This window comes from Enterococcus sp. DIV0682, assembly GCF_051712685.1.
GTDB classification, from domain to species: domain Bacteria; phylum Bacillota; class Bacilli; order Lactobacillales; family Enterococcaceae; genus Enterococcus; species Enterococcus faecalis.
Window position 1 is genome coordinate 1,836,285 of record NZ_JBIOPK010000001.1, and the last position, 57,671, is coordinate 1,893,955.

53 protein-coding genes, 1 other RNA gene, 1 pseudogene and 1 other annotated feature (2 of these 56 cut by a window edge) are annotated in these 57,671 nt (G+C 36.9%); of the genes and pseudogenes, 14 read left to right on the forward strand and 41 right to left on the reverse strand.

Features of this window, described 5'->3' with window-relative positions:
- The 4 genes in view from IGK96_RS08775 to ulaG are tightly spaced (at most 17 nt apart) and all read right to left on the reverse strand, a layout consistent with a single transcriptional unit that may run on beyond the window.
- Positions 1–179, reverse strand: the 5' portion of a protein-coding gene (locus IGK96_RS08775; RefSeq protein ID WP_002358018.1) for a PTS sugar transporter subunit IIB. 121 nt of this gene lie to the left of the window's left edge; only the first 179 of its 300 coding nucleotides appear in the window; its start codon is at positions 177–179; its stop codon lies off the left edge, out of view.
- Between the two features lie 14 nt (positions 180–193).
- The gene (locus tag IGK96_RS08780) at positions 194–1,681 is read right to left on the reverse strand and encodes a PTS ascorbate transporter subunit IIC (RefSeq protein ID WP_002361608.1); all 1,488 of its coding nucleotides are present in this window, start codon (positions 1,679–1,681) and stop codon (positions 194–196) included.
- A gap of 12 nt (positions 1,682–1,693) precedes the next feature.
- Positions 1,694–2,152 (reverse strand): PTS sugar transporter subunit IIA, encoded by a 459-nt coding sequence (locus tag IGK96_RS08785; protein ID WP_002358021.1) that lies wholly within the window; start codon positions 2,150–2,152, stop codon positions 1,694–1,696.
- Positions 2,153–2,169: 17 nt separating this feature from the next.
- On the reverse strand, positions 2,170–3,237 hold the full coding sequence (gene ulaG / locus IGK96_RS08790; protein WP_002360582.1) for an L-ascorbate 6-phosphate lactonase: 1,068 nt from the start codon (positions 3,235–3,237) through the stop codon (positions 2,170–2,172).
- Positions 3,238–3,430: 193 nt separating this feature from the next.
- Between ulaG and IGK96_RS08795 the strand changes: the two genes are divergently transcribed.
- Positions 3,431–4,195: a DeoR/GlpR family DNA-binding transcription regulator gene (locus IGK96_RS08795; RefSeq protein WP_002382117.1), complete on the forward strand. Its 765-nt coding sequence runs from the start codon at positions 3,431–3,433 to the stop codon at positions 4,193–4,195.
- 93 nt (positions 4,196–4,288) lie between these two features.
- Here the strand turns inward: IGK96_RS08795 and IGK96_RS08800 are convergent, their stop codons facing one another.
- Genes IGK96_RS08800 through racE form a run of 3 tightly spaced genes read right to left on the reverse strand, consistent with a single transcriptional unit; the run spans position 4,289 to position 6,989 of the window.
- A complete protein-coding gene (locus tag IGK96_RS08800) occupies positions 4,289–4,801 on the reverse strand; it encodes a metallophosphoesterase (protein ID WP_002381991.1) in 513 nt (170 codons plus the stop codon).
- 12 nt (positions 4,802–4,813) lie between these two features.
- Positions 4,814–6,169 carry a ribonuclease PH gene (rph, locus tag IGK96_RS08805; RefSeq protein ID WP_002358026.1) on the reverse strand — a complete coding sequence of 452 codons (1,356 nt, stop codon included), beginning with the start codon at positions 6,167–6,169 and terminating at the stop codon, positions 4,814–4,816.
- Positions 6,162–6,989 carry a glutamate racemase gene (gene racE / locus IGK96_RS08810; RefSeq protein ID WP_025192670.1) on the reverse strand — a complete coding sequence of 276 codons (828 nt, stop codon included), beginning with the start codon at positions 6,987–6,989 and terminating at the stop codon, positions 6,162–6,164. Before racE ends, rph begins: the two co-directional genes overlap by 8 nt.
- Before the next feature lie 264 nt (positions 6,990–7,253).
- Between racE and IGK96_RS08815 the strand changes: the two genes are divergently transcribed.
- The 4 genes from IGK96_RS08815 to IGK96_RS08830 are packed head-to-tail and all read left to right on the forward strand — an operon-like array spanning position 7,254 to position 10,283.
- Positions 7,254–7,985 carry an amino acid ABC transporter ATP-binding protein gene (locus IGK96_RS08815; RefSeq protein WP_033593913.1) on the forward strand — a complete coding sequence of 244 codons (732 nt, stop codon included), beginning with the start codon at positions 7,254–7,256 and terminating at the stop codon, positions 7,983–7,985.
- Between the two features lie 34 nt (positions 7,986–8,019).
- Complete coding sequence (locus tag IGK96_RS08820; RefSeq protein WP_002360586.1) at positions 8,020–8,847, forward strand: transporter substrate-binding domain-containing protein; 828 nt, start codon at positions 8,020–8,022, stop codon at positions 8,845–8,847.
- A gap of 45 nt (positions 8,848–8,892) precedes the next feature.
- Complete coding sequence (locus IGK96_RS08825; RefSeq protein ID WP_002363695.1) at positions 8,893–9,606, forward strand: amino acid ABC transporter permease; 714 nt, start codon at positions 8,893–8,895, stop codon at positions 9,604–9,606.
- A gap of 11 nt (positions 9,607–9,617) precedes the next feature.
- Positions 9,618–10,283: an amino acid ABC transporter permease gene (locus tag IGK96_RS08830; protein ID WP_002382114.1), complete on the forward strand. Its 666-nt coding sequence runs from the start codon at positions 9,618–9,620 to the stop codon at positions 10,281–10,283.
- 197 nt (positions 10,284–10,480) lie between these two features.
- On the opposite strand, the gene pheT is transcribed toward IGK96_RS08830, so the two are convergent.
- From pheT to IGK96_RS08875, 9 genes are all read right to left on the reverse strand, one after another.
- Positions 10,481–12,904: a phenylalanine--tRNA ligase subunit beta gene (gene pheT, locus IGK96_RS08835; RefSeq protein ID WP_010823575.1), complete on the reverse strand. Its 2,424-nt coding sequence runs from the start codon at positions 12,902–12,904 to the stop codon at positions 10,481–10,483.
- A gap of 7 nt (positions 12,905–12,911) precedes the next feature.
- Complete coding sequence (pheS, locus tag IGK96_RS08840) at positions 12,912–13,958, reverse strand: phenylalanine--tRNA ligase subunit alpha (RefSeq protein ID WP_002358034.1); 1,047 nt, start codon at positions 13,956–13,958, stop codon at positions 12,912–12,914.
- Positions 13,959–14,015: 57 nt separating this feature from the next.
- Positions 14,016–14,234 (reverse strand) — a binding site (T-box leader).
- A 43-nt stretch (positions 14,235–14,277) separates the two neighbouring features.
- The gene (locus tag IGK96_RS08845) at positions 14,278–14,622 is read right to left on the reverse strand and encodes a winged helix-turn-helix transcriptional regulator (RefSeq protein ID WP_002358035.1); all 345 of its coding nucleotides are present in this window, start codon (positions 14,620–14,622) and stop codon (positions 14,278–14,280) included.
- 69 nt (positions 14,623–14,691) lie between these two features.
- Positions 14,692–18,486 carry a helicase-exonuclease AddAB subunit AddA gene (gene addA, locus IGK96_RS08850; RefSeq protein WP_085443367.1) on the reverse strand — a complete coding sequence of 1,265 codons (3,795 nt, stop codon included), beginning with the start codon at positions 18,484–18,486 and terminating at the stop codon, positions 14,692–14,694.
- Positions 18,479–22,069: a PD-(D/E)XK nuclease family protein gene (locus IGK96_RS08855; RefSeq protein WP_085443366.1), complete on the reverse strand. Its 3,591-nt coding sequence runs from the start codon at positions 22,067–22,069 to the stop codon at positions 18,479–18,481. Before IGK96_RS08855 ends, addA begins: the two co-directional genes overlap by 8 nt.
- A gap of 110 nt (positions 22,070–22,179) precedes the next feature.
- Positions 22,180–22,728: a signal peptidase I gene (gene lepB / locus IGK96_RS08860; RefSeq protein ID WP_002358039.1), complete on the reverse strand. Its 549-nt coding sequence runs from the start codon at positions 22,726–22,728 to the stop codon at positions 22,180–22,182.
- Positions 22,729–22,948: 220 nt separating this feature from the next.
- Positions 22,949–23,668, reverse strand: coding sequence for a LutC/YkgG family protein (locus IGK96_RS08865; RefSeq protein ID WP_085443365.1), 720 nt, complete (start codon positions 23,666–23,668; stop codon positions 22,949–22,951).
- Positions 23,661–25,133: a LutB/LldF family L-lactate oxidation iron-sulfur protein gene (locus tag IGK96_RS08870; protein ID WP_002365496.1), complete on the reverse strand. Its 1,473-nt coding sequence runs from the start codon at positions 25,131–25,133 to the stop codon at positions 23,661–23,663. Before IGK96_RS08870 ends, IGK96_RS08865 begins: the two co-directional genes overlap by 8 nt.
- A gap of 12 nt (positions 25,134–25,145) precedes the next feature.
- Positions 25,146–25,907, reverse strand: a complete 762-nt coding sequence (locus tag IGK96_RS08875) for a (Fe-S)-binding protein (RefSeq protein ID WP_085443364.1) — start codon at positions 25,905–25,907, stop codon at positions 25,146–25,148.
- A 369-nt stretch (positions 25,908–26,276) separates the two neighbouring features.
- Here IGK96_RS08875 and IGK96_RS08880 point away from each other — a divergent pair, with 369 nt between their 5' ends.
- From IGK96_RS08880 to IGK96_RS08895, 4 genes are all read left to right on the forward strand, one after another.
- Positions 26,277–26,564, forward strand: a complete 288-nt coding sequence (locus tag IGK96_RS08880) for a hypothetical protein (RefSeq protein ID WP_002390077.1) — start codon at positions 26,277–26,279, stop codon at positions 26,562–26,564.
- Positions 26,565–26,744: 180 nt separating this feature from the next.
- A complete protein-coding gene (locus IGK96_RS08885) occupies positions 26,745–26,930 on the forward strand; it encodes a hypothetical protein (protein WP_002358046.1) in 186 nt (61 codons plus the stop codon).
- A 169-nt stretch (positions 26,931–27,099) separates the two neighbouring features.
- On the forward strand, positions 27,100–28,452 hold the full coding sequence (locus IGK96_RS08890) for an amino acid permease (protein WP_002390076.1): 1,353 nt from the start codon (positions 27,100–27,102) through the stop codon (positions 28,450–28,452).
- Positions 28,453–28,561: 109 nt separating this feature from the next.
- Positions 28,562–28,963: a YxeA family protein gene (locus IGK96_RS08895; RefSeq protein ID WP_002388016.1), complete on the forward strand. Its 402-nt coding sequence runs from the start codon at positions 28,562–28,564 to the stop codon at positions 28,961–28,963.
- On the opposite strand, the gene IGK96_RS08900 is transcribed toward IGK96_RS08895, so the two are convergent.
- The 3 genes from IGK96_RS08900 to IGK96_RS08910 form a co-directional block, all read right to left on the reverse strand.
- On the reverse strand, positions 28,960–29,694 hold the full coding sequence (locus IGK96_RS08900) for a class I SAM-dependent methyltransferase (protein ID WP_104846630.1): 735 nt from the start codon (positions 29,692–29,694) through the stop codon (positions 28,960–28,962). The two genes, IGK96_RS08895 and IGK96_RS08900, sit on opposite strands and share 4 nt — an antisense overlap.
- A 69-nt stretch (positions 29,695–29,763) precedes the next feature.
- Entirely contained in the window at positions 29,764–31,359 is a 1,596-nt protein-coding gene (locus IGK96_RS08905; protein WP_104846631.1) for an ATP-binding cassette domain-containing protein, read from the reverse strand.
- Between the two features lie 124 nt (positions 31,360–31,483).
- Complete coding sequence (locus IGK96_RS08910) at positions 31,484–33,367, reverse strand: collagen binding domain-containing protein (RefSeq protein WP_104876138.1); 1,884 nt, start codon at positions 33,365–33,367, stop codon at positions 31,484–31,486.
- A 334-nt stretch (positions 33,368–33,701) separates the two neighbouring features.
- Between IGK96_RS08910 and IGK96_RS08915 the strand changes: the two genes are divergently transcribed.
- The 3 genes from IGK96_RS08915 to IGK96_RS08925 all read left to right on the forward strand — a co-directional run bounded on the left by IGK96_RS08915 (position 33,702) and on the right by IGK96_RS08925 (position 36,982).
- The gene (locus IGK96_RS08915) at positions 33,702–34,007 is read left to right on the forward strand and encodes a DUF898 family protein (RefSeq protein ID WP_002360604.1); all 306 of its coding nucleotides are present in this window, start codon (positions 33,702–33,704) and stop codon (positions 34,005–34,007) included.
- 137 nt (positions 34,008–34,144) lie between these two features.
- Positions 34,145–34,511, forward strand: a transfer-messenger RNA (tmRNA) gene (gene ssrA, locus IGK96_RS08920).
- Positions 34,512–35,215: 704 nt separating this feature from the next.
- Complete coding sequence (locus tag IGK96_RS08925; protein WP_104846633.1) at positions 35,216–36,982, forward strand: collagen binding domain-containing protein; 1,767 nt, start codon at positions 35,216–35,218, stop codon at positions 36,980–36,982.
- A 155-nt stretch (positions 36,983–37,137) separates the two neighbouring features.
- On the opposite strand, the pseudogene tnpA reads toward IGK96_RS08925, so the two are convergent.
- Both tnpA and IGK96_RS08935 read right to left on the reverse strand, forming a co-directional pair.
- Positions 37,138–37,431, reverse strand: a pseudogene (tnpA, locus tag IGK96_RS08930) (IS200/IS605 family transposase).
- A 187-nt stretch (positions 37,432–37,618) separates the two neighbouring features.
- Entirely contained in the window at positions 37,619–37,822 is a 204-nt protein-coding gene (locus tag IGK96_RS08935) for a DUF378 domain-containing protein (protein ID WP_002381996.1), read from the reverse strand.
- Positions 37,823–38,017: 195 nt separating this feature from the next.
- Between IGK96_RS08935 and IGK96_RS08940 the strand changes: the two genes are divergently transcribed.
- The gene (locus IGK96_RS08940; protein WP_002358125.1) at positions 38,018–38,311 is read left to right on the forward strand and encodes a hypothetical protein; all 294 of its coding nucleotides are present in this window, start codon (positions 38,018–38,020) and stop codon (positions 38,309–38,311) included.
- A gap of 69 nt (positions 38,312–38,380) precedes the next feature.
- Here the strand turns inward: IGK96_RS08940 and srtC are convergent, their stop codons facing one another.
- The 4 genes from srtC to ebpA form a co-directional block, all read right to left on the reverse strand.
- Positions 38,381–39,235 (reverse strand): Ebp pilus assembly class C sortase, encoded by an 855-nt coding sequence (gene srtC / locus IGK96_RS08945; protein WP_033625699.1) that lies wholly within the window; start codon positions 39,233–39,235, stop codon positions 38,381–38,383.
- 93 nt (positions 39,236–39,328) lie between these two features.
- Entirely contained in the window at positions 39,329–41,212 is a 1,884-nt protein-coding gene (gene ebpC / locus IGK96_RS08950) for an endocarditis and biofilm-associated pilus major subunit EbpC (protein WP_104846634.1), read from the reverse strand.
- Positions 41,209–42,639, reverse strand: coding sequence for an endocarditis and biofilm-associated pilus minor subunit EbpB (ebpB, locus tag IGK96_RS08955; RefSeq protein WP_104846635.1), 1,431 nt, complete (start codon positions 42,637–42,639; stop codon positions 41,209–41,211). The genes ebpC and ebpB overlap by 4 nt, the downstream gene beginning before the upstream one ends.
- Before the next feature lie 3 nt (positions 42,640–42,642).
- On the reverse strand, positions 42,643–46,107 hold the full coding sequence (gene ebpA / locus IGK96_RS08960) for an endocarditis and biofilm-associated pilus tip protein EbpA (RefSeq protein ID WP_153227076.1): 3,465 nt from the start codon (positions 46,105–46,107) through the stop codon (positions 42,643–42,645).
- A gap of 174 nt (positions 46,108–46,281) precedes the next feature.
- Here ebpA and IGK96_RS08965 point away from each other — a divergent pair, with 174 nt between their 5' ends.
- Entirely contained in the window at positions 46,282–47,703 is a 1,422-nt protein-coding gene (locus tag IGK96_RS08965; RefSeq protein ID WP_025187107.1) for a helix-turn-helix domain-containing protein, read from the forward strand.
- 185 nt (positions 47,704–47,888) lie between these two features.
- Here the strand turns inward: IGK96_RS08965 and IGK96_RS08970 are convergent, their stop codons facing one another.
- The 16 genes from IGK96_RS08970 to galT all read right to left on the reverse strand — a co-directional run.
- Positions 47,889–48,284: a DUF805 domain-containing protein gene (locus IGK96_RS08970; RefSeq protein ID WP_002358131.1), complete on the reverse strand. Its 396-nt coding sequence runs from the start codon at positions 48,282–48,284 to the stop codon at positions 47,889–47,891.
- A gap of 70 nt (positions 48,285–48,354) precedes the next feature.
- Complete coding sequence (locus IGK96_RS08975; RefSeq protein ID WP_002375225.1) at positions 48,355–49,068, reverse strand: DsbA family oxidoreductase; 714 nt, start codon at positions 49,066–49,068, stop codon at positions 48,355–48,357.
- A gap of 139 nt (positions 49,069–49,207) precedes the next feature.
- Complete coding sequence (locus tag IGK96_RS08980; RefSeq protein WP_104846637.1) at positions 49,208–49,654, reverse strand: GNAT family N-acetyltransferase; 447 nt, start codon at positions 49,652–49,654, stop codon at positions 49,208–49,210.
- 369 nt (positions 49,655–50,023) lie between these two features.
- Positions 50,024–50,266: a hypothetical protein gene (locus tag IGK96_RS08985; protein ID WP_002358134.1), complete on the reverse strand. Its 243-nt coding sequence runs from the start codon at positions 50,264–50,266 to the stop codon at positions 50,024–50,026.
- Positions 50,267–50,335: 69 nt separating this feature from the next.
- Positions 50,336–50,767 (reverse strand): universal stress protein, encoded by a 432-nt coding sequence (locus IGK96_RS08990; RefSeq protein WP_002391595.1) that lies wholly within the window; start codon positions 50,765–50,767, stop codon positions 50,336–50,338.
- A gap of 52 nt (positions 50,768–50,819) precedes the next feature.
- Complete coding sequence (locus tag IGK96_RS08995) at positions 50,820–51,125, reverse strand: hypothetical protein (RefSeq protein WP_104846638.1); 306 nt, start codon at positions 51,123–51,125, stop codon at positions 50,820–50,822.
- 17 nt (positions 51,126–51,142) lie between these two features.
- Entirely contained in the window at positions 51,143–51,340 is a 198-nt protein-coding gene (locus tag IGK96_RS09000) for a hypothetical protein (RefSeq protein ID WP_033625696.1), read from the reverse strand.
- 71 nt (positions 51,341–51,411) lie between these two features.
- A complete protein-coding gene (locus tag IGK96_RS09005; protein ID WP_002358138.1) occupies positions 51,412–51,801 on the reverse strand; it encodes a hypothetical protein in 390 nt (129 codons plus the stop codon).
- Between the two features lie 4 nt (positions 51,802–51,805).
- Positions 51,806–53,122, reverse strand: a complete 1,317-nt coding sequence (locus IGK96_RS09010; protein WP_002358139.1) for a Y-family DNA polymerase — start codon at positions 53,120–53,122, stop codon at positions 51,806–51,808.
- Between the two features lie 151 nt (positions 53,123–53,273).
- Positions 53,274–54,428: a multidrug efflux MFS transporter EmeA gene (gene emeA / locus IGK96_RS09015; protein WP_002358140.1), complete on the reverse strand. Its 1,155-nt coding sequence runs from the start codon at positions 54,426–54,428 to the stop codon at positions 53,274–53,276.
- A 192-nt stretch (positions 54,429–54,620) separates the two neighbouring features.
- Positions 54,621–55,061: a GNAT family N-acetyltransferase gene (locus IGK96_RS09020; protein WP_002369669.1), complete on the reverse strand. Its 441-nt coding sequence runs from the start codon at positions 55,059–55,061 to the stop codon at positions 54,621–54,623.
- A gap of 48 nt (positions 55,062–55,109) precedes the next feature.
- Entirely contained in the window at positions 55,110–55,622 is a 513-nt protein-coding gene (locus IGK96_RS09025; RefSeq protein WP_002384748.1) for a GNAT family N-acetyltransferase, read from the reverse strand.
- Positions 55,623–55,688: 66 nt separating this feature from the next.
- Positions 55,689–55,988, reverse strand: coding sequence for a hypothetical protein (locus IGK96_RS09030; protein WP_002390034.1), 300 nt, complete (start codon positions 55,986–55,988; stop codon positions 55,689–55,691).
- Between the two features lie 27 nt (positions 55,989–56,015).
- Positions 56,016–56,582: a kinase gene (locus tag IGK96_RS09035; protein ID WP_174115611.1), complete on the reverse strand. Its 567-nt coding sequence runs from the start codon at positions 56,580–56,582 to the stop codon at positions 56,016–56,018.
- A gap of 9 nt (positions 56,583–56,591) precedes the next feature.
- Positions 56,592–57,596 (reverse strand): LacI family DNA-binding transcriptional regulator, encoded by a 1,005-nt coding sequence (locus tag IGK96_RS09040; RefSeq protein WP_002358146.1) that lies wholly within the window; start codon positions 57,594–57,596, stop codon positions 56,592–56,594.
- A 6-nt stretch (positions 57,597–57,602) separates the two neighbouring features.
- Positions 57,603–57,671: the final stretch of a UDP-glucose--hexose-1-phosphate uridylyltransferase gene (gene galT, locus IGK96_RS09045; RefSeq protein ID WP_173962501.1), read on the reverse strand. 1,422 nt of this gene lie beyond the right edge of the window; 69 of the gene's 1,491 nt are visible here — the last part of the coding sequence; its start codon lies off the right edge, out of view; it ends in the stop codon at positions 57,603–57,605.

Below are 57,671 nucleotides of genomic sequence, written 5' to 3' on the forward strand. Positions count from 1 at the left end.
AAAAAATTGACTGGAGTAAAAACAACGTCGTATTGGCTAGCAGAGCTTTTTCCTTCTGAAATGGCGCAATGATGAATTTTTGTAATCGGTACGCCTAGTTCTTTCATTGCTTTTTCAACACTCCGCATCATCATTAGACTCGTGCCAGAACCATTGGCACAGGAAACAAGTATTCTCATTTTAAATTCCTCCTTTAATTCTCTTGAAATTTTTTAGCATATTGTTCATAATCATTGACAATCATAAAGTAACCTTCTGGATTTCTACGATACTGAAGTTGCGGAATTATTAGTAACCCAATCACCACCACTGCTACGCCAACATAGCCTAGAACTTTCATAATGATTGTAAATAACGGCCAAGCTGTTGCCCAATCGAACATGCCCAAATAACCGCCATATTGAGATAATCCAATCCATGTAGCAAATAAAGCTGAGCCACCTACTTGGATTAAACCTGAAAGGAATGGGAATAAACAAGCAGCTTTTACTCCGCCACGATTATTTGCATAAACAGCTATGACAGCGTTATCAAAAAACAATGGGATAAAACCCGCAATAACGATTGTCGGAGACTTTAATAGAATCAGTAAGCCAATCATTAAAAACTGGCCTAATGCGCCAAAGAGAAACCCAATTGTTACTGCGTTGGGCGAGCCAAATCCGAAAGTCGCTGCTACGTCAATCCCAGGAACAGCGCCTGGTAAAATGGTATTTGAAATCCCTTGGAATGACTGCGTCAACTCGTCGACAAAGGTTCTAACGCCTAATTGTAAGATAGCTAAATAGACAGCAAAATTTAATGAAGTGGTCATGATATAAAAGAAGAAACTCTGCCCTTCTTGCATAAATTTAGCTTGAATTAAATAATCTTGTCCCAAAACAAGCAAGATAATGCCAAAGAAAAAGAGCATCAAAATGGACGTAGCAACCATATTTTCATTAAAAATGGATAGAAATCCTGGTAATTCAATATCTTCCAATTTTTTATCGACCTTCTCTGAACGATGTTTCTTTTGATCACGTTTTTTCAACCATTCTGCTAATTTTGCAAAAATAAATATGCCAAACATTTGTTGATGGGCTACCGCAAAACCAGCACCTTCTGTTAATTCCTGCGTAATCCCTACCGTTAAATTTGAAGCAACTGCCCAATAACACCCAAGAATTAAGCCCATAAAAATTAGTACTTCGATTCTACCTAAGTTAGGAAAACAAAAGAGTAAAATCCAGAAAGCGGTAGCTGCTTGTTGAATCTGAACATTCCCTGTTGTAAAAACGGCTCTCAATTTTGTATATTTTTGAAAACGAACCAACAAAATATTCATAATAAATGCGATCAATAACAAAATCATCACATCACCAAAGGTTCGTCCAAAGGTTTTCATCAATCCAGCATCGACTGCATTTTGCCCGAAATATGGATCGGTAACCATTGCCTGTAAATTAAATCGCTCTTTCAAGCCTACTAGAATAGGGCGAAAATTATTAACCAAACCACCAGAACCAACACTCAAAATAAAATAACCAACTGTCGCTTTCAGAAAACCTGCTAAACATTCATAAAAGGGCCTCCGTAACAAGAGATAACCTAATAACACGATGAAACCAATCAAATATGCTGGCTGTGTTAAAACGTTCGTAGCAAAATAAGTCCAACTATTTAACAAGAACTCCCCCATTGATTTTTCCCCCTATAATTGATATTTCTCCATAACTTCTTTAAAATCCATTGGCGTATTTGTTTCTAACAAGTCAGCAATCACGCCATCCGTCATCAATAAATCCATCAATTGCTGAATATTTTCAAGATGTTCGGCGGGATTTTGGGCTGCCAATGTAAAAAATAATGTTGCTGTTTTTGCTTCTTGATCGCCAGCAAAAGTGACTGCTTGCTTAAATTTTGTAAAAGAAATGGCCGTTCCAAAAACGCCTGCGCTTTCCTCTGATGAATGTGGCATGGCTACTTCAGGAGCAATGATGATATAAGGTCCAAACGTTTCGACACACTGGATAATCTCATCGACGTAACTCTGATCGATGATGTGTTTTTGGAGTAAAATCAAACAACTTTCCTGAATCGCCTCTTGCCAACTAACCGGTTCTTTATCAGGGTAATGAATAAGCTCTTGCTCCCAAAAATAAGTTAACATTGTACATCCAGCCTTTCTTACAAGAATGAAGGAAATGGTGTATCATTTTCTTTAACAAAAACATCATCAAAGCCACGATCAAAGTTAAATTCTAAGTTGTCTTTGTCATCTGGATAAACAAATTTGCCACCCACTTGCCAAATATATGGTTTAAATTGATAATGTAAACGATCTTTTTTAAATTTCCAAATTTCCATGATTTCTTTTGGATCCGCCATAAAATTAGACCAAATATCATAATGAACGGGAATGACTACTTTCGCATTTAAAGATTCGGCCATTCTCAACATATCAACAGAAGTTATTTTATCTGTGATACCGCGAGGATTTTCGCCATATGCTCCTAAGCAAACATCAATTGCATATTGATTACCATGTTTCGCAAACAAGTTAGAATAATGAGAGTCTCCGGCGTGATATACCGTACCACCTGAGGTTTCAAATAGATAATTGACAGCTAGTTCATTCATGTCCTGAGGCATTTTACCTTTAAATGTATTTTCAGGATCATCAGAAGTAATTAGCGCGGTTCGATCAAAAGCTTCCAAGGCCACTACATTCACATCATTCACTTTGATTTCTTGACCAGGTTCTATAACCCGTGTTTTTTCTGCCGGAACACCCCAACGCTGCCATGTTTTCACTACTTCTTTTGGACCAATAAATAGAGCCTTAGGACAATTTTGATGAACAGCAGCAGCTGTGTGAATATCCAAATGGTCTGAATGAATATGTGTGACAACTAAAGCATCAACCTCTTTTATTTCAAAAGGATCAATCACAAAAGGTTGTGTTCTTAAATTAGGTTGCATTTTTTGGCAACCACTCATGCGCATCATTTGATGGCCATTTTTCATTAAGCCGTTCCCGTGCGTTTGTTTTCCTGTTCCACACCATAAATCACATAAAATATTCGTGTTCTCATGCGTTTTCAGCCAAATGCCTGTACAACCAAGCCACCAGAGTGCAACCGTTCCTTGAAGCACATTTGTCTGATTAATTTCTTCGTTTAAATAAGTGCCCCATTCTGGAAATGTCGCCTTCAACCAACTTTCTTTTGTAATTTCATGAATCGATTTGCTCATGCTACCACTCCTCTTCTCAAATGATTGTGTTATGCTTTATAAGAAAATCATAGCCGCAAAAAATCACAATGAAAACCCTTTTATATGATTGTTTGCACTTTTAATGATTCTTTTACGTGTTTTGTTTTCCTATGAGTTATACTATTTCATGGGGGACCGTGTCCAAAAAAATAACTAAAGGAGGTTGTATTACTTGAAAAGTTCATTAGAAACCATTGAAAAAAGGCAACAAAACATTCTCGCGCTGCTGCAAAAAAACAAACAAATGACTACCTATAAATTAGCAGATGCTTTAAATGTTTCCTTAAGCACAATTCGTCGTGATTTAAATGTCTTAGAAACTAAGAATGACATCATTCGAAAATATGGGTATTGTATTTACAACGACCAAAATCAGAAAGACTTTGATCAATCAGGACCGGAGTTATTAAAACAAGCCATTGCTCGTGTTGCTTGTAGCTATCTAAGTGATTATGATACCGTTTTCATCAATTCAAGTTCCACTGCTTTGAATATTCTCCATTATTTAAAGGCCGACCATCTGACCATCGTAACGAATAATTTAAAAATTGCCACCAAGCCTCATGTTTCTCAATACAATTATATTTTGACCGGAGGCGAATTACGTTTTCCCAAAGAAGTTCTGGTAGGAGATATTGCCATTAACACAATCACCGCAACGCATGCCGATGTTTGCGTAATTGGCTGTAGCGGGGTCAGTTTAGAACATGGCGTCACTACAAAAATTTTCAATGAAGCAAAAATTAATGAGCTTATGATAAAACAAACAACAAAAGTAAAAATTCTGGTCGCGGACCATCGAAAAATCGGCTTGACATCTAAATTTAAAATTGCTGATATTACCGCTTTTGATTGTTTGATTACAGACAAACATTGCTCATCAACTTTAATTACAGAACTTCGTAAGACCGGCTTAAAGGTTATCCAAGTCGACTAAAAAAAGAGCGTAGGACAAAAATCCAAAAGAGATTTTTGTCCTACGCTCAAAATCTGATAAATAAAAAAGTAGCACTTATTTCTTAACATTCACTTACTTCGTAAACGTTGCCTTTAATCGTTCCAACGGTTGGTGCTCTTTGTTATAGTACTGAACGAGATATTGTTCAGGTGTACTTTCAATTATGGCATATGTTTTCTCTTGAACTGGTCCACGAGGTAAACGAATACTTCCCGGATTAACAAAGAGAATGTTATTGTGTCGCTCTGCGCCGAGTACATGAGTGTGACCAAATAAGGCAATTGTCGCTCCTGCTTCTTCCGCTTGTAAAGCAAGTGTCGTGAGCCCCATTCTAACATTGGCCAAATGACCATGTGTCATATAAATAACTTGATCACCCACTTTTTTAGTCACAGTTTTGGGAAATTCATCATAAAAATCACAATTTCCTTGGACTACAATTAATTTCTGCCAAAGTTCATCTGTCGGTTCTAATTCAGAATCACCACAGTGAAAGAGTGCATCGACTTGTCCTTCATAATGATTCACTAAGTCAACTAAACAGTCACGGTCGCCATGATTATCGCTTACTACCAAGATTTTCATACGTTTCAACTCCTATTTTTTTAGCCATTCTTCCCATTGTTCTTTTAATTTTGCCACTGCTTGTCCACGATGACTAACTTTATTTTTCTCTTCTCCAGACAATTCAGCTGCCGTTTTACCAAGCTCTGGGACATAGAAAAGTGAATCGTACCCAAAGCCTCCTTCACCACGAGGAATCGTGCCGACTTCTCCGGGCCATTCAGCTTCGACCACCAGACTTTCTTTCTTTGGTTCAGCAAAAACCAATGTACAATGGAAACGCGCTTGTCTTTTTTCTTTTGGCACGCCCGTTAACTCATGCAATAGTTTCGCATTATTTGAAGCATCGTTAGTTGGTTCACCAGCAAAACGAGCAGAATAGATTCCTGGCATTCCCCCTAACGCATCAACAATTAATCCTGAATCATCTGCTAATACTGGTTTCTGTAAAATTTCTGCAATTGTTTCAGCTTTTAGACGAGCATTTTCTTCAAATGTTCGACCAGTTTCTTCTACATCTGGCAAATTCGGATAATCTAATAACGTCTTAACTGTATATCCTTTTTCACCAAAAATTGAACTAAACTCTTTCGCTTTACCAGGATTTCTAGTTGCAATGACAATCACTTTCTCTTCTGAATCTTGCGAAGGGACTTCTTCAGAGGCTAAAGCATAAAGCGCTTCTTTCTGATACGCAATTAATTCCTCAATCCCTGTTTTTCCATAAAAGAGCATGGCATTTAACTCATCTCCTGAGAAGGTAGCTTCTTCACCCGTTCCTTGAATTTCCACAAATTCACCAGACTCGGTCATCACGATGTTCATATCCACTGCAGCATTCGAGTCCTCTGCGTAATCTAAGTCCAGCACACAATAACCATCGGGTAAAATACCCACGCTGACAGCAGCTAAATGCTCTTTAATTGGGTCTTCCGCTAGCGCACCAGTCATCAATAAATGATTGACTGCTAAGCGTAGAGCAACAAAAGCGCCTGTAATACTAGCAGTACGGGTTCCACCATCTGCTTGAATCACATCACAATCGACAACAATGCTCCGTTCCCCTAACTTTTCTAAGTCAACAACAGCTCGCAATGACCGCCCAATCAAACGTTGAATTTCCATTGTTCGCCCTGTTAATTTTCCTTTCGCACTTTCCCGAATATTTCTTGTGTTCGTCGCACGAGGGAGCATGCTATATTCAGCTGCTACCCAACCTGTTCCCGCGCCTCGTAAAAATGGGGGAACCTTTTCTTCGACAGTGGCTGAGCAAATTACTTTGGTATCGCCAAACGAAATAACCACCGAACCTTCTGGATGTTTAAAAACATTGGTTTCAATAGTGATCTTTCGCAATTCTTTTGGTGCACGACTATCATGTCTAATCATTTTCGTTTCCTCCTAAGTGAATCTGTTGTGCTTTTAAGTTCTCTATACCAAGCCAACTGCTTGCAATCTCTTCAAACATTTTTGCAGAACCAGTTGTATAAAATTCATGTGGCTGTGTAGTTGCTTCAGGCGTATGTGCAATGTCAAAATAATCGAGAAGCATGCTAACTTCGCCAACTGTTTCGGCTCCTGAGTCAATTAATGTCACATGACTTCCCATCACATTTTGAATCACCGGACGTAACAACGGGTAATGGGTACAACCTAAAATCAACGTATCAAGTCCTTTTAATTGTAGTGCTTGAAGTGTTTCTGCCACAATTTTTTTTGCTACGGAAGAACGATATTGATTACTTTCAACAATGGGGACAAATTTAGGGCAAGCTAAACTAGTCACCTCAATTGCTGGTGCCTTACTTTTAATGGCGATTTCATAGGAAGCACTTTTGATTGTCCCTAAGGTACCTATGACACCAATTTTGTTATTTTTTGTGACTTTAACGGCTGCTCGTGCGCCAGGTAAAATAACACCGACAACTGGAATTGGCAAGGCAGCTTTAATTTCTTCTAATGCGACAGCCGTCGCGGTATTACATGCGATTACTAGCATTTTTATTCGTTTTTTCAATAAAAAATCGGCCATTTCCCAAGTAAACTGAACGACTTGTTCGGCTGGTCGTGGACCATATGGGCAACGGGCTGTATCTCCTAAATAAATTAATCGTTCATTTGGTAATTGTTTTAGCGCTTCCTTTAAAACAGTTAATCCACCAACGCCAGAATCAATTAATCCAATGGCTTCTTGATTGCTCATTCTCATCCTACCTTTGCCTTTTATTCACTGCCTTTATTTTCTACTTTTTAAGGACTATTGTCAATTTTTCCTGTTTTGCTCTCATTTATTTCTTTTTTTGAAGGAAATCTTTTTCGATTAAAAAACTAGTAATTCATTTTTTTGTATGTTATAATTCCTAACATTGAGAATACAATTAGAAATACATTTGGTTAATTTAATTTAAATAACACGTTTCTCACCGAATCCTCTGTTATCTTTTCTACCAAATGATTGCAAAGGAGACTGCCTATGATTTCTTTAGAACATGTAAATAAGTACTTTGGGGAGCATCACGTTTTAAAAGATATTACTTTGAATGTAGAACAAGGAGAAAAAATTGTCATTATCGGACCCTCTGGCTCTGGCAAAAGTACATTAATTCGGTGTATGAACCAATTGGAAAAAGTCAATGATGGTTCCGTCGTAATTGATAACATTGACATCACCAAACCGAAAGCACCGATTCAAAAGGTTCGCCAGAAAGTTGCCATGGTCTTTCAAAATTTTAACTTATATGCTCACAAAACGATTATTGATAATTTAACGTTAGCACCGATTAAAGTGATGGGCGTTTCCAAAGACGAAGCGGTTCGTACTGGCATGGAGTATTTAGAACGAGTCGGTTTGGCTGATAAAGCTTCTGCTTATCCTTCGCAGCTTTCTGGCGGGCAGCAACAACGGGTCGCTATTGCTCGTGCCTTAAATATGCATCCTGAGATTATCCTTTTTGATGAACCGACTTCGGCACTTGATCCAGAAATGATTCAAGAAGTTTTAGATGTAATGGTCGATCTTTCCAAACAAAATATTACCATGGTTTGTGTCACACATGAGATGGGCTTTGCTCGTCAAGTGGCTGACCGTGTAATCTTTATGGACCAAGGAGAGATTATTGAACAAGGAACACCTGAACATTTCTTTACAAGCACTGAAAACCCTCGTGCAAAAGAATTTCTAAGCAAAATTATTCATAACGGGTAATGAATAAAAAAACAAAAAATTGGAGGAATGAACAATGAAAAAACAAAATAAATGGCTAGCTGGACTCTCCTTACTTGTATTAGCAGGCATCATTGTTGGCTGTGGTAGCGGCAACAATGACTCAACTTCCAAAAGTGCTTCATCAAACAAAACGGTCACAGTAGAACAATTAAAAAAAGCGGGGAAAATTAAAGTAGGTGTCAAAGAAGACATTCCTAATTTTGGCTATATGAATCCTGATACAAATAAAAATGAAGGAATGGAACCAGATATTGCACGCTTAATTGCGAAAGAAATTACCGGCAGCGAAGAGAATGTGGAATTTGTGGGCGTGACAGCGAAAACGCGCGGTCCCCTTTTAGACAATGGTGAACTAGATATGGTAATTGCTACATTTACAATTACTGATGAACGTAAAAAGACTTATAATTTTACAACTCCTTATTATACAGATGAGATTGGTTTCCTTGTGCGCAAAGAGGATAACTTCTCCAGTATGAAAGATTTAGACGGAAAAACAATCGGCGTTGCACAATCTGCTACGACAAAAGAAAACTTAGAGAAAAAAGCGCAAGAGGAAGGAATCAAATTTACTTATCAAGAATTAGGTTCCTATCCAGAATTAAAAACAGCGTTAACTTCTAAACGAATTGATGCATTTTCAGTGGATAAATCAATCCTATCTGGCTATGTGGATGGCAAGACAGAAATTTTAAAAGATGGTTTTTCTCCACAAGAATATGGAATTACCACAAAGAAAGCAAATACTGAATTAAATGATTATCTAAATGGTTTAATTGAAAAATGGGAAAAAGACGGCACACTAGAAAAAATTTATCAAGACTGGGGCTTAAAAAATTAATCATTCCTAAGACTTGAAGAATCAAAAATTTTAGGAGGGATTTTTATGTTTTTGTTAGCCAATATTTCCTGGCTTGAAGAAGGGCCATTTGCCTTATATCGTTGGGAAGCTTTATTTCAAGATTGGCGAATTTTTGGTCAGGCATTTCTCTATACTATTCTGCTTTCTTTAGGAGCGATCTTAGTTGCCTTTGCTTTAGGCATTTTCTTTGGCAGTTTATCAGCGACCAAAAGTAAACTTTTACACGCAATTAGTCGTGTCTATGTAGAATTTTTTCAAAACACACCTTTGTTAATTCAATTTATCGTAGTCTATTATGGTTTTCCTCTGCTAAGCCCGCTGCTTTCATTTTCTATTACTACGATTGCCATTCTGTGTGTAGGCCTCTATCATGGCGCCTACATTTCTGAAGTGGTTCGCTCAGGAATCGGAGCTGTCCCAAGAGGGCAATTTGAAGCGGCTTACTCCCAAGGATTAACGTATGGTCAAACGATGCGGTATGTGATTTTACCACAAGCATGGCGGATTATGTTACCGCCTTTAACCAATCAAGTAGTGAACCTAATTAAAAATACGTCAACAGTTGCTATTATTTCTGGCGCAGACGTAATGTTTGCTGCCAATAGTTGGTCGTCTGTCAACTTGAACTATATTCCCGCCTTTGCGCTCGCTGGTTTCTTATATTTCATTCTTTGCTTCCCATTAGCGAATTTGGCTAGAAAAATGGAAGAAAAAAATAAGAAAGCATATAGTAGATAGGAGGAAAACAGATGCCTTTTTCAGAAGAAATGCGTCAATTACTGACAGCAAATAATTTTCAATTTCTATTTAACGGCTTAAAATTGACGCTCTATATTTCCTTCGTCTCAATTATTTTGAGTACGATTTTTGGCACCATTCTAGCCGTTTTGCGAAATCAAACCCATGGACCACTGAAGTTACTTGCCAGTATTTATGTAGAAGTGGTGCGTAATATTCCAAACTTATTGTGGATTTATGTTATTTTTTTGATTTTCAAAATCAAATCCACACCTGCTGGAATTGTGAGTTTTACTGTGTTTACTACCGCTGCTTTAGCGGAAATTATTCGTGGTGGTTTAAATGGGGTCGATAAAGGCCAAATTGAAGCGGCGCGTTCTCAAGGTTTTTCAAATTGGCAAATTCTTTATCATATTGTTTTGCCTCAAGCCATTCGCAATGTTTTACCAGCGATCGTTTCTCAGTTTGTTACTGTCATCAAGGATACAAGTTTCTTGTATTCCGTAATTGCTTTACAAGAACTCTTTGGCAAATCTTATATCTTAATGGGGCGCTACGCACAAACAGGACAAGTATTCACTATTTACGGAATCGTCGCCCTTATTTATTTCATTATTAACTTTAGTATCTCACAATTTTCACGTTGGCTTTCACGAAATTGGGCGAAAAGTTATTAATGTAGTTAAAAACAGGAGGCTGAGACAAAAGTATTTAGCTCCAAGAAATAAGAAGGAATTTCCGAAAATTGTTCTTTAATTTTTGGATAATTTCGGCTTATTTCCGAAGGAGCTGCTTTTGTTCAGCTGATTATCTTAAGATTTAGAAAGTGGGGCATAAGTCATTTCGACTTATGCCCCACTTTCCTGTTTTTATTTTATCTTACTTCTACTTGATGTTTTTCAATTAGCGCTTTTTCAACTTTTTCCATTGAACGGTTAATTTCTTCATCCACTAATGTCGCTTCTGCATTAACGAAAGTTAAACTATATGCCATTGATTTTTTGCCAGCGCCTAGTTTTTCACCTTGATATACATCAAATAAATGAATCTCTTTCAAATATTTACCTGCGTTATCTGAAATAGTTTTAACTAGTTCTTGATTGGTAACTGTTTCATCGACTAATAAAGCAATATCTCGAGAAACTGCTGGGAATTTAGAAACTGCTTCATAAGTAACCCCGCCTGCTTCTGTGGCTACTAATTGTTGCAAGTTTAATTCAGCAACATATGTTTCTGGAATATCGTACGCTTTCGCTGTCGTTGGGTGAACTTGTCCGACAAAACCAACCACTTCATCTTCTAAATAAATCCATGCTGTCCGGCCTGGATGCATTTCTGGAATCGCCGTTGTCGCTTGATAACTGATTTTTTCTGTTAATCCTAAAACAGCTACAATACTTTCCACTAAGCCTTTTACTGTATAAAAATCAACGGCTGTTGCTTTTGTTTGCCAATCTTTAACCATTGTATTACCAGTTAAAGCAAGTGCTAAGTGATTTTCTTCTGTAGGTAAATTTTTTGTTGGATCTTCTGTTTGGTAGAAAACGCGTCCTACTTCGTAGAAGGCGATATTATTATTTTTACGCGCCACATTGTATGCGACATCATCTAATAAACCAGAAATTAAGTTCATACGTAACACAGAACGCTCTTCACTCATTGGCCATTGCAAACGTGTTGTTTGACTTTCTTTCATCATAAATTGACGGGATTTTTCTTCTGTTGTCAACGCATAGCTGATGGCTTCACTCGTACCATGACCTTCCAGTAAGCTCTTTAATTGGCGCGTAACATGTTGTGCTTTGGTTAGACTTCCAGCAACTGTTTCTCCACTTGGCAATGTTGAAGGTAAATGATCATATCCATAAATGCGCGCCACTTCTTCAATAATATCTGCTTCAATCGCAATATCCCAACGTCTTGGTGGAATCGTAATTTCATAGGCGCCTTGATTTACTTCATAAGCAAAACCGAGTGCTTCAAAAATTTCATTCACCGTTGCTTCATCTAATGCAGTACCTAAATATTGGTTGATTCGTTCTAAAGTCACAGCTACCTGTGCTTCTTTAACGGCCACTTCAGAACCAACTGCAGTGCCTGAGACCACTGTTCCGTTGGCTAACTCTGCAATCATCGCGGCTGCCACATCACAAGCTAGCCCAACTGTCGCTTGGTTGATGCCTTTTTCAAATCTACTTGAAGATTCACTCCGTAAATTGAATTGTTTAGACGTTTTGCGAATAGACAATGGATTGAACAATGCCGCTTCTAAAGCCACAGTTGTTGTTTCTTGACTGATTTCAGAATTAGCTCCACCCATTACACCGGCTAAGCCGACAGGCGTTTTTCCATTCGTAATGACGATATTTTCTTCTGTTAATTGACGTGTTTCACCATCTAATGTAATTAGTTCTTCTGCTGCTGTTGCTCGACGAACCAAGATTTCTTTGCTATCTAATTTTTGGTAGTCAAATGCATGCAACGGTTGACCAAATAATAATAAAATATAATTTGTCACGTCCACCACATTGTTAATCGGACGGATTCCTTCATTCATCAATCGATTTTGCAACCACTGAGGACTTTCTGCAATCGTCACATCTTTAATAACACGAATTTGATACGCTGGCGCATCTTGTGAATCTTCAACAGTTACTGTTACGTAATTTTCCACGTTATCTGAAGCATCTTCTTTGAGTTCGGGATCATTAAACTCAGGCGTTTGACGATAAATTGCGCCAACTTCATAGGCTACCCCTCTCATACTTAATGCATCTGCACGGTTTGGTGTAATTGATAATTCAATAATCGCATCATCCATGTCTAAATAAGGGAAAACAGGTGTCCCATTCACTGCTTCTTGAGGTAAATAATAAATTCCTTCAGCGTAGGCTTTTGGTACGACATTATCTGAATATCCTAGCTCTTCTAACGAACAAATCATTCCGTTAGAGACTTCGCCACGCATTTTACCTTTTTTAATTTTTTGATTTCCTGCAATTCTTGAACCAGGTAACGCTACGATGACTTTAATTCCTGCTTTTACATTTGGTGCTCCACAAACAATTTGTGACAATTCTTCTTCACCGATGTCTACTTGGCAAATTGATAAGTGGTCAGAGTTTGGGTGAGGAACACATTCTTTTACTTCACCGACAACAATTTTCTTTAAGCCTTCTTCAGGTACAGCAACGCCCTCAACTTCGATACCTGTCACAGACATTTTGTCCGCTAATTCTTGCGGAGTAACGTTTGAAAGATTAACATATTCATTTAACCATTTATAAGAAACTAACATTTTTCAACTACTCCTTTACCTTGAATTGATTTAAGAAACGTAAATCATTTTGATAAAAATTACGGATATCATTTACACCATAACGTAACATAGCAACGCGATCTGGTCCTAAGCCAAAGGCAAAGCCTGAGTACTCTGTTGGATCAATCCCTGACATTTGTAACACATCTGGATGAACCATCCCCGCACCTAAAATTTCAATCCAACCTGTATGTTTGCAGACGTTACAACCTGCGCCGCCACATTTAAAACAGCTAACATCTACTTCGACTGAAGGTTCTGTAAAAGGGAAATAGCTAGGACGTAAACGAATTTTACGATCTTCACCAAACATTTTTTTCATCATGACTTCTAACGTCCCTTTTAAATCACCCATTGTGACATTTTTATCGACAACAAGGCCTTCAATCTGATGGAATTGGTGACTATGTGTCGCATCATCTGTATCACGACGGAATACTTTCCCAGGAGAAATCATTCGTAATGCACCTTTTGAAAAATCGTGTTTTTCCATTGTTCGAGCTTGAACTGGTGAAGTATGCGTACGAATTAACATCTCATCTGAAATATAAAACGTATCTTGCATGTCGCGTGCCGGATGATCTTTTGGTAGATTCATGCGTTCGAAATTATAATGATCGGATTCTACTTCGTATCCTTCCACTACTTGATAACCCATGCCTAAGAAAATATCTTCAATCTCTTCCATAACTTGTGTCAAAATATGACGTGTGCCTTGAGGCATTTGTTTTCCAGGTAAAGTTACATCTAAACTTTCTTCTTTTAGTGCCGCATTTAACGCTTCGTTTTCTAAAACAACTTTGCGCGCTTCAATTGCTTCTGTTAATAAATCACGAATTTCATTTGCAAAGCCCCCCACCACTGGTCGTTCTTCTGGTGAAAGGTTTTTCATGCCTCTTAATACTTCGGTGATTGGCCCTTTTTTCCCTAATGTTTCTACGCGAATTTGGTTTAATTCTTTTAAAGTAGCAACTTGTGCGATTTCTTTGAGCGTATTGTCTCTAAGAGCTTCTAATTGCGCTTGTAATGTCATTATGCGTTCCCCTCTATCTTTTATTTAAACTAAAAAAAAACGATAACCCATTCCTTTCAAAGGAACGAGCTATCGTGTTACCATCCTAATTCATAACAAATTGTTGTCATGCACTCATTTCATTTAACGGCAATTACCGGTTTGCTTTCTTCTTGAAAACAAACAAACTCAGGAAGTGAATTTCGCTTGGTGACTGTGTAAATCAGCTTCCAGTCTCTGGCTGACTCTCCCTAAAACACGTCAATTCAAACTACTTGTTTCCATCACTGTTTTTTTAGTTATTTAATTACGTTTAGTTTACAAGAAGTTTTGCTTGCGGTCAACTGCATTCTTCGTCTTTTACCCATTTTTCTGCCCAATGTTGAATTTGTTCCATTGCTAATTGCAAGTCTTCGCCTTTTTCGGTCAGGAAATATTCTAAGCGATTTCCTTCACCGCAACGAACAGCTTTGGTGATAATTCCTTCAGCTTCTAGTTCCTTCAATCGCTCTACTAAAACACGATCACTTAACATTGGAATTTTTTCTTTTAATTCGCCAAAACGTTGAGGACCTCGTTCTAATAAAACATCAATAATTAAACCATTCCATTTTTTACCAAGTATTGAAAATGATTTTTCAAATTTGGGACAAAGTACAAACGATTCTGTTTTTACTTTTTCCATCTTCCTCACCTCTTCAATGAGTATAGCACATTCCTTACAAAATGTAAGTGTTTCTGCTTCTAATTTTTTCTACTTTATAAAATCTACAACATTTCCTGTCTGCATGTCAATAATTACTCCTCCATTTAATAAAATTAAATAGACGTGCGACACCTCTTTATGCGTTGCCTCTTGTAGCGCTCTACGATAAAGATTCATCTGTCCACGATACCGTTCGACAATTTCAGAAATCGCTTGGGGAGAGGTGCCTTTTACATGATCGGTTTTATAGTCATACAAAATGCATTGATTGTCTAATTCGATATAGCCATCAATAATCCCATGAATTAATAAATCATCTTGTGTCGTTTCTGGATAATTTTGAATAAGCTCTTCAGCTTCAATCAGCATAGAAAAAGGTTGTTCCCTTCTAACGGTTTGATGGTGTTGAATCAATTGTTTTCCTAAGGCGGTGTCAAAGAAGGCCACGATTTGTTCCAGATTCATTTTTTCAGCAATTGCTGGTAAAATCAATTTATTTTCCACTAAGCGTTCTTGAACAGCTCGCACTTCCTCGTAAGAAGGTTGCTTACTTAAATCAATTAGTTGTAATAAATAATGAGTTGCTGTCCCAATTTCAGCTGCTGAGGGCGCTTGAACCGTATCTAAAAATTTAGGCTTACTTAAATCTCCTTCAATCATTCGATTGACAATCAACGGTTGCGCTTGAATAGTATTGTCTTCCCGAACCTCAATTTTACCAATTTCTTTGTTATCGGGGTCATCAAATACTCGCTTGATTTCAGAAACAGACTGATAACTGGTGGTCCGAGTAGCCACTTCAAACGGATAGTTGAAACTTAACCGTGCAAGGCCACGATTGATTTTGTCAGCAGATAATTGCGCTTTTTCGGCTAAATCCTCTGCTTGTCTTTCTGGCAATTGTAATTGCTGAATGGCTGCTCGTAGTTGTTCTTCGTTGAACCACTGAATATGAAAGTTAGCTGGGTGCTTTTTAACTTGCGGAACGTTACTTACTACTACCTCTTGCTGATATTCAGCGGCTTTTTGATGGCGTACCAATGTCATCCCAACCCAATTCATTAAACTACTTTTACTTTGCAAGCGATTTTCAGCTGGTAGCACCAGTGTTTCTACATCGCCAACTTTCAGCCACTCTTTCCACATCGCCGCTTGGTCTTTATAGGAGCCCACCAGAAAAAGTTTCTGTTCTGCACGTGTCAACGCCACATATAACTTCCGCATTTCTTCGGATAGTAATTTTCTCAATCGTACTTGTTTAATCGCCAAAAATGGTAAAGTATCGTACATAACTCGTTCTTCAGGTTGTAAATAACGAATGCCTACCCCTAAATTTTCTTCAAAGATATAGCGTTCATTCAAATCACTGACATTAAATTCTTTGGTCATATCTAAAACGAATACCACCGGAAATTCTAACCCTTTACTAGCGTGAATCGTCATGACGCGTACGGCATTCTCTTCACTTAAAACGACTGGTTCTGCTAAATCTTTGTCTTTTTCTTGCATTTTTTCGATGAAGCGAACAAATTGAAATAATCCGCGGAAGGTTGTTTTTTCATACGCCGCGGCCCGATCGACCAACGCATATAAATTGGCTTGGCGTTGTTTGCCAACAGGCAACCCGCCAACATAATCAAGATAGGCCGTTTCCCGATAAATTGTCCACAGCAAGTTGCTAAGCTGGTTGCGTCGAGCCTGTTCCCGCCATTTTTCTAATGATTCAGCAAAACGTATAGTTTTTTCCTGAACAACTGCTTCCTCCATGGTTGGTTCCATCTTTTGATTAAACGTTAAAAATGCTTCGTAGTAACTGGTTTCCTTATTAGCCAAACGAATAAGCACTAATTCGTTTTCTTTTAATCCAACAATTGGTGAACGTAACACAGCTGCCAAAGGAATGTCTTGATAGGGATTATCAATCAATTGAAGCAAGGCAATCATTGTACGAATTTCCGTTGCTTGGAAATAATTTTGAGCATCATTGACTTGAACTGGAATTTCTAATGATTTAAAAACATCTAAAATAGTTAAATTATTTTTCTTCGTAGGCGTTAATAAGACAATATCTTGATAAGTAATCGGTCGATCCGTTTTCAGCTTTTTATCATAAATTAAGAAATTTTGGTCAATTAATTCACGAATTTTCAAAGCAGTAACGTAAAGTTCCCCTTCTGTCTTATCTTCAATCAACAACTCAGGGGATTGTAATTCTGGAAATTCAACTGACTCTGTTGCTTTTTTTTCATAAATTAGCAATTCAGTTGAATAATCAGCCGCCTCCGAAAATTGATCAAAGCCATGAACCAAAGCGGCTGACTCATCGTAAGCAATTTGGCCTACTCGCTCATCCATTAATTGACTAAATACTAAATTCGTAAAGTCTAAAACGTCTTTGCGGGAACGAAAATTTTCAGCTAGAATAATTCGTTTGCCCTCTTTGCCTTGCCCATACTGATTGTATTTTTCAATAAACAATGTAGGATCTGCCAAGCGGAAAGAATAAATAGACTGTTTCACATCCCCTACCATAAAAAGGTTTCCTTCTGCGCTAAGCGGGCGGCGCAACCAATACAAAATAGATTCTTGTAATTGATTGATATCTTGGTATTCATCGACTAACACTTCATCAAATTTTTCGCGATAGTAAAGAGAGGCTTCTGATGCTTGCCAGCCATCTGCCTGATTTTTCGCTAAAATAGCTAACGTATAATGTTCTAAATCGTTAAAATCCACTAAATTTTTAAGCCGTTTTTCTGCGCCATAGGCCTCCATAAATTGTTTCCCCACGTGAGCCATTTCTTGAACAATGGGCGTGGCCTCTTTCAAGACTTGTTTCATGGCATCTGGAGAAAGTGTAAACAGTTGCTTTTTCAAATCATTTAACGCTTTTTTATTTTGTTCTCGTAACTGTTTGGCTTGTTCCGCGGTTGGTTTCAACTCTTCGGCACGAACCGTTGGGTAGCGGTCAAAGCTCAACAATTCAGTCAAATTATAGGCGCTCTCTAAATCATTTCTCTCTAAAAATTGTAAAAATTGTTTTGTTTGTTCCTTTTCATTTTGAGCTAAATACCAAATCTTTTGAAGTTTCTCTTCGCCTTCTGTTAAGGTCACCATTTCTTCGTAACGCTGAAGAGTTCGTTGTAACGTCTCAACAGCTAGCGGTTTTAAATACGTCTGAAATAACGTTGATTCGCCTAGCTGATCCCCTACTTCGTAGGCTTGTGTTAAGCCATTAATCCACGCCTCTGGATCAGGATTGGCTTTGGCAAATTCATAAAAAGAAAAAATTAAGTTAGTGAGTCCGTCATCACTACGGTCATTGGAAAAATTCGCTGTTAATTGGTAAAATTCTTCTTGATTTTCCGCATAAAATTGTTCACGTAATGCATCCCAAACATCTTCTTTTAATAACAATGTTTCTGTTTCATCTGTTAACATCCGAAAAACCGGATCTATGTCAATTAAATAATAAAAACGACGAATAACAGTTAAACAAAAGGCATGTAACGTGCTGATATTGGCTGTTGGCAAAAGAGCAATTTGACGAGAAAAATGCCGTCTTCTTTCTGGATCTTGTTCTTCATTCATTGCCTTTTGTAAAGCCACTTGGATACGTTCTTTCATCTCACGGGCGGCGGCTTCAGTGTACGTCACAATCAAGAGACGATCGATATCGACGCCGCTTTTGACTTTTTCAATGACACGGCGGACTAAAACGGTGGTTTTTCCTGAGCCAGCCGAAGCAGAAACTAAGATATTTTCATCGCCATCAAACACCGCTTGCCATTGACTGTCGGTGAATTGCTCATTGGCTGGACGTAGTGGAATTGTTTTACTCATCTTCGGTTGCTCCTTCCTCATCTTTGTTTAACAAGCGCGCCATAATTTCCTCTTTGGATAAATTCTCAATACGATGATAATTATTTTCTTTTAACATCACATCAAAATCACAGACACTTCGAAACGGACAATAGCGACAAGCAATCCGTTCCTTGCCTTGATAAGCGGGATTAAGTTGAACTTCGCCGCCAATAATTTGATTCCCCGCTTCAATAAATTTATTTCGGTTATGGGAAAGCAAGGCGCCTAATTCTGGTTCTGTCACAAATTTATCTTCTTGGCGACGACCAGGTTTAATTTGTTCTTTGGCGGATTCTTCAATCGGAAACAGCAACGAACTTTGTTTAGCTTGCAGACTCGTATCTAAATGATCCAATAAATCTGGGTCTTTCATCAAAAGACCATCAAACTGATATTTTTTAAGCATTTGTTGTTCAATGTCGTCTTTGCCTTCATAAGATAACGTAGGATTGTGTACATGCAGATAAAGTGAGCCAGCAGGTTTAGCTTCTTGACCAACTAATTGCACAGCATCCATTAAAGCCACATCCAAGTACGTCAGCATTTGCATGGCTAAGCCGTAATACGCTTCTGTAATATTAAATTTACGGTGACTCGATTTATAATCAATCACACCTAAATAGGTTGATTCGGGTGTAACCAATTGATCAATCCGGTCGATTTTCCCCCGAACATGAATTTTCCCTTGATTTTTTAATGGTAATTCCAAACCAGAAATTCCTTTTTTAGCGGCAATTTGGCCAAATAACACTTCCGTTTGAACAGTCGTCATGCCACTTCGTTGGCTTTGGCGTTTCAGCGCCCAACTGACTTTTTTAATTGTTTGACTCAATTGATAGCGAATATAGTTCATGCGACTAGAGGTCGTTAATACAGAAAAACGTGCATCCCCTAAAATACTATTTAGTACTTCCTCCGCCAATAAATTGACTTCCTGATCGGTTAATTCAGATAAGTTCCGTTGATTCATAATCAATAATTTAAAGAACTGATCCAATGCTTCATGGAAAAATTCCCCTGTAGCTGCTGGCGAAAGCCCAAAGACATCTCTTTCTTTCAAACGTAAGCCATAGCGAGAAAAGTATTGATACTGACAGCGATAAAAACTCTCCATCCGAGAAACGGATGTATAAATATCTTTACCATATAAAGGTTCTGCTAAGACCTCATCAATCTTTTCAGGAATATTTTGATGCGTTAAACTTTCGAAAACTTGCTTGGCTAGCGGTGCAATTGATTGGTTCATTAGCGCTTTTTCCATATTTAACCAGAAAGGCAACAATCCTTCTTGTGTTTCTTTCCGTTGTCTTTTCAAACGCGTTAATTCACCGATTAACGTCCGATACGTACTAATATGGGCTAAACTGGTCGTTTCATCATCGAAAATGGTTGTTTCATTTTTTTCAAAAACGGGCAAGTTTAAATCTTTTTGGATATTTTTAAAATAAGGAGACGGTTTGACTTCTTGAGCGGTGTCTTTAACACTTGGATAGGTTAAATATAACCGTTCTCGCGCTGAAGAAAAGACGAGATACGCAACATAAGGTTCTTGCGCAATATTGCGTCCGGTTGTCCCACGTAAATATTGGTTTTCCGTTAAAGTATCATTGATTGTCTGCCGTTCTTCATCAGACAATAGTGTTTTATTTTCAATCTTTTGTGGAAAAATTTCTTCCGTCATCCCAATAGCAAAAGTAACCTTGGCAGCGCCAGGTCGAGTTAAATCCATTGCGCGAACTTGTACTTGGTCAATCGCTGTCGGCACTTTACTATAGTGCAAACCTTCCAAACCACTAACAAATATTTCTTGAAACGTTGTAAAATCAAACGAACTTTCTCCGTAAACAGTGACGTATTCATCTAGTAATGACATCAATGCATCCCAAGTCTGTTCATGGTTACGAGCTGTTTCTAGTTGACCGGCTTCGATAGCTTGTAAGCGCCACATTTTTAATTGTGTTGCCACACCACTTTGCAGTAAAAAGTGATAGAAGACGGTCGCTGCTTCCAAACCAGTTTTGGCACTTATCATTGCTTGAAAGTAACTAGGTAACAGCCGTTGAAGCGATTGACGAATCGCATTTGACTCTTCTTCCATCGTAGCGACATCTTCTTGCTCTTCCGCTTCAAAATCATACCGAATAAATTCCCAATCTTTTTCTTGCGACCAATAATAACCTTCATAGCCGTATGCCAGGACTACATTTTCGGTAATATCAACTTTTCTGCGCCAAGCGTTCCGTTGGTTTAACCAATCAGTCAAGCTTTCTTCAGAAGTAGCGAGTTGATTCATTGGCATAAATAATTCCGTTCTCAAAAAACGGAGCACATCGCGATAACGATAATTGTACGAATGAATAGCAAATAAAGATTCAATCCATTCGACTAAAGGATGCCGATCCATAGCCATATCTCGGTCGACATAAACAGGAATCTCGTGTTCCGCAAAAATCGGTTCTAATAAATTTTCATAACAATCTAAATCACGAGTCAACACCTGAATTTCTTTGTACCGATACCCTTCTTCCACTACTAAACGGCGAATTTCAGTTGCAACATGTGTTAATTCTTCTTTAACGTTTTCAGCACGCCACAGAAATAAGCCATCGCCACTCCAGTCAGATGTGCTTAATAGAGGCAGGTGTTCTTGTGATTGAATCCAATAATCGTTTAATCCTTGCAAGTCTGGATTTGTAATTAATACCTCTTTCTTTTCCACATAATCTGAAAGAATCGGGATTTGCTTCTGCCTTGCTAGTTGATAAAGCTGATGATAGGTTTGTCCCGCTTCATAAAATAACGACCGCGGATCAGGTAAGTCATGCGGATATTGTTTGTCCAATAAAAGGGCTACTTTCACAGAACCTGCTTGCGTCATTAGCACTTCAATCAACTTTAATTCTCTGGCAGTAAACTGCTGATAGCCTGAAATAACGAATTGAACATTCGACAAATCAACCGTTTGTAAATACTCGCTTAAATGTTGAATAATCTCCGCTGATTCATAGCCATACTGACTCATTTGTAATTGGAATCGCGTAAAAATTAACGTTAAATCTTGAAACTTAAGTTGTAAATCTTGTCCTTCAGGGTTCTCCGTTTGTTTTTCTAAAAATGGATAAAGCTCCGCAATCTCAATATTGCCTTCGCGCATTTCTTGATAAAGCTGAGATAGTTGCTGAATAAAGCCAGGCTTGTTAATTTCACCTCTAAAAATTTGTAACTCTTCTTCTGCTTCTACTAAAATTTTGCGAAAAATCATCGCAGCACCTGCGTCAGATAAAACATCTGCCGAGTAAAAAGGTGTATGTTGTAAATAGTACCAAGCCAAACGATAAAAACTAAAAACCTGCAGACGGGTACTGGTTATTGAATCAGACGTAGTTGTCTGTAATTGACGTAACTTTTGCAAGACTTGAATTTCTTGCTCAAACTTAATATGGTTCGGGACTAAATAGAATACTTCATGCTGTGCGTCTTCCTCTAGCCATTGTTTTGTCGCCTGTATAAGTGGCGCTTCTAAGTCTGCCACGGCGGTTCCTCTAATAAACTGCACACTCATGGTTTCACATCCTTTTCCTTTGCACTGCCTTTATTTTACCACAAAAGAAGGACGGAAACATGTGTTTGTTTTTACACATTTCCGTCCTTCTCTTTTACTCATTGTCTCTTTTATTGTTTTGACACTTCTGGTATTGGACCAAACCGTGAGAATGGCCACATCACAAATTTCACTTCACCCAAAATATCTTTTTTATGAATAAAACCAATGACACGACCGTCTTTTGAATTCCGTCGATTATCACCTAAAACAAAGTAGCTATCTGCTGGTACTTTTTCTTTTAATGAAAAATCGCCTGTCAAAGGTTGACCATCTGTTAAGGCTTTTTTAAATTCATCTAAATAGGGTTCGTCAACTTCTTTTCCATTGATGTACAACGTATCATCCTTGTACGCAATTGTATCTCCAGGTAAACCAATCACACGTTTAATATAATTTTTATCTGGTTCATCTGGCGCTGGGAAAGTAATAATATCGAAACGATTAATTTCTGTGTTTTTTAACGTAATTACCCGTTCACCATCTGCTAACGTTGGATCCATTGAATGACCTCTCACTACGACAGGCGTAAATACAAATTGTCTCAGTAAAAACAGACCCAAAGCTAAACAGGCAAAAAAGACGACTGTTTTAATTAATTCTTTTGATTTCAAACTCATTCCTCCAAAAACCTTATTATCTTATGTCTCATATTCTACCACAAAGTAAATCAATCCTATAGTGCTTAACACCCAATTAATTTTTATGTACGCTTTTTTTACAAAATGGTCAGAAAAAAAACGTATTTCTTTCAAATTTGATTCTTACTTTTTTGATCCTGCTCATAAAAAAAGCATAATCAATTCTAAAAAGGGCTGAATTGATTATGCTTCTAGCGTTTTAGCGATCCATCACAACCACGTAACAAACTTCTAAAGGACCATGCAACCCGACAACCAGTTGCATTTCAATATCTCCTGAATTAGAAGGCCCTGAAATAAAGTGAATCGCTGAGCCGATTTTTTCGCCTTTTTCTATTTTTTCTGTATAAAAAGCTGCTGGCTGAGTCGAACGTGGAACGAGTTTGCTAAACGGTATAATTGAAATGTAATGCTTCGGTAAAAAGTGTAAAGCTCTGCCTTGCCCCGCATTGGACTCCACCACAATCGTTCCTGATTCAGCTAGTAAAAACTCAGCAAAGGCAATCGTAATATTTGCCTGAGCAGCTGTTTGAATATTCGCTTCTCGTTGCTCACTTCCAGGTTGCCATTGCTTAACAGAAACAGCCTCTAATGACTTAGCTAAATCAGCTAATCCATAGGCTTCAAAACGTGCATCTGTTGGCAATAAAAGATTGCCCCCACCAAACTCAGCAACAATTTGCTGAATCGTCGTCAGTAAATTTTCTTGTGTGGTTTCCACTAAGTTCGTGTGAATCGTTTCCACACGTTCTTTCACAATCGTTAATAGCTCTGCTGGTGTTTTATCTGCCAACTGTTCTTCTGGTAAATGATTAACTGGCTCAAATGGATGGGCCGAAACAGGCTGTTTTTCTACGCCTAATTTTTCTCGTAGATTTTGTAAAAAAGGTTCTCGATTTTGAATCGCTTCGTTAGTCATTTTTTTCACCTTCTTGATGTTTTTTGAACCAACTTCTGAAGTTTTCTGAAGATTTTGGTGGTCTTGGCAAATCACGAACATCGGTCCAACCTTTTACTAACCCTGGTCCTTTATCAAGGTAGCCCCCATGATTGTACATGTTTTCAACAGTAATGTCTTTTTGTTTACTTAAAATGCCCGCTGCAGCATGATCGACTTTCATGGCTGCTTTAAACATTGCTGGTGAACCAGTGGCTTTACCTACCATACGCATTTGGAAATCTTCAAATCCATGTTTCATTTTCAGATCATCGGTCATCACTTTACGATGTTCAATTAATAATTCGTGCAATGGAATTTTCACAGGACACGTTTCCGTACATGCCCCACAAAGACTAGACGCATAAGGCAATTCCCCAAACTGTTTATATCCACCTAAAATTGGAGAAAGCACAGCACCAATTGGGCCTGGATAAATAGAGCCATAACCGTGCCCACCAATATGGCGATAGACCGGACAAACGTTCAGACAAGACCCACAACGAATACACTGTAAGACTGGCTGAAAGGCTGTTCCTAACGCTTTTGAACGTCCGTTATCCAAAATGACCACGTGAAATTCTTCTGGACCATCGGATTCATCCGCATTTTTTTGCCCGGCAAACGTCACATACGTTGTTAAATTTTGACCAACGGCACTTCTGGCTAAAAGGTTATCTAAAACCTCTGCTTCACGCATTGTTGGTACGATTCTTTCCATTCCCATTAACACGATTTGTGTCTTAGGAATACTGATGGTCAAATCAGCATTTCCTTCATTTGTATTTAAGTTAATTAAGCCGCTATCCGCAATAGCGAAATTACAACCTGTAATGCCAATCTCCGCTTCCAAAAAGAATTTGCGCATCACTTCTCGTGCACAGCGTGCCAAATTTACCGGGTCATTATCTCCTTGATACCCTAATTTTTTCGCAAAAACCTGACGAATCTGTTCGCGATTTTTATGAATACTTGGGAAAACAATATGTGACGGCTCATCCCAGTCATCCATTTGTAAAATGAATTCCGCCAAGTCTGTTTCCATCACACTGACATCGTCTAATCCCAATAACATTGGATCAATATCGACTTCGGTCGTCACCATTGATTTAGATTTCACAATTTTTTTCGCCTTTTTTTCTAGAACCACTTGTTTCACATATTCATTGGCCTCTTCGGCGGTTTGAGCAAAAAAGACTTTGCCACCTCGTTTGGCGACGTTATCACTGAACTCTTCTAAATAGTCAGGCAGATACTGAATTGTATGTTGGCGAATTTGTTCTCCCAGTTCACGCCATTGTGGCCAATTGCCTAAAGCTTCCCGCGCACCTTCTCGTTTCTCCCATTGGGCATCTTGTGCTTTAGCGACAGCCTTTTGCATAAACACATCTTTTTTACTTTCTTCAATTCGTTCACTTAACGGCTTATTGCTCGTTGATAATCCCACAGTTCTTCCCCCTTACCCTACCGATATGATTTGCGGTTGATCCATGCGTGCTTCATCCACTTCATGATTAAGGACTTCTGCAATATGCATAATCTTAATCTTTTTCCCATCACGATTGAATTTACCCCCGATATTCATCAGGCAACCCATATCCGCACTAATTAAAATTTCTGCGCCCGTATCAATCACATCGTTCATTTTTTCCGTCACCATTTGTTCAGAAATAGCTGGCATTTTCACTGAAAACGTTCCGCCAAATCCGCAACAATTTTCAAGATGTCCTAAAGGAATCATTTCTAATCCTTTCACATGATCCAACAAAACAAAGGGCGATTCTCGTTCATTTAAAATTCGCGTCATATGACAAGAACGATGATAAGTGGCTTTCCCATGTAACGTTGCGCCAACATCTTTGACCCCTAAGACACGATAAAGAAACTGACTAAACTCGTAAGTTCGCTCAGCTAAACGTTGTGCTTTTGGCCCATAAATAGGATCATCTGCTAAAAATTTGTGGTATTCTTTCATCATGCCGACACAAGACCCCGCAGGTCCCACCACATAATCGGCACCGTCAAAACTATCAATTTGATTCTTAAGCGTTGTCGTGCTCTCTGTCACATAGCCACTATTGTACGTTGGCTGACCACAACACGTTTGGCTTGTTGGTAAAACCGTTTCACAGCCATAACGTTCCAAAACCTCTATCATTGCTTGCCCTACATTTGGAAAAAGTAGATCCACCACGCATGTCGAAAATATACTCACTTTCACGCAAAATAACCTCCTCGTTTTCTACGAAAAGGCTCCATGAAATTAATTGGGCGGCTGTCATTAAAAGTCACTTGGCTGTCGTCTCTAACTACTTCACAGTGCCTTTTCAACAAATACGTTATTTGTAACAAAAATCGTTTTTTAAAATGATTCTTATACAATAATTATTTTACCAGTATCTGGTTTTAACAGCAAACGATTCCAGAAATTTTGTGCATTTTCACACAAAAAAGGAGGCTTTTTTATAAAAGTTTCTTTTAACCCCTTTGAAATTCGTTTTTTCTGAAGAAAAGAGTGACGAAATTTTGAAATTTTGGTAAACTAAGAAAAAACGAGAAACGAGGGCCATGCATGTTCATTTCATTTAACATGTTTATTCTATTAATTGTTGCAACGATCCTAATGATTTTTCTGATTATCTATTTGACAGTCACTGGAAATGATAAAAATAATAAAAAGAAACAAAAGAAAGAAACAAAAAGAACTACGCCAACTTTAAACAAAAAAACAACCGTTCCCCCTTCTCAGAAGCCAAACGTTGTGACTGATGTTGCAAAAAAGAGCGAGCCAGAAAAGCAAGCCGTACAACGAACACAGAAACCAACCACTAGAGAGGACGAGACTTCTCAATTTACACGAAGCCAACGTCATAAATGAAAATGGGACATAAGTCGAGATGACTTATGTCCCATTTTCTAATTCTTAAGATAATCAGCTGAACAAAAAATCCGCTAGTTGTTTCACTTTTTCTTTTAATTAATGATAGTTTATTCTTCTTTTCAGGTGTATACTAAATGATTGAAAAGAGACTTTAACTAATTAGGAAGAGGTGATTTTTTGTCTGCAAAGCGGTTTATTCAATTATTCATTTGTTATGCTATTTCAATGATTGTCGCAATACTTTTAACGGACTTATTTAATTTCTCGAGTCCTATAGCTTATTTAGTAGTGGCTAGTATCATCGGCTATGTAGTCATTACTGTTCCATTAACAATTATGACTCTATTAAAAAATAAAAATTAATAAAAAAATTGAGCGATTTTAATCACTTAAATTGCTCGATTTTTTATTTTCATAATATTTTTCACTTATTTTTTCATTTTCATTGACAGAATAGTTGTAATTGTCAGAAAATTGTATATAATAAAGAAAGTTATTTTCATATTATTTTTTTCAATTAAAGGAGAATCCTATGAGTGAAACACAACAAACAACCTTAAAAAAACAATTAAGCTCGCGCCACATTACGATGTTAGCCTTAGGGGGAGCGATTGGCGCAGGTCTTTTTAAAGGAAGTGGCGAAGCAATTGGTATTGCTGGTCCTTCTGTTTTAATCGCCTTTCTAATTGGCGGTGCTGTTCTCTTCATCGTCATGAGTGGTTTAGGAAAACTTGTTTTAGATGGCGGAGACACACATCATGGTTTGTCTGGCTTGGTTCGACCATTTTTAGGTGCACATTCTGCTGATTTTATTGATTGGGTTTATTATTCCATGTGGACAATTAATATTATCGCAGAAGCGGTTGCCGCAGCTTCCTTTTTACAACTTTGGTTTCCTAATATTCCTGCTTGGTTTTTTGTTTTCATTTTAGCTATTTTAACGACGCTCATCAATCTTTACTCGGTTCGTTTATTTGCAGAAACAGAATATTGGTTGGCGTTTGCTAAAATTAGTGTCATCATTTTGTTAATTATTTTTGGTGTTTATCTAGTGGGACAGCAAATGCTAGGCAGTGGTGTCTTCCCTACTTTACAAAGCATCACCAAGCATGGTGGCTTCGCCCCACATGGCATGAAAGGTATTGTTAATTCTTTATTAGTAGTTATTTATTCTTATGGCGGTTCAGAATTAATCGCGATCACTGTCAGTGAAGCAGATGATCCTAAAAAAGCCATTCCTAAGGCGATTCGTGGTGTGATGGGACGGATTATTTCCTTCTATATCATTCCATTATTCTTACTTTTGATTATTTTCCCTTGGAATACATTAGCAGGCACAACGGTGAGTCCATTTGTTATGGTTTTTGAAAAAATGAATATTCCTTTTGCTGCTGACATCGTAAATTTTGTGATTATTTTAGCCTTGTTTTCTTCTATTAATTCTGGGGTATACGCCTCTTCTCGCCTTTTATATTTTCGCTTAAAAGATAAAAAAGGACCCATGAGTAAACTTGCGGTTTTAAACAAGCACCAAGTACCTCAACGTTCAGTTTTCTTCTGCGCCAGTGTTTTATATCTGGGCGTTATTCTTTCTTATTTTGTTGGCGATGAATTATTTGGTTACTTAGCCGGTTCTCTCTCTTACACTGTCTTGCTAATTTGGATTTTAATTAGCGCTGCGGCGTTTGTTCTTTCTTTAAAACGAGGGTCTCTCTTTGAAAAAAGTATTAATCTCCTTGCTTTAATCATTTTAGGCCTCATCTTTATTGGCATCTTATTTACGAATTCGTTAGGCGTCACTCTTTTAACAGGCCTATTGTACTTTGTTATTTTCTTTAGTTATCGTAAGAAAAATGATTCCTTTCTACTCTCTGATGAAAGCTAAATAGACCGAAAAAACGAACAGTTTTGTAAGATAACTGTTCGTTTTTTCGATGTTCAAAAGCCGTCTTCTTTTGCTATACTATTTTTGTAAATTGTTAGGAGGAGAAAAAATGAAAAAAATTGGCGCTATTTTATTGATTGGCGTATTGATTGTTGGTGGTTATATAAGCTATCGTTTTTATGCAGATACATATAAGGGTGAAAAAGCCTATGCACAAGTTCCTCTAGAAATTCCTGAAAGAAAACAAGCATTAAACAATCAAAAACAACCAGTCTCTGGTCTATATTCATTAAAATACGCATTAACTTTTGTTAAAAGTAATGGAAAAACGCAAGTCATGGATTACGAACGGACAGACAAAAATCCTCAACCTTTGGAACCAAATGCTTACATAGAAGCAACCATTAGTAAAAAAAGAATCATCCAATCTCCTGTCAAAATTGATAAAAAAGAGATACCAGAAAAAGCTTTCGCACAATTAAATAACCGAAAAACAACCAGCGATAATTAGTCATCGCTGGTTGTTTTTTTACATGAAATAACAATTAATTCATAAATAACGGTATGCTGATTTTGCTTAATTTCATGAGAACCAAAAATTTCTTGCATGCGTTGTTCTAAATTTGGAAGTGACCATTGTTCTTCAAAATAGCTGCGGAAAAAGTCTTTTGAAATAGTTTCTGATGCTTCAAAGAAAAATTTTTTTGTGAAAAAGGGTCGCTGTTCTTTTTTTAAAAATGCTTTGTATTTTGCCATCCAATTTAACTGCGGGTTGCTCTCTTGCTCAAAAGGAGAAAATAACGAATCTTGCTCTTCCACTAGCCGAAATATAAGACACCATTTCTCACTTAATTGGCACAATGCATTAACTTTTTCCGGCGTATCCAAAGCAGGATTCATGGCTGAAAAAACGACTTGAAATTTTTTCCCAGTCTCAATCAGTCTTTCTTGGCTTTGGTGAAGAAAAACAACGTTGCTTTGTGCTTTTGCTTCCGCAATCTCCAACATTCTCTGAGAAATATCGGCTAGCGTATACTCCGTGACTTGCTCTTGAAAAAAAGGTAAGTATCGTCCCGTCCCACCTGCGATATCCAGAAATGTCTGACACGGAAAAATGCCTTCTTGGACCAAGAAATCACGTAATTCTCGAGCAATTGGAAATGGCGATTCTTGTTGAATTTCTTCATATTCTTCTGCAAATTCATCCCAAAATTCCGCTAATTCTTGCTCATTATTATTCATCAACAATTGCCCCTTTCTCTCAATTCTTATAAAAAGTGTAGCAAAAGAAGCGCCAAAGAGCTAACAAGTTCACTCATTTAAATCAATAATTTCATCTACAAATCGCAGGGTTTTAGGTCGATGAGTAACCAAAATAGTCAACTTATTGTGGGTAAATTTTTGTACTTCTTGTAACACTTTTTCTTCGGTCTTTTCGTCCAATGCAGAAGTCGCCTCATCTAAAATAAGGATCTCTGCTTGTGTAAATACTAAGCGTGTGAAAGCAATCCGTTGTTTTTCACCACCAGAAAAATTCATTCCTTTTTCACTCACAATAGTGTTTAAGCCTTCCGGTAACCGTTCATAAAGTTCCCCCAACTGAAAACGATACATAGCTTCAATTACTTGTTCATCAGAAATTTCTTGATTCAATACAATATTTTCTTTCAACGTTCCTTGAAATATTGGCACATCTTGAGATAAATAAAAAACTTTTTCATAATAATCTTCCAAATTAAATTGTGTTAGAGGAAATTGATTCACATAAACTGTCCCCTCTGTCGGTTTCAATAATCCTAAAATCAATTTAATCAGGGTAGATTTGCCTGTCCCACTTTTTCCAATCAAGCCATAGGTTTTGTTCATTGAAAATTGTCGATTTTGTTGGGACATAATCGTTTGACTATCTACGCTAAAACACACATCTTTTAATGAAATTGTTTGAATTTCAGGTAACGCTTTGCCTGGAACCGCTAAATCAGGATCATCTTCTTTTTTATAAAAATCTTCCAAGCGCTGATAGGCTACTTTATCCAAATTATATTGAACAAATAAAACATTAAATATGGCTATCGGCGTATAAATTCGATCGATATACATCACTATCGCTACAAGTCCACCTAAACTTAGCGTCACGACGTTAGTAAAACTAAGTACGACAATACTTACTTTGATTAGTGCGACTAACAAGGCAAAAAAGCCAAAGAAAAATTCATGGATCATAGTCATTTTTGTTATATTTTGACTATTTTCCTCTGCCATTAACGCGTAATTTTCAATCTCTTTTTTATATTTTCGATTAATTCTAAAAGTTACTAGTTCTGTCATCCCTCGTATCAAAGTAGCATTCATTGCTTCTTCGGAAATAAGTGTTTTTTCTTTCATGTTTTGTAGCGTTTTCAAAAGTATTTTGGTTAAAATAAATACAATCACATAACCAATTAGAATTGCTGGTAGTAATTTTTTATCAATCAATGCTATGAAAAACAAATTAAATAACGTCTCTGGAATTAGCTCTCGAAATAAGCGTCCATAAAAATTCAAGTGGATATTTCTCCCAGCTGCTGCACCAACTTCTACTTTTTGTAGTAAAGCTCCCGCTCCCAGTTTTAGATATTCTTCATAGGAAATCTTGCTCATTTTTATTAAACTTAATTTCTTCAAATAGAAATAGATGCCATTAGTTAAGTAAGCTTTCGGTTTCTGTTCACAGTAAGACAATAGCGGAATTAAAATAATTGTCGTTCCATACGCTACTAACAACCCTAGTTGGAAACTTTTTTGATAATGATCTAACAACTGTTGAAAAAAATAAATTGCTAAAGCACTACATAATGAAACAATCACACCAATCAAAATGTACCAAGTGAAGCTTTTCTGAAAGTGCGACCATATTTTTTTAGTCATTTACTCCCTCCTTTTCGAACAGTACATACCTTACTGTAGCATAGTTTTTGATTGGCGCCTATCAGCAATTTATCTCCAGATAATAGAAAAGCCCCCCAGCGAAAGCTGGATGGCTTTTCTATTGTTAATTCTTTCTGATTTGTAGATAACTTACACCTAAAACGGCAAATGTACTTGCCAGTGTTCCTGCTATTAGCATAAACGGTGTTTTTGTTGTGCCTGTTTTGGGAAGTTCTCGTTTCCCGTTTTCTTCATTTAATTTTTGAATTGGTTCACTAAGCAGTTGGGGAGCCAACTGTGGGCTTCCTTCATTTTTCAATGTGTTTAATGGAGCGTTTAGTATTTGTGGTTGATTTTTTGATGTAACATTTTTATTTTTTTCCACAGTTGTTTCTGTGGATGGCTGTTTTTTCTCAGTTGTAGTAATTTCTTTTGTTGGCGAGACATGAACTTCTGGTTGACTGCTTTCTGCAGTTTCTGTTGTGCCATTCTCTTCAGTTGTTACGCTTGGTTTTTCAGGTATGATTGGTGCAATTGTACCTAACGTTTCACTTTCATCTGGATTTTCTTCTTCTGTTGGCGACACATGGACTTCTGGTTGGCTGCTTTCTGCAGTTTCTGTCGTGCCATTCTCTTCAGTTGTTACGCTTGGTTTTTCAGGTATGATTGGCTCAATCGTGCCTAGTGTTTCACTTTCATCTGGATTTTCTTCTTCTGTTGGCGACACATGAACTTCTGGTTGACTGCTTTCTGCAGTTTCTGTTGTGCCATTCTCTTCAGTTGTTACGCTTGGTTTTTCAGGTATGATTGGTGCAATTGTACCTAACGTTTCACTTTCATCTGGATTTTCTTCTTCTGTTGGTGAGACATGAACTTCTGGTTGGCTGCTTTCTGCGGTTTCTGTTGTGTCTGTCTTTTCACTTGTTTCTGTTGCCTGTTCCGAAGTAGGTGTCTTTGGTTCCCATTCATCTATTGTCTCTAAAGGAATGTCTAGACTTTCTTCTGTTGGCATTTCCACATTTTGATTGCCGCTTGCCTCGCCTTCTACAAAAACATTTTTAACTTGTGATGTATTTTTTTCATTCATTGCGTCTTGATTGTTTAGTTGATAATTGATGTCATAACTATTTTCAAATGTTGCTTGATGTTGGCCTGCTTCTGTGATTGTCGAAGTGTAACGGACGATAAAGGAAGTAAAGCGTGCTTTATCCCGATAAAAACGTAAATTAAAGTCATTATCTGTCACGAAGTCAATTTTGCCATAACCTTGTTGCTCAAACTCGGCAAGTGAAATATATTTAGTTTCTTTGTCATTCACAATATCAAATGTAAAACTCTCTTTATTTAATTGTTGACCACTTCCTTGTCGATCCGCAATTGAAATATCTTCAGTGACATCGGATTTATTGAGGTTCACATTTAAAAACCAACGTACTTGATTTGACTCTCCAGCCAAATCGCCTACTTTATAAAAAAACGGATAGTCTCGCTCAATTTGGCCAGTCTCTGTGTTAGTCACTCCTTCAATCGTCAAACGTTGAGTCGCCGTTGCTGTTCCGAAATCCGTTTCTATCACATTCGGTTGCGAACTATTGGTAATAAGCGTTTTAATCCCGAAAGAAAAATGCCCATTCACATTATGTAAAGATTCAACTTTTTCGTTAAATGTTGCTACAACATGATCTTTATAGATAAAAACTTCCCCTAAACCATTTAAATTGATTTTTCGTGGTGAGCCATCGTTCTCGGTCATTCCAACTAGTTCGTCTGGTAAAGTTAAAGTAATAGTATCGCCAGGTTTTATTTTCTGATTTTCTTTGTCACTAAAAGATACTTTAATGGAGGTCATCTCCCCTTGATATAAAGTAGTGTGATCTAATTCTACTTTGTCAACGATTGGACTTTTGCTCAATTCGGCGCCAAACGAAATTGGACCTATCAATAACGCCCCCGCAATTGGTAGAATCATTACCAACAGTAACACTAAAAATTTTACACTTTTTGTCATAAAAAATTATTCACCCTTCTTTTCTCTTATTTTTTCCACTTAGTGGTCTTTTTCAGAAGTTGACAATAGCAAAAAGATATGTCTCGCACAATATTAATGCTCATTTAAGTAGCCTTTTTTTTAAATTTCTAATTCACTTCCTAAGGAAAACGTTTTATTATGGTAGTTACATTAGATAACATTTGTTACAAAATATCTAGTATTGCTAAGTTTGAGTTGCATAAATAACATATTTCGAATCAATAATGAATAAAAATACTTATTTCATCCTCATTTTGTTTCCCAGGCCATTTATTCTTGTTATAATAAAGTTTATGAGATAAGGAGGAAAAGAATGAAAAATTCATATTTTGACGGTGGTTTAGCAACGTATATCGGGACTTCAATTTTAGCAACCTTGATTACTGTCTTTACATTAGGCATTTGCGCACCTTGGGGAATTTGTATGATGTACAACTGGAAAATCAAGCATACCGTTATTGATGGTAAACGCCTTTATTTTGACGGTACAGCTATGCAATTATTCGGTCATTGGATTAAATGGCTTTTATTAACTATAATTACTTTAGGAATTTATGGTTTTTGGTTGAATATCCGTTTGCAACAATGGATTACAAAACATACCCATACACTTTCATAAAAAAAGGAAGGATGAACTGAGTTACGGTCCATCCTTCTCTTTTTATGAATATCTAACAGAGTGTTATCCTACTCTTTGAAAAAACAAGGAATTTATGCTATACTTTGATAAGTATCAAGGGATACTTATGTTATTTCGGGGGCGTTACGGATTCGACAGGCATAGTTGAGCTTGAATTGCGTTTCGTAGGTTACGGCTACGTTAAAACGTTACAGTTAAATATAACTGCTAAAAACGAAAACAATTCTTTCGCTTTAGCTGCCTAAAAACCAGCTAGCGAAGATCCTCCCGGCATCGCCCATGTGCTCGGGTCAGGGTCCTAATCGAAGTGGGATACGCTAAATTTTTCCGTCTGTAAAATTTAGAGGAGCTTACCAGACTAGCAATACAGAATGCCTGTCACTCGGCACGCTGTAAAGCGAACCTTTAAATGAGTGTCTATGAACGTAGAGATTTAAGTGGCAATATGTTTGGACGCGGGTTCGACTCCCGCCGTCTCCATTTTTAGAAAAGTAGAGAAAAACAAAAGAGAGCTAAAACCTTTATTTTATGAGGTTTTAGCTCTCTTTATTTTACAAGAAAAAAATAAAAATGTAGAGAAATGCAAAATATTTTGCACTCATTCTCTGAAAAACTTACCACTTAACAACTCTTACGGTTGGAGTAATCCAATGATACACTTCAAATTAGCCAGAAACAAAACGTTAAATCAACTATCATCAAAGAATAATAAACTTCAGAATCTACAATGAATAGCATTGAAACTAAAAAAAAATTTGTATATCCATATTTTAAATTAAAAAATTCTCTACATATCTTTTCACCATATTAAATAACAATATAATAACGAAATCCCAGACTAGTTTTTTTATTTTTTACAATTTTTTCTATAACTAAAAACTATTTTAAAAGGAACCAAGAAAAAAACACCCATAATCCACTCCTGATTTTTTAATCTTTAATTTCACAATAAAAATTCCCCTTAACAAAAAACCTTAAGAAAACACTTGTTATATTAATTAGCTTATTTTAAATTAGTGAAAACAACCAATTGGTCTAGACGAAGAAATCGTTTACATTAGAATATGAGTTAAAAATGATAAATTATTAACTAAAAAAAATAAGTTATTATATATTTTTAGTGGAAAACAAAGTAATATCCAAAAAGGAAAAGAAATAACAAAAAAAGAAAGAAAAGGAAGATCATTTTGAACAAGTTTTTAAAGTATACATTTTCTCTACTAATTATTATTATTGGAAGTTTTTACAGCCACCAAGTTGTTTCTGCAGAGGAGCTAGTCGGAACTGGTATAGTTGATCTATTTGAATTTAGTGATACTAACTTATCTCAAGGACAAACAACTTCTGTCAAAATAACATTTAGTGAAAAATATAAAGATCATATCAAGCCTGGCGATACATTGACCTTTCCAATGCCAGCGGGGCTAGAGGGCATGACTGAAAATGACGGTTCACCAAGAAAAATTTTGTTAAGCGACTTAGGCGAAGCACTTATATACAAAGACAGAATTGTTGCAACTGCCAATGATCGTGTAAAATTTCTAGAACATGTACATGGTAGTTTTAGTTTTGGTATTAAATCAACTGTTACTAACAGTACAACCGATGCCACTATTGAAACAAATTTTGGAACAACTTTAGAAAAAAAATCCGTAACTGTCCGAGGCATTTCTCAAAATCCAGGAACGAGTACTCAACCATTTTTCTACAAATCAGGGGATTTACTAGGCGACTCTGATAAGGTCCGTTGGTTTTTAAATGTAAATTTAAACAAAGAAGAACTTTCAGATGATATCGTCATCTCTGACACTCACGGATCTGGTCAATTATTAAACAAAGATAGTTTCAATATTACGGTAAATAATTATTTAGGTTCAACTACCTATACTCTCAACGCTTTCATGGAAAAAGGATTCGGCACCATCGAACTTTCAACAGATAATAATTTTATTATTCGATTGAAGAAAGACCATGCACGTTTAGCCTCATTTACTATAATGTACACTACGACCATTACAACTGAAGGTCGTAAACAAGAGCTCTTTGAAAATAGTTATGACGTAAACTATCAAATTTTTAACAAAGAGCGAATGACAGAAAAAAATTCAACTAGCGTCAAAAATCTATTTGCTGAAGGAGAAGCAGATGGCGATTTAGACAAACAGGATCCTAATGAGCATGAGATTGAAACTCCTAACGAATCAGTTGAACCATTACCAGATAACACCCCCACTCCTGAAAAACCATTAGTTGAAGATTCAGAAAATCCTTCAGAAAAAGGACCAGATAAAAGTCAGCCTGAAATTCATATTGGTGAAAAAGAAGACTTTATTGAAGATGAATCCGATAAAATCAAAGATTTAGAAGATACCCCATCAACAGAAAAACCTCTTTTTCCTAAAGATATTGAGAATGAAACGAACAACTCTGTTGATAAAAATCAACCTGAAATCCATATCGGTGAAAAAGAGGAAGTTGTTGAAGATGAGTCTGATAAAACCAAAGATTTAGAAGACACCCCATCAACAGAAACGCCTCTTCCTCCTAAAGAAGTTGAGAATGAAACGAACAACTCTGTTGATAAAAACCAACCTGAAAGCCGTATTGGTGAAAAAGAAGACCTTGTTGAAGATGAATCCGATAAAATTAAAGATTTAAAAGACACTCCATCAACAGAAAAACCTCTTTCTTCTAAAAAAATCAAAAAAGAAACAAGCAACACTGTTGATACAAACAAAACTGCTGTGAAAAAAAACAGCCCTCAAGCGAATCAAAAAACAACAAGTGACACAAGTATGACAACCGTTTCATCTTTATCATCAGTAAATGAGAAAGAGAAAAAAATACTTCCTAAAGCAGGAACAACAAACAATATGTTTTTAACCCTACTGGGTCTGCTAATCATTCTTTTCACTTCAATTACTGTTTATTCTAAATATAAAAAAGTAAATTAAATAATCAAAACCACCCGCTCACACGGGTGGTTTGTTTTGTGGCTGTGACCTCTATTACCTGCCGCGCCACATTTACTCACTGCTCCTGAAAGGAGCTATTTTATTTTTTGTATTTTTTGTCCTGTGAACGGACCTACATCTTCAAACATTGTTAGTTAATCTGCTACATAATCTTCACAAAGTTAATTACGAATGTATTCTTCTATCTGCTTTTTATTTTTTTTACTGTACCCATATAGTAACCGCCACACCAAAATTTTTTATGTTCCTAACGATATTTTAGTTCTGTATGTCTATCGAATATCATTGAGCTACTTTTTCCTTTTAAATGCAGAATGAATTGGTAGACACTTAATTTTGGAGGAATGCATACTAGCATATGAATATGTTTCGTATACAACTTTCTAGCGATATTTTGGCGCAAAAACAATATGATACTTACATTCCATCTTGTGTATAAACTTTTTATGCCCTTTTTCATAAGGGTTACCTCAAAACTTTTGATATGATGGTCGAGAAACCATTTGCATAGTGGATGGTTTTCAATGCATAAAAAAAAAGAGTCCCCTTTCTCAAGGAAACTCTCAATTACTAAGTCAAAATAACTTCACGTTATCTAAATCTTTTAAATCAATCCTATGGTTCGCGGAACAAAGGAGCTAAAAACTTAATAGAATAAATCGCACAAATTCCGACAATAATATAGATAATTTTTGCTAATGGTGTGGTTGCACCACCACTAATTGTTGCAACTAAATCAAAATTAAATGCACCAACTAATAACCAGTTTAAACCTCCGACAATCAATAAAATTAAAGCAATAATATCCAGATATTTCATTTTTAACACTCCTTCCAAATTTGATAAGCCAAGAGTAACACGTTTATTCTTTATTTACGAAAATAATGATTCAGGAAAAAAACTTTTTTTCAATTATTTTCTCGAATCATTTTTTCATTATTAAGAATTTTATGATATAACTAAAGAGTAGACAAAAACAGATTCATTATCTCTGATAAGAAATGGTGGTTTATTATGCGTGCTAAGTTATTTTTAATTTTGCGGAATCGAGTGTTATCCCGTGTTGTCTTTGTCATTCTATTTTTACATGTGCTTTTTACCACAAATGATTTCACGGTGTTGCTGCTCCTCTTACTATTGAATTATTTACTCACGCTTGAAGATAGCGCGAAAAAAAACAGAAAAATCCAAACTTGGCAGGAATTTAAACAGTCGATTGATTGGCCCTTTGTCGCTTTTTATTCAGGGCTTGCTCTTTTAGTTATTTCGTTAATACTTCTGTTTCTCTGGTTCAATTATGCACGATAAGGAGGATTAAAAATTGAAAAGCTATTTTTTTACTCTTTTTTTTTTAGTATGTTTAGCCTTTTCGTCATACTACTTTGGTTTTCTGGTCGTCTTTTTCCGCCGCTTGTACCAGATAATGAAGCCGCTAATAATTAACGCACAGGCAATTAAAAGTAATGTCCATAATAGTAAATTTTGTTGTTGTGTCACTTTTTTCATCCCCGCTGCTGCTTTTTCTGGTTGATATGGGATACGATGACCTCGAACTAATAACCGATGACTGTTTATCATATACGGTGTGCAAGTTAATAAAGTGACGAGATCTTGGCCAGACTCAATGTGTAAATCTTTTGTATCAGTTGGTTCAACGGTTTTTATTTGATCCACTTGATAAGCGAGCGTCTTCCCATTGACTTCGATATAAAATTCATCGCCTTTTTTTAATTCTGGCAAATCTGTAAATAATTTGGCTTGAGGGAGACCACGATGGCCTGAAATGACCGCATGTGTATTCGCACCACCTGTAGGATAGGAGGTTCCTTCTAACAAGGAGCTTCCTTTTTCCAATAGCAATGCATTCGTTTTATCAAAAATTGGTAAACGGACATTTATTTTTGGAATGGTTAAAACACCAATCGTATGACTTTCAAAATAGGATTTGTCTGGTTTTTTCGTTGTTTTTTGCGTTTCAGAAAAAGGATCTAATCCAGGATTGCTGCCTTTTTTCGCTAATTCTTGGTTTTTCTTTTCCATTTTTTCTTGAAGTTCAGCCATTTCTTTGGTGTTTTCTTGGCTTGCTTTTGCTTGATAATGAGCGATAATTTGTTGATCCAGATAGTTATTTAATGCATCGCTAACAAAAGGATACGCAAATGCACCTATTCCAATAATCAGTAAAAGAATCATAAAACCATCAATGATACGACGTTTCTTTTTTGACTTCATTGCTTCCTCCTTAAAAATAAAGCATGAAAGCCTGGGACAGTGATTGGCCCAGGCTCTTTGTTTTTCTAAAAATTTCTTCGGTGATGCTAGAAATTAAGCATTTTCTTTTCTACGTCTAGCAAAGTAGACTCCTGCAATAAGTAGCAAGACTGCGCCACTTCCTAAGTAAACGTAGATTCCTTTGCCACCTGTTGAAGGTAAGGTACCTTTGTGTTTGTTTGGTACTTTTTCTGGTGAAACTAGGTTTTCTGTTGTGCCATATGATTGTTCATTGACCACAAATTCAATCCGATTTGTTAACAAGACATAATCATCAGGAGCTACAGTTTCTTCTAAATAATAGGTACCGTATTTAAGCCCTGTGATATCAACTAATCCATCAGCCGTTGTTGTAAAAGTAGTTGCTTCAGCTTTTGTTTTCACCCAAGTTGCTGCTTTCGTTGTTTCATCGATTTTCAAATAATTTGCTGTGTCGCTGTTTTTATCACGGACGACAAAGGAAGCTCCCGCCAAGGCTTGTGTCGCTGTCACATCGCCATCGACTTTAATGAAACGTTTCCCACCTGTCACCACTTCAACAGTTGGTGGTGTTTGGTCGTCGGTATGACCGTTATCAACATTCGCCTCATTTTTAAAGCCTTTCGTAGGATCTGCTTTTTCATTTAAATGCATAAAGTAAACGAATTTTAGTGTGCCGCCTGGCGTTAACGTAGGAATATATTCTGGATTAACGGCGACAGTGAAGCCATTTGCTTGTTCAGTCACTTGATAATTTTCAGGAGCAATCACTGTATCCCCATCATATAACGCATAGGCATACTCTCCAGAAGTCACGTTATCAAAAGTTAAGGCTGCATCATGTTTATCAACTAAATTGAATTTGACGTATTTATTAGCGTCGCCTTCTTTGTCTGCAATCCCCAATGGAATATTTACAGAAATTTGATATTTAATTTTTTCGCCAATTGCCACATCTTTACCATCTAAGTTTGGTGTTGTTTTATCAACTTTAGAGGTATCATTTTTGACTGTTTTTTCAACAGGTGTTTGATTGTTTGCTTCAATTGTAAATGGTGTTTTTGTTTGATTTTCAATTAATTCTGCATTATTTGGAGCTTTTACTTCTTCTAAAATATACGAACCAACCTCAAGATTTTTAACTGTTAATTCTCCCGTTCCATTCTCTGCTTCTGTGAAATCATTTTCGCCAATTTCATAACTTTTCCCAGTAATAAAGCGTTTTGCTTGTTCTTTATCCGTTGTCCATGTATATAATCCATCTTTGACTCCTTGGATATATTTTACTGTGCCTGGTGAGCCTTCGCTTTTGGAAATAACAAATTCTGCGCCATTTAATCCTTCATTTTCAGCAGTTCCTACTTTTTTCACATGTAAACTACCATCATTGGCTACCACATTTTTAGGATAAATATGAACAATCGCTAATTCTTCTGTTCCATATTTATAGGAACCATCTGCTTGCTTGATCATTTCGTAAACTGGGAACGCCACCACCATATTCGTAGCAGCAACTACACCCTCTTTTGGTTCTTCTTTAATGGTATACACTGCATCTTTACCATTTTGTTTTTTAGGTAACTGAACAGTGACATTCCCATTTGCATCGGTGGTTCCTTGAGCAACAGGTTTCCCAGGAGTTAAACTTTGGACAGCTTGTTTAGCTGCATCGACGCTTGCGCCTGCCGCTCGTTGCTCGTAAAATTCGCTCGTCACGTTATAAATACTAAACGTCACATCTGCCAGTCCTTGATATTTATCAAACTCGCTCATTTCTTTCCCGCTATTTTGAATAAGCGGATCTGGTAAATCCGTCATTTTCTTTTTGTGAATCACGAGCTGTGCGCTCTCCCCATTTTCTTCTGCAAATGCAGTTGTTGTCCCTAATACACTCGTGAAAAGTGGCAAAATTAGTAACAAGGTACTAACGGTGTACCAAACTTTTTTTAATTGCTTCATTTTCTCTCTCCTCTTTTTTGTTTTTGGTAAAATAGCCAAATGACTACCAGCCCAATGATTAGCAGGCCTGCAATCGTCAACCAAATAGAACGTTCTTCATTTGTTTTTGGTAAGAAGCCTGACTCTTTTACTTTTTTATTGATTACATGTAACGGTGCTGTTTGTTGTCCGTTCGTTGCATAAGAATTTTTTTCCACCGTAAAAGGAATTTCTGTTTGATTCAGAAGATAACCTTTTGGTGCAGAGATTTCTTCCAAGAAGTACTGGCCATCTTTTAAACCTTTAACTGAAAATTCACCGGCTTGATTAGACGTGATTTTTTTAGCTAATGCTTTTTCTTTTTGCCAACGATACCCGTTTGCTGTTTCATTGAGGTATTCCCCCGCTTGATTTTTGACGATAAAAACAGCCTCTGGCAAGGTGATTTTCGCATTTTCACTATCAACTTTGACAAAAGACTTGCCGCCTGTACGAACTGCGGCTCTTTTAGTCAAGGTATGCTTGTCCGTGACTAATTGTCCTTCGTTGTTAATCGCAGTGTCTGGTTCAGCGGTCTTTTCTAAACGCATTTGATACGACACAGTCATTGTTTGATTTGCAAAGTTTTGTAAGTCTTTAATTGAAAAATCAAGCGTAAATCCATGCTTTTGCGTCGTCAGTGTGTAACCTGTAGTAACTGTTTTTCCAGCCACTTTTACCTCAATTGATTCTGGTAAAAGTGTCAACGTTGTATCCGCCTTATCTGACAAACGGAATTCCTGATATCCTAAAATATTCGCTGGAATCTGAGTCGTTAACTGATAGTTAATGTGCTCTCCTTGATTAAAGCCTTGTTGCTTATCGAGTACCGTTTTTTCAAGTGGTGGTAAGTCATAGGCATTTTCTTCATTTTTTGGATATAAATGAATATGCGTTAACGATTGCCCTTGTGGATCTTGAACAGGCAAAATCACTACTAGGTTGCTAGCTTTTTCCTTTACCACTTCCGGTGCTTCCGCTTCAACAAATAAATAGGCTTTATCTCGTTGCTGCGAATCTTTGCTAGCTAATGAAAAAGAAACCACTCCATCTTCTCCATTTATTGTCTGTGTTTTATCTTCTGCGATCGGTTTTCTATTTGTTGCACCGGTTTCTGCTAATTGACGCTGTGCCTCTTGGACCGTTTTTCCTTCAGAACGAAGCTGATAAAACGGATCCGTCACATCATAGACTTGATAAGTGACGTCATTTAAGCCCCGATAATTTTGAAGCAGCGTTCCCTCTTCCCCTGTGTTTTGCTGCTGTTCTGGTAATTGACCATCAGGGAACAATAATTTGTGCAACGTAACTTGAACGCTTGCTTGCGATGCTTCTGCTAATGCTTGCTGTGAAAACCCGAAAAGAGCGAGTAGCATGACGCAAATACTTAACCAACGTGCGTTTTTCATTGATTACACACTCCCTTCTGGTCGTCTAATAAAGAGATAAACACCCGCTATCACGAATGTACTAATCGCTATCAAGTAAAACCACAAGCGTCCTATGCCACCAGTTTCAGGTAAAGGAACCTTTGCTTGGTTAGTAACATCTAAAGTAATTTGATTATTCTTCTCTCCAGAAATTAAAACATCTGCTACTTTTTCCCCATCTATCGTGACTGAACCATCTTCGCGAATTATTAATTCGATTGGTTCTTTTAACCCCTGATATCCTTCTGGCGTAAAGGTTTCTGTTAGGACATATTTCCCTGGTTTTAAGTTTTCAAAAACAAAAGTATCCGTTTCTTTGCCATCTTTTGGTAATTCAATATCCGTATCTGGTCCTGTTAAACGGAATTTCGCTCCTTTAAGTGGCGTCTGATTATCGGCTTTTTTATGAACCGTTAAGTCAAAAGGTTTCAAATGATTTTGATGTGTCAGTGTCCATTCTGGCGCATTTTCTTCAATATTTTTGCCTGCATAGTGAATTTCTCCATATTTATCAACAGTAAATTCATAATTTCCAGCAAGAGTGTCGTAGCCTAATGGTCCTGATTGTTCCACCATTCGATACTCACCAGGTTCACTAATTTTAAAATAGCTCAATCCTGCAGTATCTGTTTTTTGAGTTGCCACAGTTTGGTAACTTCCTTGAGCATTTTTTCTTTGCAACGCAAAAGTCGCCTCTGCTAAGTTCACTTGTTTGCCATTTTGCATGGTGTATTTTCTAATTCTGATTGGCAAAGAAGAAAATTTATTTTCAATTTCCAATGGAATAACTTGATTTGTGGTGGTCACTTCTTGTCCATCGATGCTTACTTTGCCTTGCTCACTCACCTCAATTTGCCAAGTTGTTTTCTTGCCTAACTCATGTCCTACAGGTGCTTTTACTTCAGTTAATGTATAGCGTTCCCCTTTTTGTAGGCGCACATCTTTTGGCAAGGAATAGCTACCATCTTTATTGTCCACTAATGTTGTTTGAACATTTTTACCACTCAATTCAAAGACGGCTCCCACTAAGTTTTTCTCACCTGAGGAAGAATTTTTGATTACTTTTAAATCTAATGGCTTGAACTGCTTCGTGTTTTTCCAAGTAGTATCGTCGATTTTTTCTTGACTGTAACCAGGAACTGCTAATTCACGGGTTGTTTGATAATTGAAAGCTTGTCCTTGATTGTTGTATTGGGGAAGCCCAAGAACTTCTTGATAGCTTTCATCCGCGGTTTTGGAAAGTTGGGTTACATTTTTGCGCTCCCAACTATTGCTGGTATCATTTTCTGGTTTTGATAATTTAATATACCCAGTTTGCCAGTTGGCTGTGTCAGTTACTTGCTTTCTACTAATTTCATAAATCACATTATCTGGCCGACTTGTTGGGTCTTGATCATACTCTTCCCAGATTTTTTTCACGTTTAACTTCACGCTAGGTGCTTTTCCCGAAGGAACCCCAAAATCAACTTTTTCAGGGGCTGTGGCTAATGGCTGAAACGTTGTCCGACCATTCATTTGATACCAAAAATCAGGTTTGAAGTTTTCTGACTCTGTTTGAATACGTACTTGATAATGAATTTGAATTTCTTGCCCTTTACCCAAATAAATCTCATTACTATTAATTGTAGCGCCTGTTAGCGACACTTCTGGTAATGTTTGAACCTGAACAGGACCCACACTTTTCATTGATAATGTATTTGGCTCGTATTTAAAAGGTTCAGCAATTGGATCAACTACTTTTCCGTTTACAACCGTTCCTGAAATCTGAACGGCTTTTTTCGCTAAATAATCAGAAATGTCTGGTGCATAATCCGCTGATTCATAATAAAGGTCTCCATTTTCATCGGCTGACACCATCTCACGCATTTTATCTTCAACTTGTTGTTTAGATAAATTAGCTCGTGGATCGCTTTGCAATTGAATGCCCAATCCATGTATTTCAATCCCGCGTTGTTTTAAGGCCATTGCCTCACCTATCGTGGCGATAAACGTACTGTTAATTCGTTTATTGATATTGTTTTGATCTGGCGCATTATAGCTACCAGAGATATAAGAAGTGCTACCTGGTTGATCTTGTCGATTCGTAAATTGTGTCCCGTAAAAGCGACCATCCGCCTCTGTTTGAACTCGACTCACTTTATAAGAGAAGGTTGGGACGCCATCCGTTAAAAGTACAATGACTTTCTTATGTCCATTTGGCGTTGCTAACATATCACCAGCATCTCTTAATGCTTTTTGAGTGAAAGTTCCTCCTCTAGTGCTACTTGGCGTAATATTTTTAATTGGATTTTTGACTGTATCAAACGGTCCCATTTGAATGGCGTTGTTATTATAACCGTCACTTGAGTAGCCAACATAGCCCATGTTGATGTTATTGGTAATACCGCTATCTGCCAATGTATCAACAAAACGGTTCACTCCTTTTTGTACTTCACCAATCCGATTGTTTTCATTCATACTACCGGACCAGTCAACGACTAAGACCAAATCCAATGGCGTGATTTCTTTCTGAACATTCCCACGCACATTAAGATATACATCAAAAAGCCCTGGTGTTGTTGTTTCTCTAGCATATTTTCGGATGGCATAATCGGCTTGGTCTCCTGTACCGCCATACTCAATATAAGAATTTGTGCGATTAGTAGGGTCCCCATTCCAACTCGTTTGACCATCCCATTGTGCACCACCGTCTTTATTCCCTTGATGGTTTAACACATTTTGATTGCCTGTGGGCTGCCAATTAGCTGTCGGATAAGTCCCAGAATTATCCGTCGTGTATTGTGGTGCAATTAAAGGTAGTGCCAGATTCGCTCTCAAAGTGGCTGGCGCCATTCTTGCTTCTGCAAATGGATTGGTTACCTCTTCTGTTGCGGTCGGCTGTTCTGTTTTTTCTGGAGCCGAATCATTTTTGTTAGTTTCTTTCGTATTTTCTGGTACAGTTATTTTTTCTGGTTCAGTTGATTCTTTAGCAGAATCCTCTACTGTTATTTTTTCAGAAGTAACTGAAACATCATATTCGTTGTTTTCATACAATAACTTAGGTGGCTGAGCTGTTTGAAGCGAACTTTGCTCAACAGCTAACGAAAGCTGTACCGGCTTTTTTACTTGTGCGTCCAAAGTCAGATAAAGCGTACCATTAGTCACTTGGTAAGAATATCCGTCTTTTTCAATTACAGCAGTATCCATGAACTGTGCATTTTTCAATTGAATTTCTCGTTGTAATGGCTGCTCTGTTTGGTTGAGAAGATTTAACTCGATATTAATATTCGTTTTATCATTCTCATCTGTTATCATTTGAGCGGATGTAATTTCAACTTCTTTGGCTGTTTCTGCATAGCCAATGAGCGGTATGAAATAGGATGAGACAAGTAAAAAGACTACGCCGAAAACCCCAAATTTCTTTAGTAATTTAATGTCTGTTCTCTCCTTTCTTTTATGAATTAACAGTTAAATTAGAATTGCCTAGCACGTAAAATTTCATTATTCTAATCTGATAATTATTATACAGAGAAGGAGCTCATTAAATCACACCAGCTTTCATACCAAGCGGTTTCATTTCTGAAATTGCGTTATTGTTTCGATGATTGTTTCATTAAAGTAAAGGACTTGGGAGGAAACAATATGATTAGGTTTTTAGAAAAAAATTATCGGAAAATGGAAGAAATCATTCGTGTCTTATCCATTTCTGATAAATGGATGACTAAAAAAGAACTTGCAAAATATATTGGTAGTTCTGAGTCTACTTTTATTCGTTATATTGAGGAGATTAAACAGCGTTGGGGCGAAAGTTTAACCATTAAAACATCGCATAAATTAGGCTATCGTTTAGAAAACTTTAATGTGTCCTTATATTTAAACGTGCTGACGGATATGGCAAAAACGTCAACGACCACCCAATTGCTCCATGAGTTTATCCAAAATCCTGGCAAAACCATCGAATATTATTGCGATACCATCAATATTAGTCGCTCTTCTTTTGCTCGAAAATTGAAGCAGTGTAATCAGGTCTTGGAAACTTACTCTCTTCGCGTTATCGTTGATCAAGGCTATCAATTAACTAGCCAAACAGAAGAATTGCCTTTACGTATTTTTACAACCTTTTTCTTTTTAATGTATTATGGTCATTATGAATTGCCTTATCAATTAGATAAGCAAGAAATCAAACAATTAATGCGTCGTAATCAATGCCAATTAAATATTATTAGTATGGATAACAGTTATGAACACGATTTCTTTATTATGTATTTTATTGTTGATTTATTAAGAGAGCATCAAGGCTTTCAGCAACGTTTCCAGAAAAAAACAGATAAAAAGAGTCCAATCAAAATGGAAGATTATCTTTTACTCAGTCGTCATTTTACTGGGCTCAGCCGTGAAACCTATCGGGAAGTTCTCCGGTATTTTCAAAGAGGCGCTTTTCAGCAATACTACTCCGAAGACCAAGAAGTCATCAGTCAAAGAATACGTGAAAATTTAAAATTTAATGCTTTTTCACAGATTGAACAATTAACAGAAGAAGTCGTCGACTTCGCTGTTCACTTGTTAACCTGTCTTTATTTGTTTTCTCAATTAGTGCCTTTTGACACCTCCGAATTGACACAAAGGGCCACCTTTTTCACTCGACAAATTCATTTTACTCAGCTTCACTTATATGCACGATTAAAAGCAGAATTGCATTTCTTTTCCGCTCTTTTAGAAACAAATCTATTAAACTATTCATCTTCTTATATTTTTTGGTTGCTTAATACTTTTCCAGAAATTAACCAGAGTTTCGACTCAAAAAAGATTTTGATTATTAGCGACATGGGCCTGAATCATAGTCAATATATTGGAAACTATGTCCACGATATTTTAGCTTTGCATCGGATTCGTTCAAATACGTTAGCAATTACGGAAGAACAATTAGGTGAACATCAACTTGAAGAATTTGATTTGATTATTACCAATCAGCCAATTATTGAAACCAGTGTTCCAAGTATTTTAATTAATGATGCTATCTTATTTTCTAACAAAAGAGAATTGCTCGATTTATTAAACTTTTAACGTCTTAATGGTTTTCCCTATCTACCAAAAAGATAGCCCTTTTATCAAGAACCACGTAATGTGAGGTGCCATCATACAGAAGATATTTTTATTTTTCTGAAATCAAAAAGAAAATAGGACATAAGTCATTTCGACTTATGTCCTATTTTCACTCTTAAGATAATCAGCTAAACGAAACCAGCAAATTAAATTTCTGATTGATTCACTGGCCATCTTGTGTGACTTTTACTTGGCAAAATTAATGTAATGAAGATCACTAAAGTACCGATAAAAGGAAGTAAATAGAATAAAATCCACCAGTTACTGTGGTCGCGATCATGCAATCTTCTTGCTCGAACAGTAAAGTTTGCCAACCAAATTAAAGCAGTCAGCAAGAAAAAGATAATGGTCACGGTATTCCATTCTTTAATGATTGTTCCATCATTGGGTGTTACTTCAATATATCTGTAAACGCCCGTAATTGCTGAATAAATCCCTAACACCAAATAATTAATTAATTGTGGCCACCAATATTGTGCTCGTGTTGCTGACGCATTCATTGTTGTAATATTATTCCAGTATTCTCTATACGCGTTAAACATATTATCACCCCCGCATTAACTATTACAGAAGTCTTTCGTTTTGTCAAAGAATAACGTTATTTTATGCCGCTTAATGACACGTCCATGTGCCTTCCTTAAACTCACACGAAGCTGACTTTTCAGAAGAAGGAGTTAATGAAACTAACGGTTGCTGTTGTTTTTCTTCTGCGAGAATTTTTTGAATAGTTTGGCTGATTTGTTGTTTCGGTACTGCACCATTAATTAAATATTTTTGATTAATGATTAGTGCGGGAACTCCTTGTAAACCATAAGCAGAAGCTAGCGCAAAATCTTCTTGAACCGCCGTCCAAACAGCCTCGGAAGCAACAGCTTCTTTCCATAAAGCAAAATCAATCGTTGTCTCTTTTACTAGCTCCTCAATTACTTCTGGCTCTTCAATATTTAAACTTCTCATAAATAAACCTTCTTGTAACTTATCAAACAGTACCCAATAAGTGTCTTGGTTGCCAATGTATCCAGCTGCTTTTGCTGCTAATAATGCATTCTTTGATGTTGGAAAATCAAATCGTTGCTTCCTCATCCCTTCAATATTAAAACGATGCTTTGAATCGTTTTGATTGGCATGCACCCAATGCGTCAAAACTTCTTCTTTTACTGCTGCTCGTGAGCCAAACATTGTTTCAAAATCGTTTGCGGACCACCCCAACGCAAACGACCGATGAATCAATTCAATTTCAGGAAATTCTTGTTGAATCTCATGCATGCGGTCAGACATTGGAAAACAAAAACTACAAATAACATCATGGAAAAATTCTATTTTCATCCTTACCCTCCAGTAACTCTTTTTTCAAAACAGATTGAACTAAATTTACCATTTTACTTACTAAAAGTAAACAAATGAAGCCAATTAAAAGAAAAAGATGAAACAAAATGCGCTATGGCTTTTGTCTCACCTGTTCTATCTACTTATTCTGATGTGTCCATTCCATTACCCGCTCACCATTCGTATCTAATTCACCATTAAATACAAAACCAAGTTGTTGATACAACCGAATTGCTGAGCTGTTCGTATCATAAACACTCAAGTATAGCTTGTTTGTTTGGTATTTTTCTATTAGAATTAACATTAAAAGTCGACAGGCTGCTTTCCCATAACCTTGTCCTTGGAACCGTTGATCAATTAAAAAGCGGTCTAACCAAACGCGCCCATCTTGCCAACGTCCATACATGGCATAGCCGATTAATTGATTGCCGTCATAAATACCTGCCGATTTCCATTCTGGAAATTGGTCCGATTCTTTTAGATTTTCTGCCATTGATTCAATGAAGGTTTGTTGTTCAGCGAAAACTTGTAGGTTTTCCACTGCTTTACGATTATCGTTTGTTACTTTTTCAAAATGTATTTCCATTGTTTTCACCTAATTAGTTGTTATTTTCTGCATACTTGTCTTCTTTCTTGCTTCTTATTTTAACATACTTATTTCCCTTTGCTTTCTCTAACTCTCTGTGATTATACGTTTCTCTTTTTTATGGGAAATCTTCCCTATAAATGGAGACTCTTTTCAAGAGATTTCTTTTTACACTGCCCGTTTCAAATGATATAAATGATATATAGAGTGTTTTAACTATGTGCAACATGATTAAAAGTTAACTGTTGGGGAGCAGTTAACTTTTTCTTTTTAACCACAAAAGAGAGGATCCGCTGTGAGAAATAACTGCAGTGGATGCTCCCTTTTGTATATTATTTATTTACTAGCCGATAGTTGAAAGCTTTCCCGTTACTCAGTAGTATCGATTTTGTCTTCTTGACTATCTAAAGAACGGTCAACTTTTTCGTCGTAACTTTCCATGGAATTTTCATTTTTATGTTTCTGCTTATCGACCGTTTTATCGACTTTTTCTTTCTGTCGATCAATTGTTTTTTCCATCTCTTCGCCAGCCGAGGTACAACCACTCAGTAAAAGGAAACTTGTGAATAAAAACGCTGACAAGATAACTGTTTTTCCGATTTTTGTTTTCATAAACTCACCTCTCGTTTAATTTAAAAAACGTCCCGATAAAACATTGTTTCCTTGATTAATTACTCACAATTAGCGAACGACTAAGACATTGCACAAAGCATGGTTAACCACATAATCTGTAGTAGAACCAATCAAGGTTCGTTGAATAGCACCTCTTCCCGTGGCACCTAGCACAATTAAATCTATGGCATAATTTTCAGAAATCGTGTTGGCAAGATAACGTTTTGGGCTCCCAAGCTCAACAATTTTTTTGACTGTTTTTACACCAATTTCACTCGCTTGTTTTGCCTTTTCAGTGAGCATCTCTTCTGACTTGTGTTTTTCTAAATCATACAATTCTTCAAAAGAAAATGGACTCGTCGTAAATTCAGCATCATTAATAATTGTAGCTAAATAAAGAGTGGCTTGTTCCTCTTTGGCAATCCTGACAGCTTCATGAAAAGCTTTTTCAGATTGATCTGAGCCATCAAGAGCAACCAAAATATGTTGATATACTGACATTTTATCCGCCTCCTTAACCAAATTAAGAATCAAAACTAACACAACAGCTGTGTTACATTTTAGTGGCTATCTGTTGTAATTTTTCCACGGTTAATGCTTGATAATTTGTTTCTTCAAGTAGTCCTGTTTGAATTTCAACAGAAACATCTTCCGTACATGTTTCTAAAAACATTGTGGCATAATCAAACTGTTGCTCTAAGAATGTTTCATACTCCAGTCGACAACGTAAAAATTCTTTCGCGGTATCCGAAACATATAAACACATGCGGCGCTTATTCGCTTTCTTGGTTATCACAAAATAGGTTCCTTCTAAAATCGTGGTAATCTCTTCAATAATATACGCTGCATCTTTTACCATTCCGTCAATCCAGTCCTTTATTTGTTTTCAGTATCGTTGCTTTTTTCTTTGTCGTCACTTAACAGCTCTTTAATTTTTTCACGATTGTCGTATAACTTTTTTCCTACGCCCACTAAGGCACCACCAGCCAATAACTTTGTTAAAAAGCCGCCATTTACGTTTGTTTTTTTGCCATGGTGTCCTTTTAAATGATGTCCCATCCTAGCCACCTCCATAATTTTTATTTCTATTACCTATGAACATTATCTCATATGTTTTCACAAAACGCACGTATAACAATAGTTTTTTAATCAAGGCTCGACCACTTTGTAAACTCATGACTTTTAATATGCCGAATCTCTTCAAATAAAATATGTGTATGTCCAACTTTTGCATACTCCATTGAACTCATCCCTTCAAAAACACCAACAATTGGCGGTTGAACACGGCCAAAATCATCCAATGTATTCAATTGGATTTCTAAAACCTGGTTATTTTTTAAAGACTGCTCTAAGTATTCTTCAATTTCTTCTGTTGTCTGTTGCGGTAAGCGTTCAAATGCTCTCTTAGAATATTCGTCAGAAGCTTCGATTCCTTCTTGTAACTCCCCCAATGCAAAAGCGGTCGCCCATTTCAGTTCAAAGGGACGATCATGGTACTCATTATAAGGTGTAAATTCTTTTTTTGTTCGTTTCATGATGTTATCCTCCTAAACCGACATTTCCTCCAGCATGTCCACCGACTAATCCTGAACGATGAATTGCCGTCGCGCCTTCCAACAAAGAAGAGGCGTGGATTAAAGCTTGAAAGCCAAATTTTTGTCGGATTTTATCAATCAGATAGTTTAACTCCATTTCACTAATTTGCTCTTCTGGTTCCGAAAATAAATCTAATTGTAAAGATTCATTCCAAACTAATTTCCCATAAGAAAGCCCTAATTGCCGGACATCGGTTCCCGCTAGATAATGTTCTCTAAAAAGGGCTAATACATAGGTAATCAAAACTTTTGTATTGTTTGTTGCAGGAATCGTTTGTTGTTTTCGCCAACCAGTTCGTCCTTCACGGTCAATTTGACCTTTGGAATAACCAACGTAGACTGTGATACATTCCGTTTGACAATGCGCTTTTCTTAAACGAGCAGCCACTTGTTCTGTCAGTTCCTTTAAGACTAGTTCAATCTGATCTCTTCGCGCATAATCTCTCGGCAAAATCTGACTATTTCCAAATGATTTTTCAGCTTTATGTGGTGCTTTTTTTCCTAAAAAGGTACGATCAATCCCCCATGAATGAGCATACAATTGAAGCCCCATCACGCCAAATGTTTCTTGTAAAAGATGCGGATTCGCTTGCGCTAACTCATATACAGAATCAATTCCTAAACGATTCAGTCGTTTAGCCATTCTGCGACCAATCCCACAAAAATCTGTCAAAGAAGGCAACTGCCAGACAGTATCTGGTACACGATCATACCGCCATTCTGCAATAAAATCTGGCGAATGTTTGGCGCCATTGTCCAACGCCAATTTAGCCAGTAACGGATTGTCCCCTATCCCAACGGTCACATAAATACCCACATGATTATAAACGACTCTTTGGATAATCCGAGCCATCTTATAGGCGGTTTCACAATGAAAATAACTTAAAGAAGCAGTTACATCAAGAAATGATTCATCTACACTAAACACAGAGTGATCTTCATCTGCGACAAACTTTTTATATAAATTATTGATTTCTTGATTTTTTTTCATGTACAAATTCATTCGTGGCGGAACCACATATAAATCAGGATGAGCGGGCACTTGATTTTTACGCGTAACATTTGAAACACCTAAAACTTTTTTTGCCATTGGCGATGCTGATAAAACTAATCCCCCCGCATTTTCGGCATTACTCATCACTACTAACATCGTTTTCAACGGATCTAACCCACGTTCTGCGCATTCTACACTAGCGTAAAAACTTTTGCAATCAATACAAAGAATATCGCGACTAGGTTCTTTTTCATAATCAAATTTCATAAACATCACCTCACTTGCAAAATCATTATACGAACAAATGTTCGATTAATCAAGCGAACACTGTTTATTTTTTTGTTTTTTTCAAGAACGGTCGGTGATCAAAAAAAATAAGTATTCGGAATTATTATATTCCAAATACTTATTTTTTCTTTTACATCTTATTTCGATTTAAAAATAACGATAAAAAGCCCGTTCCTAACAGAATTACTGCTGAAACATAATAAGGGAAAAAGTGATTGATATCAAATAAAGCTCCTGCTGCCATTGGTCCTAAAATATTACCAAAACTTGTAAATGTCGAATTTAGTCCGTTGATGGTTCCTTGTTGATCTCCAGCATGTTTGGATAAATAAGTAGTTACTGCTGGTCTAAACAAGTCAAACGCTAAAAAGACAATAAACGTTGAAAATACAACAACTAAATTATTTTTTGTAAAGGCAATCACGGCAATAAAAATGGCACTTGCAAAAAAGGTTAATTGGATTAAACCCATTTCACCTATTTTTTGGACGATTGCATCAAAGAAAAACAACTGACAAATCAACGCTAAAATACCACTAACCGTAATCACGATTGCTATTTCACTTGTGGTAAAGCCAAAATTAATAGTCGCCATAATACTATAAATAGATTCGAACGCTTGCAGGCCAAAAGAGGAAATTAAGATAATCACAAATAATGAGGTAAACATTGGATTTCTTAAAATATCCATAAATGAACCTTTTTTCGCTTCAACAGCGGCTAAAATTCGTTTCTCTGGCTCCTTCAAAACAGTTAATGTCAAAATAAAACCAATAAACGCTAAAAATGCGGCCGCAAAAAACGGGGCGCGAATACCTAAATAAGCAATAAAACCACCAACTCCTGGTCCGATAATAAAACCACCACTAATTGCAGCTGACACAAGTCCCATCGCTTTCGGACGTTCAGAAATCGTGGTCATATCTGCCACAAAGGCTGTCACTGACGGCATTAATAAAGCGGCGGCAATCCCACCTAAACCACGAGAAATATAAAAACCGCTTTTCGCTTGAGCTAAACCAAATAATAACTCAGAAATTGAAAACACCAACATGCCCGTTGCAATCATTTTTTTCCGACCAATTTTATCCGAAAGGACACCTGCGATTGGCGATGTGATTAATTGGGCAATCGCAAAAATAGAAATCATCATTCCCATTGTGGTACCAGAAAAATGCATTTCTTCTTTTAATTGGGGAATTACGGGAATGACTAGGCCTACGCCTAGAAAAACAAGAAATAAGTTAGAAATTGCTAAGTACATCATACTATTTTTTTTCGTCATAATTTGCCTCCTCCATAAAAAAACAGCCATCAAAAATGGCTATTTCTGTTTCTTTGTATGTACTTTCTTTGACAGTGTTTCGGCTGAAACACTCGTTGAGTCATTGAGATACATTTTACACTAATTCGCTGAAAATTTCACTAGTTTTTACTTATTTTTTTAAAGGAAATTGTTATTTTTTAAAGACATAACTTAAGTATCCAAGTATTTAATGAATCGCTTTTGTTTTTTATCAGAAACATAGCCAATGTGTTCATAAAATTGATGTGCTGCTGTACGCTGTTCCCCTGAATTTAAGCGAATCGCAGACAAGTTACACTTTTTAGCTTCCGTTTCTAGTTTCGTCATTAATTGTTTGCCAATTCCACGGCCTTCTGCTTCTTTTGCCACTGCTAACCCCAGAACGTTCAATAACGTTTGGGAATAAATTGTTTCATACAGTTGCGCATGCACATAGCCTAAAATCTTGCCTGTTTTCGTTTCTTCATAAACATATAAAAACTCTCTGTCACTGGCTAGTAGTAATTTCTCAATCTGTTTACAGGTCACGTCAACGGGAACTTCATAGCCCAATTGTTCTTTATTAATGATAGTTAACGCCGCTGCATCTGTTGGCTTCATTTTTCTAATCAAGGGTGACAACCTCCTAAATGATATTTATAGAGTATTACTTTGGCTACTCTATAGTTTTTTCGATAAATAAAGAACTAACTCATCATCATTAACACACCGTTCGTTTGGTTTCAGCTGCTTATTTTGAAACCAGACTCCTGAACCATCTGGCACATATCCTTGTTTGATATATAATCTTTGCGCTGCACCATAACCAGGATGCAGGCCTACTCCCAAGGAAACAGTATCTGCATAACTTTTGGCAACATTTTCTGCACGATTTAATAATAACCGCCCCACTCCTTGTTTTTGAAATGGCAAGAAAACATTGAAATCAGCTATTTCAGGATATAAATTTTTAAAAGGTCCTTCCTTAGCTAATGGCAGTAACGTCACATAACCTAACAGCGTTGCCTTTTTCTCCGCTACAAAAACCGTTCGTTGCTTGACTAATTGTTCTTCTAAATAGTTCATTAAAATCTCTTGGCGACTTGGCCAACCTTGTTGGACAAATTGAGTATCCAGCGCTAAGATATCTTTCTCTTGCATTTCTCTAATAACCACTAGCTCAGACATTAGCATTCCCTCCCGAAAAGCGTTTTCATTTTATAAAACGAAGCGAATAATTCTTCGCTCCCTTATTCATTTTCAAAAACCATCGAGTTGATGATATTTGGGCAAAACAGCAACACATGTTTCTTCTGAATTAACAGCAATAACGAACCCTTGCCATAAGGACCACGTCACCGCTTCACCTAATTTCTCTTTCACTCGTTGAATCATTTCAGCTTGCGTTAAGTCTCGTGCAGGAAAATGTTGAACTTTGTCGTTACTGATTAAAAAAATAAATGATTCTGAAAAAGCTGTCATGACTTCAGGTGGTAAATTTTTTAATCGTTCTTGGTAATCCATTGAAACCACTCCTTCTTTTTTATCATACCACAACATCCATTTCTCTAAAAAGCGCAGCACTTACTACTGAATATCTGCTAAAATTTGCCTGATAATCTGCTTTTCAGACAGTTGTTCAGATAACCGCTGTTCTCCCGGAAGCCCTAAATAATCTTCTGATAGCCACCAACGTTTCATTTCCACGACACCAAATTCTTGATTCTTGTTTCTCTGGCTATGTCTTTTCAGCGTTTCTTCAAAAGAAAGATCAAAATAATAAACCTGAACGTTTCCTTCAAAGAGATGGATTATTTCCTGAAAAAAGGAATGATAAATGGCTTTTTGAAAAATCCCTTCAACAATCACATACTGGCATTCTTGATAACCAAAAGCTACCAACTGTTTTAACAAAGCAATACTTAGATTACCTGTTTCATCTTTAACACGAAGCATTTCTCTGCGCACCACATCTTGAGAAATCAATAACGATTGTTCTTTAAGACACTGATGAAGCGCTTTAGCTATCGTTGTTTTACCACTACCAGAATTACCACGTAAAATAATTAATTTCGGTTGCATCTGTTTCCCTCCATTTTCTTGATTGTTGAAAACCAGCAGAAAAGAGCAAAAAACTTGGAAAAAACTCTCCAAGTTTTGCTGTTATTTTGATGAATGTTTCGTTGAATCTCGCTGAATGAATTCCGTTCCGACAATAATTTTTCTAGGAACTGGTGGGGTATTCAAGCATAACTCTTTCATTGTCTCAACTGCTAGCTCACCCATCCATTCAGTATGAACTTTAACTGTTGTTAATGTTGGTGAAACATATTTTGCGACACTAATATCATTAAAACCAATGATAGAAATATCTTCTGGCACACGAATGGCTGCTTCTTGTAACGCCCGCATCGCACCAATGGCCAACGTATCACTTGCAGCGAAAAAAGCGGTTGGACGAGTGTCCGCTTCTTCAATAAAGTCTTTCATCGCTTGATAGCCTTCTTCAACAGAAAAAGCTGCTTCGACAACCCATTCTTGATGATAAAGGTCCAGATCTTTTAAGGTTTCTTTAAAAGCGACAAAACGTGGATCAACCAATGCCACGTGGGACTCTTTCGTATATTCTTGCCCAGAAAGCATACCAATTTTCTGATGCCCTTGCGCCAAAAATTCTTGCACAATTGTTTTAACACTTCCAGCAAAATCAACAACAATGGAGTTTTGGCCAAAAGCCATTGCATCAAAGTCTACAAATAGAAGAGGTGCGCCTAAGGCGGCTAAGGCTGCCACTTGCTTTTCATCAAATTTTCCTAGGGCAATTGTCCCATCAAATCTTTTTTGAGACAGGTTTGTCAGAGATTCTTTGACTAAAAGAAAACCCAATTCCTCTGCCCGCTTTTCAACACCTAAACGAATCGATAAATAGTAAATATCATCCAGTTCTTCTGGATCGCTGAACCATTGGACAAACCGAATTTTCTTTTTGCCTGCTTGTTTTTTTCTGGCTCGCTTTTTATAATTTAACGTTTCTGCTGTTTCAAATATTTTCTTCTTCGTTTCATCACTAACTGATAATGTTTCATCATAGTTCAAAACTCTCGAAACTGTCGCTGAAGAAACACCGACTTGCTCTGCTATATCTTTAATGGTTACGATGTTCCTCACCTCAAATTAATCATTTTCAATACATTGAATAAATCGTTCAAAAGCACGACGGCCTTCTTCGTCACGTTTAAAGAC

Coding starts and splice junctions, on each gene's coding strand:
- IGK96_RS08780 (WP_002361608.1), bottom strand. CDS start 1,681: ATGGGGGAGTTCTTGTTAAATAGTTGGACTTATTTTGCTACGAACGTT.
- IGK96_RS08785 (WP_002358021.1), bottom strand. CDS start 2,152: ATGTTAACTTATTTTTGGGAGCAAGAGCTTATTCATTACCCTGATAAA.
- ulaG (WP_002360582.1), bottom strand. CDS start 3,237: ATGAGCAAATCGATTCATGAAATTACAAAAGAAAGTTGGTTGAAGGCG.
- IGK96_RS08800 (WP_002381991.1), bottom strand. CDS start 4,801: ATGAAAATCTTGGTAGTAAGCGATAATCATGGCGACCGTGACTGTTTA.
- rph (WP_002358026.1), bottom strand. CDS start 6,169: ATGATTAGACATGATAGTCGTGCACCAAAAGAATTGCGAAAGATCACT.
- racE (WP_025192670.1), bottom strand. CDS start 6,989: ATGAGAATGAGCAATCAAGAAGCCATTGGATTAATTGATTCTGGCGTT.
- IGK96_RS08815 (WP_033593913.1), top strand. CDS start 7,254: ATGATTTCTTTAGAACATGTAAATAAGTACTTTGGGGAGCATCACGTT.
- IGK96_RS08820 (WP_002360586.1), top strand. CDS start 8,020: ATGAAAAAACAAAATAAATGGCTAGCTGGACTCTCCTTACTTGTATTA.
- IGK96_RS08825 (WP_002363695.1), top strand. CDS start 8,893: ATGTTTTTGTTAGCCAATATTTCCTGGCTTGAAGAAGGGCCATTTGCC.
- IGK96_RS08830 (WP_002382114.1), top strand. CDS start 9,618: ATGCCTTTTTCAGAAGAAATGCGTCAATTACTGACAGCAAATAATTTT.
- pheT (WP_010823575.1), bottom strand. CDS start 12,904: ATGTTAGTTTCTTATAAATGGTTAAATGAATATGTTAATCTTTCAAAC.
- pheS (WP_002358034.1), bottom strand. CDS start 13,958: ATGACATTACAAGCGCAATTAGAAGCTCTTAGAGACAATACGCTCAAA.
- IGK96_RS08845 (WP_002358035.1), bottom strand. CDS start 14,622: ATGGAAAAAGTAAAAACAGAATCGTTTGTACTTTGTCCCAAATTTGAA.
- addA (WP_085443367.1), bottom strand. CDS start 18,486: ATGAGTAAAACAATTCCACTACGTCCAGCCAATGAGCAATTCACCGAC.
- IGK96_RS08855 (WP_085443366.1), bottom strand. CDS start 22,069: ATGAGTGTGCAGTTTATTAGAGGAACCGCCGTGGCAGACTTAGAAGCG.
- lepB (WP_002358039.1), bottom strand. CDS start 22,728: ATGAGTTTGAAATCAAAAGAATTAATTAAAACAGTCGTCTTTTTTGCC.
- IGK96_RS08865 (WP_085443365.1), bottom strand. CDS start 23,668: ATGACTAACGAAGCGATTCAAAATCGAGAACCTTTTTTACAAAATCTA.
- IGK96_RS08880 (WP_002390077.1), top strand. CDS start 26,277: ATGTTTATTCTATTAATTGTTGCAACGATCCTAATGATTTTTCTGATT.
- IGK96_RS08890 (WP_002390076.1), top strand. CDS start 27,100: ATGAGTGAAACACAACAAACAACCTTAAAAAAACAATTAAGCTCGCGC.
- IGK96_RS08895 (WP_002388016.1), top strand. CDS start 28,562: ATGAAAAAAATTGGCGCTATTTTATTGATTGGCGTATTGATTGTTGGT.
- IGK96_RS08900 (WP_104846630.1), bottom strand. CDS start 29,694: ATGAATAATAATGAGCAAGAATTAGCGGAATTTTGGGATGAATTTGCA.
- IGK96_RS08905 (WP_104846631.1), bottom strand. CDS start 31,359: ATGACTAAAAAAATATGGTCGCACTTTCAGAAAAGCTTCACTTGGTAC.
- IGK96_RS08910 (WP_104876138.1), bottom strand. CDS start 33,367: ATGACAAAAAGTGTAAAATTTTTAGTGTTACTGTTGGTAATGATTCTA.
- IGK96_RS08915 (WP_002360604.1), top strand. CDS start 33,702: ATGAAAAATTCATATTTTGACGGTGGTTTAGCAACGTATATCGGGACT.
- IGK96_RS08935 (WP_002381996.1), bottom strand. CDS start 37,822: ATGAAATATCTGGATATTATTGCTTTAATTTTATTGATTGTCGGAGGT.
- IGK96_RS08940 (WP_002358125.1), top strand. CDS start 38,018: ATGCGTGCTAAGTTATTTTTAATTTTGCGGAATCGAGTGTTATCCCGT.
- srtC (WP_033625699.1), bottom strand. CDS start 39,235: ATGAAGTCAAAAAAGAAACGTCGTATCATTGATGGTTTTATGATTCTT.
- ebpC (WP_104846634.1), bottom strand. CDS start 41,212: ATGAAGCAATTAAAAAAAGTTTGGTACACCGTTAGTACCTTGTTACTA.
- ebpB (WP_104846635.1), bottom strand. CDS start 42,639: ATGAAAAACGCACGTTGGTTAAGTATTTGCGTCATGCTACTCGCTCTT.
- IGK96_RS08965 (WP_025187107.1), top strand. CDS start 46,282: ATGATTAGGTTTTTAGAAAAAAATTATCGGAAAATGGAAGAAATCATT.
- IGK96_RS08970 (WP_002358131.1), bottom strand. CDS start 48,284: ATGTTTAACGCGTATAGAGAATACTGGAATAATATTACAACAATGAAT.
- IGK96_RS08975 (WP_002375225.1), bottom strand. CDS start 49,068: ATGAAAATAGAATTTTTCCATGATGTTATTTGTAGTTTTTGTTTTCCA.
- IGK96_RS08980 (WP_104846637.1), bottom strand. CDS start 49,654: ATGGAAATACATTTTGAAAAAGTAACAAACGATAATCGTAAAGCAGTG.
- IGK96_RS08985 (WP_002358134.1), bottom strand. CDS start 50,266: ATGAAAACAAAAATCGGAAAAACAGTTATCTTGTCAGCGTTTTTATTC.
- IGK96_RS08990 (WP_002391595.1), bottom strand. CDS start 50,767: ATGTCAGTATATCAACATATTTTGGTTGCTCTTGATGGCTCAGATCAA.
- IGK96_RS08995 (WP_104846638.1), bottom strand. CDS start 51,125: ATGGTAAAAGATGCAGCGTATATTATTGAAGAGATTACCACGATTTTA.
- IGK96_RS09000 (WP_033625696.1), bottom strand. CDS start 51,340: ATGGAGGTGGCTAGGATGGGACATCATTTAAAAGGACACCATGGCAAA.
- IGK96_RS09005 (WP_002358138.1), bottom strand. CDS start 51,801: ATGAAACGAACAAAAAAAGAATTTACACCTTATAATGAGTACCATGAT.
- IGK96_RS09010 (WP_002358139.1), bottom strand. CDS start 53,122: ATGAAATTTGATTATGAAAAAGAACCTAGTCGCGATATTCTTTGTATT.
- emeA (WP_002358140.1), bottom strand. CDS start 54,428: ATGACGAAAAAAAATAGTATGATGTACTTAGCAATTTCTAACTTATTT.
- IGK96_RS09025 (WP_002384748.1), bottom strand. CDS start 55,622: ATGCTAATGTCTGAGCTAGTGGTTATTAGAGAAATGCAAGAGAAAGAT.
- IGK96_RS09030 (WP_002390034.1), bottom strand. CDS start 55,988: ATGTTGTGGTATGATAAAAAAGAAGGAGTGGTTTCAATGGATTACCAA.